Source organism: Nocardiopsis listeri NBRC 13360 (assembly GCF_001570765.1).
In the GTDB taxonomy this organism is placed as follows: domain Bacteria; phylum Actinomycetota; class Actinomycetes; order Streptosporangiales; family Streptosporangiaceae; genus Nocardiopsis; species Nocardiopsis listeri.
Genome location: NZ_BCSH01000025.1, coordinates 54,211 through 101,526, shown reverse-complemented (window position 1 = coordinate 101,526; position 47,316 = coordinate 54,211). Strand labels below are relative to the sequence as shown.

Here is a 47,316-nt window from a genome sequence, read left to right as displayed (position 1 = left end):
ACACACCCAAACGACGCCCAACAACCCCCAAGGAACCAGAGACCCCAAGCGCCCCACTGGCCACCACCACACCCACCCCCTGAAATTACCCACCTAGTGCCCTAAACGCCCCCATAACCTGCCCTTAGGGACAGCTGACACAGTCTTGGCCGACACAAACACCCGTCAAGACTGGCGCATGGGGCTACTCAGTAGTAACATTGACTTGTTACTAGTCGGTAGATCCGCGTGTACAGACACCGCGGCCAGGGACACAGCGGAGCTGTCCATGACGCATTACAAGAGCAACCTGCGCGACATCGAGTTCAACCTCTTCGAACTCTTCAAGCGCCAGGACATCCTGGGCCAGGGCCCCTTCGAGGAACTCGACGAAGAGACCGCACGCACCATCCTGGAAGAGGTCGACCGCCTCGCCACCGGTGTCATCGCGGAGTCGTTCGAGGACGCGGACCGCAACCCGCCCGTCTTCGACCCCAAGACCAACACCGTCGCCATCCCCGAGAGCCTGAAGAAGTCCTACCAGGCCTACATGGACGCCGGCTGGTACAACCTCGACCTTCCCCAGGAGCTCGGCGGCCTCGGCGCTCCCCGCTCCCTGGTGTGGTCCGCGGCCGAGCTCATCCTGGGCTCCAACCCCTCCGTGCACATGTACTCCGCGGGCCCCGGCTTCGCCGGCATCCTGCACTCCGAGGGCAACGAGGCGCAGAAGAAGTTCGCCCAGCAGGCCATCGAGAACGGCTGGGGCGCCACCATGGTGCTGACCGAGCCGGACGCCGGTTCCGACGTCGGCGCCGGCCGCACCAAGGCCACCGACCAGGGTGACGGCACCTGGCACATCGAGGGCGTCAAGCGCTTCATCACCTCGGCCGAGCACGACATGTCCGAGAACATCTTCCACCTGGTGCTGGCCCGCCCCGAGGGCGCCGGCCCCGGCACCAAGGGCCTCTCCCTCTACCTGGTGCCCAAGTTCCTGGTGAACGAGGACGGATCCCTGGGCGAGCGCAATGGCGCCTACGTGACCAACGTCGAGCACAAGATGGGTCTCAAGGCCTCCACCACCTGTGAGCTGACCTTCGGTGACAAGCACCCCGCCATCGGCTACCTCGTCGGTGACAAGCACGACGGCATCCGGCAGATGTTCCTCGTCATCGAGTACGCCCGCATGATGGTCGGGACGAAGGCGATCGCGACCCTGTCCACGGGTTACCTGAACGCCCTGGAGTACGCCAAGAACCGCGTGCAGGGCAACGACCTCGCCGGTGCGAAGAACTCCCCGAAGGTCACCATCACCCACCACCCGGACGTGCGTCGCAGCCTCATGACGCAGAAGGCGTACGTGGAGGCCATGCGTTCGCTGGTCATCTACACCGCCACCCAGCAGGACGCGATCCAGATCGCGCACGCCAAGGGCGAGGACGCCTCCGAGCTGGAGGCCATGAACGACCTCCTGCTTCCGATCGTCAAGGGTGTCGGCTCGGAGCGCTCCTACGCTCTGCTGGCCGAGTCCCTGCAGACCCTGGGCGGCTCCGGGTTCCTGCAGGAGTACCCGATCGAGCAGTACATCCGCGACGCCAAGATCGACACCCTCTACGAGGGCACCACCGCGATCCAGGCTCAGGACTTCTTCTTCCGCAAGATCGTGAAGAACGGTGGCCAGGCCATCGGCAAGCTGTCCGCCGAGATCAAGGCCTTCGCCGAGAGCGACGCCGGCAACGGTCAGCTCAAGGAGGAGCGCGCGCTCCTGCTCGGCGCCCTCGGCCAGGTCGAGAAGATCGTCGAGCTCATGGTCGGCCACGCGATGGGCTCCGCCGAGGACTCCCGCGAGCTGTACAAGGTCGGCCTGAACTCCGTCCGCCTGCTGTTCGCCTTCGGTGACGTCGTCCTGGGCTGGTTGCTGCTCCGCCAGGCCGAGATCGCGCTGAACAGCGTGGACGGCGCCGGCGACGAGGACAAGAACTTCTACACCGGGAAGATCGCCGCCGCGCGCTTCTTCTCCGAGCAGTTCCTGCCCCGCGTCGAGGCCGAGCTGAAGATCGCCCAGACCGTGAACCTGGGTCTCATGGACGTCCCCGAAGAGGCCTTCTAGGGACCGACGGGATATCGAACACCGCCGAGGGGCGGGGTGGTCACACGACCGCCCCGCCCCTCGGGCGTTCTCGCCCCCAAGAGCTCAGGGCTCCACGCATACGGAGGCGTGCACCCGGGTAGCCGGAGCCTCACCTGGACCGATGGACCGAGGAGCGACCATGGGACGACCGGATACCGAGGGTGTCGCGGCGGCGAGGGCATTCGACGACTACGACCGTGTGGCGCTGGTGACCGGCGCGGACAGCGGCATCGGAAGGGCGACCGCGATCCGGCTCGCCCAGGTGGGCTTCGACGTCGGCATCGCCTACCACTCGGACGAAGAGGGAATCCGTAAGACCGAATCGGAGATCAGGGAGTTCGGGCGCCGGGTGGCCGTACGCAGGCACGACCTCGCCGATCCCGAACGCGGCGCGGAGGCCGTCGCGGAGATGATCGACGAGCTCGGAGGCGTGGGAGTCCTGGTCAACAACGCGGCCACCAGATCCGACGAGCACCTGCTGGACATCGACTACTCACGGTGGCGTGAGGTGCTCGCCGTCGACTTGGACGCGCCGTTCGTATGCTCACAGGTCGCCGGTCGCCACATGCGCGACACCGGACGCGGGGGCCGCATCGTCAACATCACCAGCGTCCACGAGGAGTACCCGCGTGTGACGGCGGGCCCCTACTGCGCCGCCAAGGGTGGGCTGAGGCTCCTCACTCGCACCCTCGCCCTCGAACTGGGCCTTTACGGCGTCACCGTGAACGCGGTGGCCCCCGGCGAGATCGCCACCCCGATGACCGGGCAGCACGAGCAGCCACCGGAACTCGACTCTCGTGCCGGCTATCCCATCCCCCGCCCCGGTCACGCCTACGAGGTCGCCGGCGCGGTGGCGTTCCTCGCCCGACCGGAGTCCTCCTATGTCACCGGGGCCTCGATCTTCGTGGACGGCGGCCTGTCGCTGATGGGCCCCCAGGCGGGAGGGGACCTCCAGGACGCGACCTGGCGCGCGGGCTGACGCGCGGGCTGACGCGCGTCCCTATCTCCGGCGGCGGGCGCGGAGGATGAACACGGCGAGCACGCAGGTGGACAGGACCGTGGTGACGGCCATGGGCACGAAGGCCACCTGGTAGGAGGAGGGCTCTTCCGGGAGCGTCTGGAGGATCGCGCCCGCGGCGACGGTGCAGACGACGGCGGTGGTGAACCCGCTCATGTTGACCAGGCCCGAGGCGACTCCGGTACGACCGGCGGGGATACCGTCGCGGGCGAAGTCGAAGGAGATCGTGGGCGCCATGGTCTGGCCGAGCGCGCTCAAGGCCAGCACCGCCACGCCGAGGGGTGCGGGCGCACCGTCCGGCCACAGGACCAGCAGGAGCCACCCCAGGCTCAGGGTTCCGCCGAAGACCAGGGCGAAGTAGCCCCGGACACCCGGTCTGCGACCGACCAGGACCCCCGCGAGGGGCGCGAGCGGGAGTGCACCGGCGGCCAGACCGGTGAGGGTGAGTGCGGCTGCGCCCTCGGAGAGCCCCAGCCCGTTCACGAGGAACGGGTAGCCCCACAGCACCATCATCATCGTGAACGGCGCCATGACGGCCGCGTGGTGCGCCATGCCGATCCGGGGCCCGTCGGCGCGCAGCGCCTCCTTCAGGGCCGCCCAGGCGGAGATGGGGTCGGCGACGGTGGAACGCCCGGCCGCCCCGGCGGGGCGGTCGCGGACCATCAGCAGCATCAGGAGCGCCATGAACACGGTGAGCCCGGCGGTGGCGAGGAAGGCCGCCACCCAGCCGATCCCGCCCAGTGCCCAGGCCAGCGGGGCGGCGCTGGCCACCTGGCCGGTGCCGCCGACCACACCGGTCAGACCGCTCACCAGCGCGTAGCGCGCGCGGGGGAACCACAGCGCGGCGAGCCTGATGACGTTGAGGAAGACGAGTGCGTCACCCAGACCGATGAGGAAGCGACCGACGACCGCCATCTCGATCCCCGGGGCGAGCGCGAACATGCAGGATCCGACGGCCATCGCCGCCATGCCCATGACCAGCGTGTACCGGGGACCGAGCCGGTCGGCGAGTAATCCGGCGGGCACCTGCAGGATCACGTACACGAGCAGCTGCAGCATGGGCAGCAGGGAGAGCAGCGCGGGCCCGACGTCGAACCGGCTCTGTGCCTCCAGGGCGGCCACACCGAGTCCGTTGCGGTGCAGCATGGCGAGGAAGTAGCCGCCCACGGCCACGCCCCACACCAACCAGGCGCGGGCACCGCCCCGTGGTTCGGCCTGGGCGCCACCGTTCACTGTTGTCCTGTCACCGGATGTCTCGGACCGAGTCTGGGTCACTTCGCCGCTTCTCTCCTTGTTTCCTGCCGTTTTCCAGTGTCCTCCACACCGGCGAACACCCCCTGCACCGGGGTGACCGGCCGCGCAAAACGAACGGGAATGCCTTGTGGTGCGGCGGGTTCGGAAAGGGCAAAGCACCGCCGCCGACAGACAAAACCTGCCCCACCTGCACAAAGTCACTGTAGGCGACAGTTTCGCGGCTCAACGTGGCGAAAACGGGTGACTCTGACGACAGTCGAATCGGGACCAGAGTCCTTTCATCTCGGTTCAGTAACTCGAACCTGTGTTCTAATAACCCCTCCCGAACTGCATGTTTCGTGAATCACCAGGTCGATATAGACTTGTTAAGTGTTACATGCGTCACACTTGCAGGCCTCGACTCTCAGGGGGCCGTTGCTGCTAGCATCCGGAGCGCGAAGAATAACTGCGAGGTAACGGCAGAGTTCACACCGCACCAACTTCGCTCGAGGAAGCCATCCGGTGGCCCCTCGACACCGCGGCGACGTGGCCGCAACAAGCACACACGGTCAGCACCCGCGGTTCCTCGACACACACTGGAGACGACCTTGAGTCACTGGCGCCTGAACAACCCCCGGGCCTCCCGGGCGAAGTCGGTACTCGCCAGCCGGGTCAAGCACAAGCCTCGCCACGCCTTCTGCGCCCAGCGGGCGATCACGGCGCTCTTGAACGAACTCTCCGCCGTGGCCACCCGCCCCCTCTACTGGTCCGGTAGCTCCGAGATGGCCGTCGCCTCCGTCATGCGCGACGTGAACGTCTGGTGCCGCGACGGCCGCTTCTTCTGGAACGACCTCTTCCAGGGCGGCACCATGTCGCATCCCGCGAACGACCCCACCGGCGCCGCGGCCCTGCTCAACCCGTTCGCCCAGATCCCCGAGCCGGCGCGTTACCACACCCACCGCAGCCCGGTGGCAGCCGCCTGACGCGCTCCCGTTAGCCTTCTGCCCCATGAGCAGACCCCTGGACACCGACACCGTCGTGGTCGGCCTGGGCGCGATGGGATCCCAGACCCTGTGGCGACTGGCCCGCGAAGGCGTCGACGTGATCGGTGTCGAACAGTTCTCCCCCGGACACGACCGGGGTTCCAGCCACGGCGAGTCCCGCATCATCCGGACCGCCTATCTGGAGGGCGCGGAGTACGTCCCCTTCGTGCGCGCCGCGTGGCGTGCCTGGGACGAACTCCAGCAGGCCGCGCGGGCACGCCTGGTCGTCCGCTCCGGTGCCCTGATGCTCGGCCACCCCGGTTCGGCGGCCATCGCCGGATCCACCCTGGCCGCCGAGAAGCACGGCCTGGCCCACGAACACCTCTCCGCGCCGGCCCTGGCCGAACGCCACCCCCGCCACCTCACGCGCCCCGACGAGGTCGGCGTGTTCGAGGAGAGCGCCGGGGTGGTCCTGCCCGAACCCGCGATCCTCGCCGCCGTCCGGCTGGCCCGTCAGGCCGGAGCGCGGGTGCTCACGCGACGGGCCGTCACCCGCATCGAACCCGACCCCGACCGCCCGCGCGTGTGGGTCGGTGACACCGAGATCCGTGCCCGTCGCGTGGTCGTGACCGCGGGTGCCTGGCTGACGCGATTGCTTCCCGGCCTCGGTGACCTGGGCGGTGGCATCCGGATCGAGCGGCGCGTGCTCGGCTGGTTCCCCATCACCGATCCGTTGCCCAGCACGGCGGGCCCCGAGCCGGTCTTCGCGCGCGACGAACCCGACGGCACCCTCTGGTTCGGGTTCCCCAGCATGGACGACGGTCGCACCCTCAAGATCGGGATCCACGCCGAGTCCGAGACGGTGCGCGAGGCCGCCGGTCGACGCCCGGGCTCCCAGTGGGGCGAACCGGTGGACCCGGACGTCGGTCCCCGTCCACCGGACGAGGACGACGCACGCCGTCTGGGCGACCTCGCCGCGGGACTGCGCGGGGTGGGTCCACTGCCCGAACACATGGTGGCCTGCATGTACACGATGACGCCCGACGAGCACTTCCTCATCGGACGTCGGGACGAGCTGCCGGGGTTGGTCCTGGCCGGTGGTTTCTCCGGCCACGGGTTCAAGTTCGCCTCCGCCGTGGGCGTGGCCCTCGCCGACCTGGCCCGCACCGGCCACACGGACCTGCCGATCGGTATGTTCGATCCGCACCGCTGGGACATCGACGGGCGTCGTCCTCGCTGACCCCTCGACGGCCCCACCAGGCGGGACTCCGGGCCGGATGAGGACAACACCCTGGGTGCTTTGTCGCCAAGACGCTACATTGGCCCAGTACACGCCCTCTTCGTGAACCTTCCGGAAACGCCGCCGCCTCGCGTGCAGTAAGGATCCCCGCAGTCATGCGCCCCCTCACCGCCGACGATCCCCCCGCCATCGGTCCGCATCGACTCCTGGCCCGGCTGGGCGCCGGCGGGATGGGCGAGGTGTATCTCGCACGTACCCCCGACGGCCACCTGTGCGCCCTGAAGGTGGTCAAGGAGGACTTGGCCCACGACAGCGAGTTCCGGGCACGGTTCGCCCGTGAGGTGCGCACGGCGCAACGCGTGCGGGGCCCCTTCACCCCGGCGGTCGTGGACGCCGACCCCGAGGCCCCCAAGCCGTGGATGGCCACCGAGTACGTGCCCGGCCCCACCCTCAAGGAGGCCGTTCGGGAGGTCGGGCACTTCCCCGCCGAATCCCTGTTGGTGCTCACCCTGGGGTTGGCCCGGGCGTTGGCGACCATCCACACCGCCGGGCTGATGCACCGCGACCTCAAACCCGGCAACATCCTGCTGTCCCCTCGGGGTCCACAGGTCATCGACTTCGGAATCGCCCGCGCCGTCGAGGGGACCGTCCTCACCAGGACCGGACAGACCTTCGGCACCCCCTCGTACACGTCTCCGGAACAGATCACCGGTAAGAACGTCACTTCGCGCGCCGACGTGTTCTCGTTGGGCGGCGCGGTGATCTTCGCCGCCTGTGGGACGCCGCCCTTCGGTGTGGGCAGCCCGGTCAACGCCCTCGCCAAGGTGCTGAAGGCGGAACCGAACCTGGAGGTCCTCCCGGAGGGACCGCTGCGGGACCTGATCGCCCGGTGCATGGCCAAGGAGCCCGAGCAACGCCCCGACACCGCCTCCATCCTGCGTGAGCTGTCCGGGCTACCGTTGCCGTCGGCCGCGCACGGTTGGCTCCCCGCCCAGGTGAACCGGCAGATCGACGCCAAGGCGGGTGAGACGGAACAGGCCAGGGCCGCCGAGCGCACCACCGCACCCGTGGGGAACGACCCGGGTCAGGGCGGTGGAACCTCGTGGTGGCGTCGCCGGTCCGTGGTGATCGCGGCGACGGCGGTCACCGCCTTGGTCCTGCTCGGTGGCGGGGCGTTGGCGTGGACCGCGCTTCCTCCCGGTTCCGAGGACGGACCGGACCCGACGGCGGGCGCCTCCGAGGAACCCGGCGGTGAGAGCGGTGAGGGATCCGGCGGTGAGGGAGATGGGAGCGCGGAGGAGAGCGACCACTTCAGCGGGTTCATGTACACCCTCACCTTCTCCGAGGACGGCGAACACCTGCACGTCTTCGGTTCGGGCACCCTCAGCACGTGGGACTGGCGTGAGGGCGAGCTGATCGACGAGTACCCGACCGCCCTCGGAGCCGACTTCACCGACAGCGGCTACGTCGCGACCGCCGTCAACGAGTACGTCCGGGTCTGGGAGGGAGGCAGCGACAACCGGATCACGGTCCTGGGCCAGGACGAGGAGTTCGGCATGTTCGACATGGCCGCCCTCACCGAGGACGCCTCCACCCTGGCGTCGGAGGCCTCCGACGACGGCACCGAGGACGGAGACCCGATCCTGCACACGTGGGACGTGGAGAGCGAGGAGGTCGTCTCCACCGTCCCCCTCGACGGCTACCTGCACGCCTTGGACTACACCCCGGACGGATCGATGCTGGTGGGAGCGAGCTACAACCTGAATGGTGAGGACACGGCCTTCACGATCGTGTGGGACACCGAGAGCGGCGAGGAACTCCACCGGTTCGAAGGCGAGGAGATCTCCGACTTCGCGCTGTCCGCGGACGGGAGCACCCTGGTGGTCCTGATGGACTACGCCGAGGTCCTGTCGGTCGACCTGACGGACGGTTCCACCCGGGAAATGGACATGTCGGGCCTCGACGAGGACAACGTGTACGAGGTCGCGCTGTCCGCGGACGGTTCCATCGTCTACGGCGGGACGAGTTGGCCGACCGCGGACACCCCCGTCTGGGACGCGGCCACCGGTGAGGTCACGCCGGTCGATGGGCTACGTCTCTCGGAGGTCATCGGGGTCAGCGCCGACGGCGAGCACATCGCCACCACCGTGACCGAAGGCGGTCACTCCACCGTCCGCGTCCTGGACACGACCGACCACGAAGTCGTCGCCGAGTTCTCCTGAGCATCCCCGGAAGGCCACCATGCAGCAACCCGCCCCACACGACCCTCGCGAGGTAGGTCCCTACCGTGTCATCGCTCTCCTGGGCTCCGGTGGCATGGGGCGCGTGTACCTCGGGATGGACTCCGACGGCAGGCCCGCGGCGGTCAAGGTCGTACGCGCCGAATACGCCTACGACCCCGGGTTCCGTGAACGGTTCGCCCGGGAGTTGGAACTCGCCCGGCGGGTCCACGGCAACTACACGCCCCGAGTGCTGGCCGCCGACACCTCCGGGCAGACCCCCTGGCTGGCCACCGAGTACGTGATGGGTCCTTCCCTGCAGGACCTGGTGTCCGGCACCGGACCGCTCCCCGAACAGTCGGTACGTTTCATGGCCCGCGGCATCGCCCAGGCCCTGGAACGCGTCCACGCGACCGGGTTGGTCCACCGCGACCTCAAGCCCGGAAACGTGATGGTGGCGGCCGAGGGCCCCCAGGTGATCGACTTCGGCATCGCCCACGCGATGGGGGACTCTCCCGAGGCCGGCGAGGAGGGAAGGCGCTTCGCGGGCACCCCCGCGTTCATGGCGCCGGAGTCCGTCGACTCCGAACACGGCCCGGGACCGGCCGCCGACGTCTTCGCGCTCGGCGGGGTCATGGTCTACGCGCTCACCGGCCAGGGGCCGTTCGGCGATGGCCACCCGTCAACGGTCCTGTACCGCATCGCCAACCTCGACCCCGACCTCGCTCGGGTCCCACCTTCCCTGCGCGGCGTCATAGCGGCCTGTCTGGAGAAGGACCCGACCTCACGGCCCAACGCCGCACAGGTGCTGCACGCCCTCGGTGGTCCGGTGGCCCCCGCTTCGGCCTCCGCCGCATGGTCGCCTCCGAACACCGCCGCCCGAATCGACGAGGTCGCGCACGAGTACCACTCCACGGTGACCGCCCAAGGCGTCCCCGGGGCCAAGGGCGGCCTGGGCGGGCGCCTGCTCATCGCCGGCGCCGCCACCGTGGCCCTGGCGATGGTCGCCGGGCTCGGGGTGTGGACCGAGGGGCAGGCCGGCCTGATCGGCGGTTCCCCCGAGCCCGAGGAGCAGGGGGTGGCCCAGCGAGATACGTGCGACGCCACCGAGCACCTCGCACCCGAGTTCACCGGGGCTGCCAAGGAGGAACCCACCGCGCCCAACGACGACGAAGGCGTCTTCTACACGGAGTTCTCCGGCGACGGCGAGGTCCTGGCGGTCGCCGGCACCGGCGGCGTGGCCCTGTGGAGCTGGCGGGAAGGCACGGAGGTCGCGCGGATCGAGACGCCGATCCCCATGCTGTACGGGCATCCGAGCTTCAGCCCGAACGACTGCCTGCTGGCCTACGCCTCCGACGACGGCGCGCACGTGTACGACCTGGAGAGCGGCGAGCACACGGTCCACGCGGAGGGGTTCGACATCGGCTCCATCGCCTTCACCGACGACGGCGAGAGCCTGGTGGTCGGTGCCGGTGGCGGGACCGACTCGGCGGTGATGATCTACGACCTGGAGACCCGGGAGCTGACCGACACGCTCTCCGGTCCCTACAGCGTGCGCTCGATCGACGTCTCCCCCGACGGCGCCCACGTGGTCGGTCAGGACTACTCGGAGCAGCTGTACCTGTGGGAGGTGGAGAGCGGTGAGGTCATCGGACAGAGCACCGACAGTCCGCTCTTGGGCCCCCATGGCGTCTCCATGGTGGACGACTCCACCATCCTGCATCCCATCTCCAACGGCGCCCACCGGATGAACATCGACGTTCCCTCCGACACCACCGACTTCGTCGACGAGGACATGGACGCGGAGGAGTTCGAGGTCCACGACGTGCGGTACAGCGTGGCGGCGGACCGCGTCTACGTCACCTACGTGCCCAAGGACTACGAGTTCGAGGACGCGTACATGAAGGTGTGGGAGTACTCCACGGGGCAGGACCTGACCGCCGACGAGAACGAGGGGTACATGCACGAGATCGCCGTGCATCCGGAGGGCGAGGTCATCTCGGGCGTTCCCGGGCACGGCAGCGGCATGTGGTTCGTCGACGCGGTCGAACTGCGTCTGGTCGAACAGATGTGACCCCTGGTCCGCTCCCGTCTCGACCCCGACCCCGGTAAGGCCCATGCTCCCTCTCCACCCGCACGACCCGCCCGCCATCGGCCCCTACCGGCTGCGCGCCCGCCTCGGTGAGAACGCCTACGCACGCGTCTACCTGGGGGTGTGCGACGACGGTTCGTCGGTGGCGGTGAAGGTCGTCCGTCCGGAACACGCCACCGACCCGACCTTCCGCGGCGCCTTCGCCCGCCGGGTGGAGGGGGCCCGAGGGCTGCCCGGGGCGCACATGTGCGCGGTTCGGGAGGCCGACCTGCGCGGCGCGGTCCCCTGGGTCGCCGTCTCCCGTCCGCTCGGGCCCACCCTGGCCGAACTCGTGCACGCGCACGGCCCGCTCCCGGTGGACGCGGTGCGCCCCTTGGCGTTGGCCACGGCCCAGGCGTTGGCCGACCTGCACGGCGCCGGTCTGGCGCACGGTTCGCTGTGGCCGGACGGCGTCCTCATGAAGTCTCACGGGGCGGCGTTGGCCGACCCCGGGTTGGAGTGGGCGGTCTCCGACACCGAACGGCGGGCACCACATCCGGCGTTCGCCGCGCCGGAGGGCGGAGCGGGCCCGGCCACCGACGTGTTCTCGTGGGCGGCGACGCTCTGTTACGCGGCCTCCGGTGTGGAGGGCCCCGACGGCCTGGCCGACGTGCCGTTGCAACTGCGCGGCCTGGTGGACGCCTGCCTCAAGCGGGACCCGAGACTGCGTCCCAGCTCCTCCGACCTGGTGAGCATGCTCGGTGGGCCCACCTCCCCGCATCCGTGGTCCCCGTCGGTGCGCGCGGCGATCGACGCGGTCGCCGCACGCCAGGGTGAGGTCTTGGCCACCGACCCCGCGAGAGGACAGGCGACTCCGCCGGAGACGGGACGTAGGGAGCGGGGCCGTCTTCTCTCCCTGGGCGCCGGGGCACTGGTCCTGGTCGTACTCGCCGCCGGGGGCGCGATGTTCGCCTACGACCGGCTGTTCGGTGAACCGGCGGACGTGCCGGCCCAAGAGGACACGGCGGAACCACTGATCAGCGAGGGTCGGTGCCTGGACGCCACCGGCTTCCCACCTCCGGAGGAGCCTCCCGCTCCGGACACCAACGTCTTCGACCTCACGTTCTCCGGTGACGGCGACGTCCTGGGCGTGGCTTCCTCTGCGGGGCTCATGGTCTGGGACTGGCGGGAGGGCAGGGAGATCGCCCGCCCCATCACCTCGGGTTCGGGCTCGCTCTCGGAGGCGGAGTTCTCACCGGTGGGCTGCACACTGGTCGCCGTGACGCCCGTCGAGTACGAGAGCCGCGAATACCCCGTGGAACTCGCGCACACCTACGACCTGCTCTCCGGTGAGACCGTCCGGCACCTGGGCCCCCAGGAGGGCCCGGACGACCAGGAGCGCTGGTTGGCCAGCCCGGTCGACGTGCGAGGCTTCGCGTTCTCCCCCGACGGCACCCGACTGGCCGTCACCCTGGACAGAGGACGCGGAGACGGCCCGGGCACCCACACCGTCGACACCGCCACCGGCGAGCCCGGTGAGCCCATCGCCGAGGGGTTCCAGTACGAGACCCGGTTCATGGACGAGGACCACGTCGTCACCAACGACTCCGGCACGGTCCGTGTCTGGGACGCCGACACGGGCGAGGAGGTCGGCACGGTGGAGGGGACCTCGGACAGTTCACTGGCGGTACGGCCGGGAACCACCCAGGTCGCCTACGCCGACGACCCCGAGATCCACGTCGAGGACTACGTGGACGGGACCGAGGTCGCCTCGTTCACCCGCGAGGAGTACGAGAACGACGACGAACCCTTCCTCACCCAACTCCTGTTCGACCCCGCCGGTGAGCGGCTGTACGCGACGTGGATGGCAAGTACGGGTACGGATGCTCTGGAATACCACCCGTACGTCTGGGACCTGGAGACAGGCGAAAACCTGCTGGAAGCGGCCGATCAGGCGGCCTCCTATCGAAGCGTCGCGATCCACCCCGACGGCGAGGTCATCGCGGCCCGGACCACCAACGGCACGCCCCCTATCCTGCTGGACCCGGACACCTTCGAACAGGTCGACGCCCTCTACTGAGGTCATGGAGAAACCAGGTCAGCACACCGAAGCGAGGGTCTCCTCTGCCACGAGAACTCTACGGCGAGCGAGCTCTTCCGCTCCCGGCTCGCTGCCCCTGGCCAGGCTCACCGGAGCCCGATCACCTTGACGCCCTCGCCCTGGGAGTCGCTCAGGTCGACCAACACCACCGCTCCAGGCACCGCCTCGAACTGCCCCTTCGGCTGCCTCCCCTGGAAGTAACCCGCCACCTCGACCGGTTCCAGCAGGTCGATCCGGTACGGCTCACCTCCATCCCACGGTGTGACACTGACCGGTGTCTCCGGGTCCTTCGGTTCGAGCTTGACCACCGCGTCCTCCAGAGCCAGCACGTAACTACCGGCCGACCCCGTGGGCACCGCCTGTCCACCGGTGGTCAGGGACCGGCCGTCGAACCGGCGCAGTTCGTAACCGACGGTGCTCTCGCCGGGGGCTCGCCGTGACACCAGGAACCCGTCCTCGACCGTGCGGGCCAGATACCAATCCAATCCGTCGACCCCCGATTCATCACCCACGACCTCACCCGTGACCGGATCGAATACGCGCAGCTCGCTGAACTCCTCGTCCTGATACATGGGCCCTCGGTCGTGGTAAACGGGTAGCAACCCACCCATCCCACGCAAGGAACGCGACTCCGGAGTCAGAAACTCAGCGTCCTCACCTTCGAGGTGCCACAACACCTCTCCATTGACGACGTCCAGGGAGATCAGCTCGGCCTGACCCGAATCGCACCCCGCTTTCACGACCACCGCATCGGAGAACACCACCGGACGGTCCGCCGTGTTCACGTGCGAACCCTCACAAGAGAAAAGGTCATCCGTCCGCCACAGTTCAGAACCGTCCTCAGTCGAGAGCATCGCTCCGAAGAGCAGGTCGCTACCCTCCAGGTGGAAGACACCCCCGTCCCCGGCGACACCCACGTTGAAGGGCCCGGGCTTCTCGACGTCAGCGGCGATCGTCTCCTCGAAGTCACCGACGATCTCCCCACTGACCCCGTCCAGGACCACCCGGCGCCACGCGACCTTCGCGACATGCTCATCCTCGGTGTCCTCAAACCCCTCGTCCGGGACCTCCTTCGGGTACATCACGTGAACTCGCTCGCCGGTCGAGGACACGTCCGTCAACACACGGACGTCCTCGTCCTCCACGGTGAAACTCCACCGCTCCTCACCCGTCACACCATCCAGGGCCACCGCACCCTGGGATGTACGAACGAGCACACCACGCGGAAGCGCGGACACCTCCATATCCCCCGGATATCCCTCAGCGGTCCACTCCCACGCCACCTCCGAAACCGACCCCGGCACACCGGCATCCGACCACTCACCCCCTAACTTCTGGTGACTGGTCGAAACACCCCCGAACCCCAGAACCGAACACGCCCCCAAAGGAACCAGGAGCACCACGACGACGCCGGCCACCACCCACCGAGTTCCCCTGATCAACCGCTCTCCTCGCGCCTTCAGCACACACGTGCTCCAGCCTCGGCGCACCGTCCACCGGCTCACGTGGCTCCGGTCATCCTCGCCACGAACTCGAACAGGCCCATGCCCCAGGCGAACATGACGCACATCGTCATGATGATGAGGATCTCGGTCCAGTTCAGGGCCCTGCGGAGCGAAGCGCGGGGGACGTCGTTCAACTTCACCCAGCTCAGGACGCTCAGGAGGATCCCGGCGAGCAGTACCACGGCCGGAAGCCACGGGCCGAGAACCGGGTACTGCGCCGTGACCGCGACACCCGCGGCGCCCAGACCCACGACGCCCGCCAGGCGTAGGGGAAGCACGTGACGGATGCGGTCGAACAGACGGGAGCGCATCACCAACAGCACTCCGAGGAGACCGCACAGCAGCAGGTCGGGGAGGCCGGTGCCGAAGTAGGCGAGCAGGACCGCGAAGATCCCACCGGAGAGGGCCGTACCCATCACGATCCCCAGCAGTAGGCGATCGGTGTTGGTGAAGGTCTCCTCGAACCGGTCCGTGGCCACCTGGCCCGACCGTCCGACCTCGTAGTCCAGTCCGGACAGGCCGCCCATCACCATCGCCACACGCGGCAGCGCGCCCACGCACAGGGCCAGCGCGATCCCCATCGCGCGCACGCCCTGTACCGGCTGCGCGAAGATCCCGACCACGACCAGCACACCCCCGGTCAGGGCCAGCACCGTGAGGCCCGCGATGTAGGGCAGCCCGGTCTCGTGCATGGACCAGCCGATCACCGCCACCAGCAGGCCCCCACAGAGCGCGATGGCCCCCGTGACCAAGGGGGTGGGGTCGAAGAGGAACCCGGCCGCGAGGACCGCGGTGGCACCACCCCACACACAGGCCGTCGCGAAGAGGACGTAGGCGACCGCGGGCAGCGGCCGGCGGGCCGCGAGCATCATCGTGCCGATCGTCAACAACGTGCCCAACGCCGCCACCGCGAGGTGCCCCGGCGACGGACGCAGCCACATCATGAGGAACAGCATCAGCAACGGCCCGATGCCACCCACGAGCAGGCCGAACGACAACGTGGTCGTCGGGTTCCAGATCCACGCGGTCTCGTCGACGCTGTCCTCGACCGCGCCGCGTACGTCATCGACGTGTTCGGGACGGCTCGGGGCGACCACACGATCGAGGAGGAGCACGTCCCCGTCGTAGATCCCCGCGCCTTCAAGGGGCTCTTCGGGACGAACGGGCTGACCATCGACCGTGGTCAGTGCCCAGGAGGCCGGTTCTGTGCTCTCCCCCTCGTCCACGCACACCTCGATGATGCGCGGCATGAGTGTGGCCACGGGAACGCTTCCCGGCAGCGCCAGATCGGCCCAGCGCTGGGGTCCGGTGACCGTGACCCTGCAGTATCCGCTCACCCAAGACCCTCTTTGTCGACTCGTTCGGTGATTACCATGCTCAACGGGCGCAATCGATGAAAATTAGGCGATTCGCTGTGTCCACGAGATCATCTATAGCGTAGTCACCTAAACACGAAACTTTGCAGGTGGACGGAGAAGGGACCCCCGTGGCGACGAGACCTGTTCCCCGACCCGCGCGTGAGATACCACCAGCGCCCGGGACGTCTCCGCTGGTCATCGCGACACCGCCGCAGATGCCGGAGAACGCGCCGGCCGGTAGTTCGGGCGCGATGATCATCATGCCGATCATCACCGGTTCGGGTTCCCTCCTGATGTCCATCACCATGGGTCACCGACCATTGATGATGGTGGCGGGCGTGATGATCATGCTCGCGAGCGTCATCGTCGGAATCATCATGTTCGTCGCCCAGCACAACGGCCCGCGTAAGCGCATTCGTGAGCAACGAGAACGCTACGTCGACTACCTGGACCAGTTGCGCGAGATCGTTCGAGACGTCGCCGCCGGCCAGCGTTCGGACAACGCCTTCCGTCATCCGAAACCGAGCCTGCTCACGGAACCGGCTCGATCCCGAGCGAGGAGATGGGAGCGCAGGGCCTCCGACCCCGACTTCCTCGACGTGCGGGTCGGGTGCGGCACACGGCCGCTGGCCCGAAGGCTGAAGCTCAAGGTCGACACCTCCTCCCCGCTGATCGTCTACGACCCCGTCTGTCAAGGTGCCGCCGACCAGCTCATCGAGCTCTACGGTGACGTCCCCGAGATGCCCTTGGTCGTGCCGCTCCGACGGCACGGCGTCATCTCGATCAACGGAGACCGGGAGGCCGGACGCGGTCTCGTCCGAGCGATGATCTCCCAGCTCTCGGTCTTCCACTCCCCACACGACCTGCGCATCGGTGTGGTCCGCGACCCGAAACTCCGGGAGCGGTGGGAGTGGACCAAGTGGTTGCCGCACAACACCTTCGAGGACGCCACGGACGGCCCCATGCCCGCCCGCTTCGTCTCGGACAACACCGTGCAGGTCGCGGAACTCCTCTCCGACGAGATCGAACGGCGCACCGTCGACCTGCAACGTCGACGCGGCAAGCCCCCGGGCCCCGGGACCCAACGGCTCGTGGTCGTCCTGGACGGTGAGTACCAGTCCACCCTCTCCGGCCTTCAGGCCGAACCCCCCGTCACCAACCTGGCCGACCTCGGCATCCACGTCATCATCCTGTCCTCGGAGCGACGCGAAGAACCCGACTCCGTGGAGCTACGGCTCCTGATCGAGGCCGACGGCACCCTGCGCGAGGACACCGAGGGCATCAAGCCGGACCCGGAGTCCTCCTACGTGCCCCTCGACGGCAAGGCCGACAACGCCGGCGTCGCCCAGCTGACCACCCTGTCCCGTCTTCTCGCCCCCTACGGCATCGCGGTGACCGACGGCGACGACGCCATGCACGAGACCGTGGGGCTGCCGGAGATCCTGGGGGTCCCCGACGTCGCCGCGTTGGACACCCGCCGTACCTGGCGCAAACGCTCCACCGGCGACTACCTGCGCGTACCCATCGGCGTGGGTCCGAGCGGCAACACCGTCCTACTGGACCTGAAGGAATCGGCCTTCGGCGGCATGGGCCCGCACGGCCTGGTCGTCGGTGCCACCGGTTCCGGTAAGTCGGAGATGCTGCGCACCATGGTGGCCTCCCTGGTCATCAACCACTCACCGGAGAACCTCGCCCTACTGCTGGTCGACTTCAAGGGTGGTGCGACCTTCGCCGACACCGACCGACTTCCCCACAGCGCCGGGCTGATCACCAACCTCGCCGACGACGATGGCCTGGTCATCCGGTTCCGCGAGGCGACCTTCGGTGAACTGGTACGGCGGCAACAGATCCTGAAGAACGCCGGCAACCTGCCCAACCTGCATGCCTACGAAGCGGCCCGGGAGAACGACCCCGAGCTGGAGCCACTGCCGCACCTGCTCATCATCATCGACGAGTTCTCCGAGCTGCTGACCGCCCACCCCGACTTCGCGGAGTTGTTCGTCGCGATCGGCCGGATCGGCCGTTCCATCGGCGTGCACCTCCTGCTCGCCACCCAGCGACTGGAGTCGGGCAAGATCAAGGGGTTGGAGTCCCACCTGTCCTACCGGGTGGGGCTGCGGACGTTCTCCGAGGCGGAGAGCCGTGAGGCGATCGGGGTCGGCGATGCCTACCACCTGCCGCCGGAGCCCGGTTCGGGTTACCTGAAGGTCGACACCTCGGTCTTCGAACGGTTCAAGGCCGCCATGGTCTCCCAGCCCTACGAACCACCGGCCAAGGAGGAGAAGACCGAGCACGACCCGGTCCTTCCGCTGCTGTCCTACAACGGCCTGGGCAAGGTGACGGGCGCGGGGTCGCTGGTGGAGTCGCTGGTGGACTCGATCAAGGCGAAGTCGGAGGACAAACCCAAGCACGAGAAGCGCACCACACTGCAGGTGACCGTGGATCGGTTGGTGGCCGCCGGTGCCGACCCCGTACGCCCCGTCTGGTTGCCGCCCCTCCCGGAGCTGCTGACCTTCGACACCGTCCTGACCGACCTTGGCGAAGGCGAGGACCTGGAGGGCACGGGCACCGAGCCGAACGCGGCCGAGGCCAAGGCGGTCTTCGGACTGACGGACATCCCGCGCGAACAACGCGTGGTCCCCGCCGAGCTGGATTTCACCGGCGGCGAGGGCAACATCGTCGTCCTGGGCGGGCCCCAGTCCGGTAAGTCCACCCTGCTGCGGACCGTCATCACGAGTCTGGCCTGGCGGTACCCGCCGGGTCGTGTGGCGGTCTACGCGATCGACTTCGGTGGTGGCGCGCTCCAAGCGATGGACGAGCTTCCGCACGTGGCGGGTGTGGCCGGTCGGGCCGACCCGGAGAAGGTCCAGCGGGTCCTCACCGACGTGTCCGGACACCTCGACCGTCGGCAACGCCTGTTCCGCAAGCACAAGCTCGACTCGCCCGCGGCCTTTCGCCAGGCCCGCGCGGAGGGCACGGTGCCCTCCAGCGTCCCGGGCGACCTGTTCCTGATGATCGACGGCTGGTCGGCCGTCCGGGACGCCTTCGACGCCGCCGACGACTACCTCATGGACATCGCCACGCGGGGCCCTTCCCTGGGCGTGCACACCATCCTGACCGGCGCGGCCTCCTCCCAGGTCCGCTCCCGTTTGCAGGCGCTCTTCGGCGGCCGGTTCGAGCTGCGGCTGAGCGACCCCATGGACTCGGGCATCGGACGCAAGATCGCCGAGGACATCCCGAAGGACACCCCGGGTCGCGGCCTTTCGGCGGAGGAACACCACACCCACGTGGCGCTGCCCCGGGTGGACGGTGTCGCGAGCGACGAGGATCTTGCCGACGGTGTCCAAGACCTGATCAAACGGATCCGGGAACGCTGGCCGCAGAAGGCGGTCCAGGGCGTGCGCACCCTCCCCGAGCGCGTCGAACTGGACGAACTGCTCAAGGGCCGCAGGACCGGCCGGAGCAGGTCGCGGGAACTGGTGCTGGGCATGGCCGAGAGCTCCCTGGCCCCGGCCGTGATGAACCTGGACCGGGACCCGCACCTGCTGGTGTTCGGAGACCCGCAGAGCGGCAAGTCCACCCTGGTGCGCGGACTGGTCAAGCAGATCGTCCAACGCCCGGCCAAGGAGCTGGGCATCGTGATGGTCGACTTCCGGCGTTCGCACCTGGAACTGGTTCCGGAAGAGCACCTGTTGGCCTACTGCACCACCGCGGAGCAGACCAAGGCCGTCGCCGACAACCTCGCCGGTTCCCTCCAGCAGCGTCTACCGGGCCCGGACGTGACCCCCAAGCAACTGCGGGAACGCAGCTGGTGGAAGGGGCTCGACCTGTACATCGTCGTGGACGACATGGACATGATCGCCTCGCGCAGCAACCCCCTGGCGCCCCTGGCCAAGTTCATCCCGCAGGGCGCGGACCTGGGCCTGCACGTCATCGCCGCCCGCCGTACCGGTGGTACTGCGCGTGCCATGTTCGAGCCGGTGCTCCAGTCGCTGAGCGACATGGCCACCCCGGGCGTGCTGTTCTCCGGCGACCGGATGGAGGGGCGCCTGGCCAACGGTGTGGCCTCCAAGCAGCTTCCGCAGGGTCGAGCGCAGCTGGCCCTTCGTGGAAAGCGCCCCGACCTGCTGCAGGTCGGCTGGAGCGAGCCCCCCGCGTAACGACGCCCACGCAGAGGAGAAACCGTTCATCGAGCAATGGCCGAATTCGGCCATCTCGGAACTCGGTCTCGCCATCAATAGTCCCCTAAAGTTACTGCAAAGGCACCTTGCGCGAGGAAAAGACGACCCACGTCAAACTACCTCACTCCGATTACCCGGCCCCCTTAACCTTTTCAACACCACAGCAGGAGTAGGACTGATGAGTTCCGGAGAAGTCGGCGCGAATACCTGGGCAGCCGCTGAGAAGGGAGCTCAGGCCGAGGCCATGGCTGAATCTATGGTCGGCCTGGAAGAGACCTTCAGCGCACTCATGGATGACTTGGCCCGTAAGGCCGGTTGGATCAGCTCTGGATACCTGAACTTCAAATACGACCTCGAGCCGGAGATCCACACCGTGCAACAGAACGGGATCTCCCTGGCCAACGGTATCCAGGCTGGAGCATCGAAGATCGCCGAGAACGACTACGACTCTGGCGACGGGTTCACTGAGGCATGGTCGAATATGCCCCCTGTCAATTTCTGACCGCCCCCTTCGAGAATAAGAAAGTATTCCGTGTCCACTGGAGAAGTCACCTACAACGGCGATACCATCACCGCCGTGACTGTCGGTCCCTACACCCTTGAGTTGACCCCTGACCCGGACATGAAAGTGTCTGAGCTCCGCGCAGGAGCTGAGGACATCGAGATGCTCGAGCGAAGAGTACTGGGGCGCGCCGATGGCCTGAATGACGATATTGACAGTGGCGCCAAAGAGTTTACTGAGGTCATTAAATGGGATATCACTGGCCTTAGCGAAGAGGACCTCGCAGTTTGGATGGAGGTTTCTTCGAGCCTCCGATTCTGCGCTGGCATCACCCAGGAATGGGCCGACTGCGTAAGCGAATACAAACGTGAGCGCCAGCGCATCATCAACCACTGGAATGACATAGCACCAACTTACGAGGCAGATCTGAGCAAGGGCCCCTCTGGATTCGTTTGGCAGAAGAACCCGAGCGAAAAAGCCGCCGAAGCCCTGATAGAACTCAAAGAAGAAGCTGAGCTAGAAGAAGCCACAGCATATAACACCCTCTATACCCGTTCTGAAGAGTTGCGCGATGACCTTACCGACGGGCCCACCCCGGAGGCAGTGCAACGCCTCATCGACGGAGGCTACTCCACCTGGGCTTATTTTAATCTCGGCGGCGATATTGAGTCGATTCCTATCGATGCCGATCCTGAGGAAATGGCCGATACCGTGGCCGACTTCGCTGCTGACCCTGAAGGATACGAGGGCAATATCAATGAAGTCTACGCGATTCTTAACAATATGGCCCTCGTCGCTGTCGAAAGAAAAGAAAATGGCGGCACACTTACCCGCGAAGAACTGGACTTCCTAAATGAATTCTACAAATCTCTAGAGGAGGCAGGAGGAGAAGGGGGACAGCCTCCAGGTGTCTTGAATATTTCAGAGCAGATTATCTACAATGCTGAAATCGACCAGGACACGAAGGATCTTATCCTAGGTGGACTAGGAGGCGGAATTCTTGTCCTATCTGACGAGAGCCTCCTTGGAGGATATGACAATATTCCGCAAAGCATTAGAGATGTTGCTGAGGGGCCCTACCGCAACGACCCTCCCTCCAGTGAATGGCAATCCAACGCAGCGACACTGGGAGCTATGTTCGGAAAAACAAACGCATATATACAAGGCGGAGAGGAATTCTCTGTTAATCTCACTCAATCGCTCGGATACGCACTTGATGGATCGGCAGAGGATTATCCCTACTTGGCTTCTTGGTGGCTAGAAAATTTGATCGATGTATCCACAAGAAACGAAGATTCCAACCACGCACTCCTTACGGGAGAAGGACAGTATGAGCACCCTCGACACGGTTTAGATCCCGAGATGACTCTACGGAGTCTATATACCTATGATTGGGATGACGACGGCCAAGCCGTCAGCGGTATAACTGATTGGATTGTAGATGCAACGGAAGGAGACTATTGGGAGAAGGAGAGAGCCGATGAAGCCATGGCCTCCTACATTGAACTGTTTGGTGACCCCGCTTTCATGGACGCTCTCTCTGGAACGGGATACGAGGTGAGTGGACAGATAACGAATGATAAAGGAGAGTTGGTCGACACCACATGGAGCAATGCCTCCGCTGGCCACGTGAACCCCGAAATGGCAATGGCTTGGGCGGACCTTTTTGTCACTTATATTGATGAGTTTTCCAGTGGATACGGACTTCCTATCGGTAGCACTGGGGCTCCTAATGGGCAAGACACTCATATTGGTGAAGACGGCACACTATTCCTCAACCCTGATGATCGGACAAACTTCATCCAGCAGGTGATGGGGGACGGAAACGCCGCCTCACGGGTGCATGCAGAGACTGTTAATTTTAATTTTGAGAAAATAAATGATTTCACCCAAGATCAGTCTTTGCATCCCGGAGGCGCAATTGAATCAGGCATCCTAAGAGGAATGGTTGACGAGGCGCTTTCAAGAGAAGCTGAAGTCAGAACCGATAAAAATAAGGAGGACAAGGACTACCAACAGCGAGTAGCGAACAACGCTACAGACCTGCTGGGTTCCGCCCTATCAGAAATCCCAATTCATGGCAGCTCAGTTGCTTCTGAGACCATCAAGATCTCCATCAAGGAAAATTTGGATTTCGAGTCACATATTGCCGAGATCAATACAGAGAATAGCCTTGGGGCATGGGAACTGGAAGAGAATTATAAACTACTCCTACTGGCTGGCCTCGATTCAGACGACCCACGAATGGACAGACTTCCTCCGAATCTCATCCAAGAAGAAAATGGGGAGAGAACTGTTCCCTTGGATCCGGAAAAATGGAACGTTGAAAAAATGGGAGACGAGCACGCAGCACTTTCCTTGGCCTGGCAGGAAATTTACCACACCCAGTGGGGGGACAGCCAGTTCGACCATAACACCGCCATGGGCGAGTATGCCAATGCTTACGAGAATGCCCGAGAAAAGGTAAAGGAAGAACATTATTCTATAAATAATTAAACCTTGAGAGCCAACCCAAAACCAGAGGGGAAGTCTATTCAAATCGAGGAATAGCGATGCAAATGAGACATAATAGATATCCTGCTTTCATCCTTGTCATTGCATTTTTTTTGGGTGCCAGCGGCTGCTCTACAGAAGACAAACCGGAGAACATTTCCGACTCTGCGGAACCTCTGGCGGGCAACACTGTCGAGCATCGCAGCACCGATGTTCCACCGCAGTACCAACCCATACCTTCCACGGTCACCGAAGCTGCCTGGACCTGGGAAGGTCCCGCCGGTAGCCAGGTTCTGGCCTTGCATCCCTCCAGCACTGGTGCGGTCATCCAACTGAACATCGGTGCTGTGGCCCTGGACACCGCTACCGGGGAGGAGACCTGGAGCTTCCTGCTACCGGAGAATAACCAGACCGGTGACGAGTCTGACCTAGCTCTTTCTCCCACCGGTACGATCATGGCCTATAGCCCTGGTCAGTCCATGGTCGTACTCGATACCGGCACTGGTGAGGAACTCTGGCGCCGTGATCACAGTGCCTCGGGGCCCACTCAGTTCACCATCAACAAGGCTGGACTCATCGGTGACAGCGGGTTGTTCACCGCGCAGGCTTCCCATGAAATCCAAGTTTCCTTGACTCCGTGGGAGGAAGGGGGACCCGAGTGGGAGTCGACCCTTTCGGCCTGTGAGGAACCCGACCTGGCCAACATCTCGCAGGGGGTGCTCACCGACGACCAAGTAGTGCTCACCTACGCCTGTCCCTTCCAGGAGACCACCGTGGTCGGCCTCGATCAGGCCAACGGGGAGGAACTGTGGCGTATGCGGCAGGGTGAGGACTATCAACTGGATGAGGACATCTTCCCTGTGCCCAGCCCTTCCGCTGAGTTCGACTTCGGTGTGGTCGGGGATTTGCTCGTGTTGCAGAACATCGCCGCGCAGCGCGGCACAGTAGTCATTGACACCAGCAACGGCCAGGTAGTCGCCGACGATCTGCCCAGTACCGCCGAGGCTCCGCTTCTCCGTGTCCTGCCAGACGGCTATCTGACCGCGGAAGAGGGGGAGTCCCCCGGTTTGGAGGGCAGGAGCTTGACCTACAAGCTGCATGACTTCGACGGCACTGTGCGTCAGAAGTTGGAGACCACCACGGAGGTCGCGCGAGGTAGTTTCAACAACTTCCTTGTACTGGAGGACTCTCTACTCAAGCTTCGCATGGTCGGCGAGGATGAAGAACAAGATATGGCCGTACTGGACTGGGACACCGGCGATGACGAGCGTGTCACCTTGCCGATCGATGTGGACACCACCGATATTCCGAGTATCGCGCGCGTCGACGAAGAGGTCGGACCGTACACGTTCCGGGAGGTACCCGGAGCGGTGCTCCTACGCGAGTTCCCTGGTTCCCGGAACATCCCCCGAGTAGTCGGGTTCCGGTGATTTTTCGTCCGCTTCCATCAGTCAAACCATGCCCCGAATCGGCAGTTCCAATCCGCTCAGGGCATACACGGTCTCGCGTGTTTGTTTCTTACTGGTTGGCTGGCCGAAGCGCGTCGAGCAGAATCGGACAGGGATAGGTGATCGTCATGCTAATTCACAAAGGTCAAAGACCTGACATATGACGGATGTGGCCTCTTGTCTGCCTGGCGCACTGATCCATGCAGCCGTGAGAAACCGGGAACCATCACGGCCACATCCGGTCACGGCCCGGTGCTTCCCCGTGAGGCCCGACACCGAATCCGATCCGCTCCGTGCAGAGACGATCACCTTGCGTACTGTCGCCTCTGGTAATACGGGCCTCGTTACACTTCTGTTTCCTTTGGTATGAAACTCTCCTCCTCTTACCATCGTCGCACCAGGCGACCCTGTTCCCGTCACTCCCCGAAGCGGCGTCAGCGGACACCGGTACCCGCCACCGGTGCCACACCCTCATCCGAAAGGAGTGCCCCATGACCAACGAAGCGGGCGCCAACCCGATCGAGGCGATGGAGGGCGGCGAGTACGCCGAGACCCTCGCCGCCGCGATGGCCGGGCTGGCCGACGCGTTCGACCTCCTCCTCGGAGACGCGGTGGGCGCCTGTGGCCACGAAGACGTCAGATCCGGGTTCAACAAGTTCCGGGAGGAGGCCGACCAAGCCCTCATCGACCTCCAGGAACACGGTCTCGCCCTAGCCAACAACATCCAGGCCGGCGCCGGTGAGGTCGCCCAGAACGACCTGGACAGCTCGGACGGCTTCCACCCCTGGCAGTCCCACCGTGACCTGAACTTCGACTGACCCCCGTGGCCCCGCCCCAGCCAGAGTCCCCTTCCACCACCCCGCTCGCTCTTCGCCTCTGAGGATGACCGTGGCCACCATCGCCCTCGTTTTCTTTCCCCGAGACTTCTACGGACGCTCGGCCGACATGTACGACTGCGCTTCGGATCTGGAGATCCTCAACGCCCGCGTGCTCGGTCGCGCCGACGACCTCGGGGGGAGCTTCGACTCCGCGTCGCATCAGTTCACCGACCTCATCGCCTGGAACATCCAGGGGCATTCCGAGGAGGACATCCAGAAGTGGCGGGACGCCGCGGTCTCGGTCAGCTATGCCTCTTCGGTCGCCGAGATGTGGGCGGACACGGTCAAGGCCTTCGACGACGAACGCGAGGCCCAGCTCTCCACCTGGCAGACCAGCAAGGGCGAGAAGGAGGGCGCCGTCCCCTCCAAGTACCAGGGCGACCGGATCACCGAGTCCCACCCCCAGGCCGACGGGTTCCTCTGGACGGACTGGGGCGCCGGCGATGAGAAGAGGTGTCGCGACCTCTACGACGAGCTCTCCACCGTGCGCGAGGGCCTCATCGAGCGCGAGCGGACCAACTGGAACACCCTCCAGGAAACCGCCGAAGAGGTCCGGACCATGCTCGAACAGGGGCCGACGCCGGAGAACGTCTCCAAGCTCATCGAGGCCGGGAACGCCGGTTGGGGGTTCCTCAGCCTCGACCCGTCGCGTTACTCCGGGCTCCTCGAAGACGTCGAGCTCACCCCGGAGAACGCCGAGGTGTACGCCGACGAACTCTCGGCCTACTGGTCCGGCGACAAACCCTTGGACGACCGCTACCACGAGCTCATGCTCGTGATGGCGATGATGGGGTCGAACGCCCGCGGTCACCAGCAGAACGGGACGCAGTTCGAGTCGGAGGAGGTCGAGTTCCTGGAGGAGTTCTACCGGCAATTGGAGGAGCCCTACTACCGCGACGGCGCCGGCGCGGGCCTCATGGCCTACCCCGACCTCATGGCGGAGTCCGGGATGAGCGACGAGGAACGCGAACAGGCCCTCGGCACGCTCGGCGACGGGCTACTCGCGTTGTCGGATCCGCGTATCGGCGGTGGCTACGACAACCTGCCCCAGAGCTTCCGTCACGCGGTCGAGGGGCCGTGGATCAACCCCGACGCGGAGGGCAAGATCTCCGCGGGCCCCGCCGGGATGGGCATGGACATGAAGGCGCTCTCCGCCTTCATGGAGCACACCGACGAGAACCTGGAGGCCGGTTACGGCCTGTCCACCAACCTCCACCTGAGCACCGGCGCCTTCCTCGACGCCTGGGGCGGCGAGGTCCACGACTCCGACGGCGTGCTGCCCGACTCCGAGCAGGTCTCGCACATGGTCGACGTGGCCTCCCGGAACAAGGACTCCAACTACTACATCCTCACCGGGGAGCACCTCAACGAGGAGCCGGGCGTTCCCTACGGCGACGAGGACCTGCGCAAGCAGGCCCTGGAGGGCACCCTCACCTTCGAGTGGCACGACGACGGGCACACCGCGCGACAGCTCACCGACTGGTTGGCCGAGGACGTGCACAGTGAGGATCCCGAGGTGAGCGAGCGCGCGGGCGACGCCTTCACCGGGTTCATGGAGACCATCACCGACCCGGAGATGCACGACGCCCTCATCAACACCGGCGTCAGTGTCACCGAGGGGGACAACGAGTACACCGACGCCTCCTTCACGCATTTCAACGGCGCTCTCGCCGACAGTCTCGTAGAGATCTTCGACGCGCACATCTACAGCTTCGCCGACAGCGACATCTTCGATGGAAAGGAACCGGTCACAGGTATCGGGGACTTCGATCCGGAGACGAACTTCGTACGTATGGGACCCGAGGAACGGGCCATGTACATGCAGCTCCTCTCTGGCAACGACGAGAGCGCTGGACGTGTGGCCAACTCCATCGACATCTACCAGCAGATCGAATCCGCCGCCTACTTCGAGCATGGCCAGGACGAAGAGTCGGCGCGAGGTCCCGGACAACTCCAGGCTCTTTTCGAGGAGGGGCTGAAGAGGGATTCCGCCGACCGTTCGACCAACTTGGACGAGGAGATCGATCGGCAGACAGAGATCGCCGATTTCGTGGTGTCCGAGGCCGCGAACCTGTCCGAGAAGATCCCCGTTATCGGCCAGGGTATTTCGAAGGGGATGGGCCTGGCGACGGATGACATCGTGAATGCGATCATCGACGGTGAATACGACGTGTCACCACGGCACCCGACCTTCACCGGGGCCGAGTACATCGAACGTAATTACCGGGTCGAGGGCCTCGACTACCTGGCACAATATTCTCCCGAGAACCTCAACAGTGTTGTCAGGCCGGACGATATCCAGACCTTGGTCGAAGGTGGAGCGCTCACCATCGAACGGGACGGCGAACCGGTCACCGCCGAGGACCTGGACGACGACTTCGTCTTCGATGACTCCGTCACCCTCAACGTCGAGAAGAACCCCGCGGAGTGGACGGACAACCAGGACAGCGCTCTCAACGGTATGGACACCGCCATCAGCAACATCATGGACGACGTGGAGATCACCACCACCGACGGTCGTACCCACACCGGGGACAAACGTGTTCAGGACATCGTCGGCCAGTATGAGAACGCGTACAACGACACTCGTGGCTACTTCGACGACCAGGGGGAGTGACCGACGGCTTCCCCTGTGAACGACCGCCTCGACAGCACCTGGAGAACCCGTTGACCCGTCATGAGGGCCGTGCGCCCGTCTTCCTCAGCATCGCCGTGTCGGCGAGTCTGGCCCTGACCGGTTGCTCGGCCTCCCAGTCCGAGACCGGGCCGGACACCGATGACACCTCTGAGCACATCTCGGCGTTCTGGGTCGAACGCCAGGTGCGGGTGCTCACCCTGGATCGGATGTTCACCGAAGGCGACTCAGGCGAGGTCGTCGAGAACATCGGTGACGAACGGGATCGGTTGTTCGAGTCCCGGGTCGTCCAAGAGGAGGGTGACGGGTACACCGTCGAACTCGACGAGGACGAGTGGGACACCACGATCAACCTCAGCCGGATCGACAGTGCGTTGAACGACGCCATGTACCACAACGAGGTCACCTGGTGCGGGGACGTCGTGACCGGTGAGGAGTTCGTCGACGCCTACATCGACGAGTACGAGGGAACCCTCAACGCCCACGATGCCTACGAGGCGAGCGTCACCGACTACGTCGACTGCGGGACCGGCGAGCCGTGAACCCCCACCACGGACACACCGTCCCGGCACCAGCCCTCTCGGCGCTCGCCCTCGCCGCGGGGCTGGTCCTATCGGGTTGTTCCACGTCCGAACCCGAACCGGAGCCCACGTCGGGCCTGCCCGAGGACTATGTCTCCGTGCAGTGGATCGAACGGGAGATCCGGCTGTACACCCTGGATCGCATGATCGACGAAGCGGGCTCGGACGAGGTCCTCGTGAACATGGGCGGCACCCGTGAGCACCTGTTCGACCACGGCGTCATCGTCCCTGAGGGTGGCGGTGATGCGGACGTGGAATGGGACGCCGGATACGAGGACGGTGACCTGGAGGGGTTCGTGGTCGAGCTGGACAAGGACGCTTGGGAGAACGACATCCCCCTCTTCGAAGTCGACAGCGGTCTCGGCAACGCCATGTACCACAACGAGGTCACCTGGTGCGACGAGACCGTCAGCGGCGAGGACTTCGTCAAGGCCTACAAGGAACAGTACGAGGAAGCCTTCGACAGTCAGGAAGAATACACGGCGAGCGTCGTCGACTACGTCGACTGCGGCACCGGTGAGCCGTGAACGTCCTCGGGGCCCGGTGATCGGAACACGCCTCAGGTGGCCTGAGACGCCCACCGAGGCCCGCCGGTTCGACCGAGGAAAGGAGGGAATTCGCACCCGGTCACCAACGTCACGAAACGCGCATACGCATTGACCGACAGGTCAAACCCTGACTAATGTCCCTACTCGCCGTACCTCCCCTGATCCCGAGCCTCGGGCGAACACCCTGCTCTTGGAGGACGGGACGCACACTTTCCCATCAGAGATTCTTCGAAAGGGTTCGGATGTCCTCCCAGCACGCCGGTCTTGAAAACGTCAATAGCCTGTCGCAGGGCGGTGAGCAGCTCGGTCAGGAGTCCGACGGTCTCCGCACCCAGATGAACCAGCTCATCGACGACATGAGCAGTGACGCCGACTCCATCCAGGGACAGGCCCTGCACGACTTCCGCGAGGCGCGCACCACCCTCATGGAGCGCTTCGACGAGCTCATGAGCTGGTGCAGCCAGAACGGCATCAAGCTGAACGAGGGCCAGCAGCAGTTCAACCTGACCGACGACGAGGCCAGCGACGACTACGCGCAGTCCACCAACGACCTCGGCGCCATGGCCCGTCCGGTCAACGCCTGACCCCTTCACCGCTTCCGTCACGGCTTTCGAGAAAGGCACATTCGTGGGTAGTAACTTCGACGTTTACGGCAATGTCGGTGGGCTGCAGAACCTGGCCTCCGACCAGCAGGCGCACCTGGGTCGCTTCACGGCCATCATGAGCGCGATCAACGAGCAGTCCGAGAGCACCGTCAGCCAGTGGGAGGGGTCGGGCAGCTCGCAGTTCCAGGCCAAGGCCCAGGAATTCGACACCCACTTCTCCGAGGTCAACTCCGCGTTCGCGAAGATGATCGACGCGACCAGCGACACCGCCGGCAAGTACGACAAGCTCACCCGGTACCTGGACGGTCTGTTCTAGTAAACTGGGTCCCGATGTCCTCCCCACCCTCGCCTCCTGCCACCGATCCGGATCCGCAGCTTCCCGAGGCGTTCCACTACACGCCCGACGAGGAAAAGTACGTCCTCGAAGCGGACGCTCTCCGGCATCGGCAACTTCGGTCCGCCCTGCTGTACGGCTCCAGTCGGTACTGGCGCCGTCGTCAGCGGGTGTGGCCCGCCGTGATCGGCGGCGCCATCCTCATCGCGCTCATCTGCGGGGTCATCGCCCTCATCGGCGCCTTCGGCAAACAGCAGGAGATCAATGAGGAGCGAGGGTGGGGGGCCAACAACAACGTTCGCAACCAGATGATCGAGAGCCCCATGCTCGATCATCCGGTGTTCCAGGACCGTCCCTGACGTAGCCCGGTACACCTGCCCCGTTCGCCCGAGCGGGTATCCCGCCACCAACAGGGGGTCGATCTCTCATGTCCGGCTCCGCTCCCGGGCCCGTCCAGGCCCCGGGGTACGACACCTCGACAGAGCTTCGCCAGGGGCGACGCGCCCGGATCATCCGCGCGACCCGAGCGACCAGCGGCGCCGAGGTCGTGCTCAAGGTGCTTCCCATCGAAGCCGGCCAAGTCGAACTCGGTCACCTGCGCACGCTCAACGGCGTACCCGGTGTGGTCCCTCTGTTGGACGCGGGTTCCACCGCGGACGGGGCGTTCTTCATCGCCCTGCCCTTCTACCCGGACGGTTCGTTCGGGGAGATGCTCGCGAAGAGGGGCCCCGCGCCATTGCAGGAGGCGGCCGCGATCGCACGAAGCGTCGCCGCCGCTCTGGGAGCCCTGCACGCCCGTGGTCTGCTGCACAACGATGTCTGTCCGGGGAACGTCCTGCGGGCCGGGCGTACGCCCGTGCTCACCGGTTTCGGTGCGGTGTCCACCTCCGGTGAGCCGCTCACTCCGCCCTCGCCCCAGACGGAATCCTTCCTCCACTCGGCCCCCGAGGCCCTCCGTGGCGAGCCTCGTACACCGGCATCGGACGTCTACCAGCTCGCCTCGACGATCTGGACGTTGCTCACGGGTCGGGCTCCGTTCTCGTCCACGGACGGTTCACGCTTCGACCCCCAGACCTACGTTCGGCGAGTGCTCTCGGAGGAGCCTCCTCCGGTACCGCGCCCGGACGTGTCCCGTTCCCTGCGCAGAGTCCTCGCCCGGGGTCTGACCAAGAATCCCGAGGAGCGGTTCCCGAGCCCCTCCGAGTTCGCCGCGGCCTTCGAGAAGGCGCGCTCCGGACGCACGGCGACGGCCCCCAGCGGCGCCCAGCCCTCGATGAGCGGTACCGCACCGGCGAACGCTCCTTCCGGTGCACAGACACCACCCGCGCCCACCGGGCCGCAGTCCCCTCCCTCGTCCACGGGACCGCATCCCCCGCCGACCGCCCCCGCCCCTCAGACACCTCCGCTCGCCCCGCCGACGCCTCCTCGGCCCGGGCCGACCGGTCACCCGTCCGGACCTCAGGTTCCGCACCCGTCCGCTCCCTCCGGGCCGCACTCTCCGCCCACACCGTTCGGGGCCGGACCACAGCGTCCTCCGCACGTCCCGGCCGAGGAAAACGGCCACGGGTTCCCCCAGGACGGGTTCCCTCCGGTCGGTGGAGAGGACCGAGGTCGGTTGGAGAGCGCGGCGCGACTGCGTCCGCCTCAGCGCCCACTGCCCACCCCTGAGGAACGCGAACTCCACGGCGCCGTTCCCGAGGACTCCGCCCACAGCACCGCCGACCTGATGATGGCGAAGCTGCGTGGAGAAGAGGTCTCCACGCTGCGCGCCTGGTCACGGCTGGACGGTTGGAGCGGTGACGCGAAGTCCGCGTACCTTCCCCTTGACGAGGCCGAGGAGGAGTCCTCGGACCCGGAGTGGGACTCCCTTGCCTCGGTTCAGGAACCGCCACGGTGGCGCAAGCAGATGCACATCGCGGTGACGGTCTCCGGTGTTCTCGTGGCCAGCATGGTGGCGAGTGTCTTCGCGGCGACGAACACTCCCGAGCCGGTGGTCGCGGTCGCCGCCGAGGAGACCGAGGAGGAACCGGTCGAGGAGGACTCACCGGCCGAGCCGGTGGCCGAACCCTCCCCGCTGCCGGAGGTGTCCGCTCCCTCCGACGTGATGCTGGAGGACACCCTCAGCGCGGTCACCCTGAACTGGGTGGACAACACCGGAGGCACGGGCTCCTACTTCGTGGTCGGCGGGGCCCAGGGCCACGACCCTCGGACCTTGGCACGGACCGGCCCCGGGGCGGTGACCGCGCAGGTCCCCACGGAGAACACTCAGGTGGAGTACTGCTTCACCCTGGTCGCCGTCGACGGGGGGTCGGCCCCCGCCGAGGAGGTCTGCACGACGCGGGCCGCGGACAGGGCCGCCGAAGCCGAACGTCAGGCCGAGGAAGAGGCCGAGCGGGAAGCGGAGGAAGAGGAAGAAGAGGAAGAGGACCCTAGCCCTCCTCCGTCCCCCGCCCCCGACTCCGACGACTGAGTGCCGGGAGCCACCCTGGTACTCCGTGTCGATAACGTGAGGAACCAGGAGAACCATCGCGTGCCTGCGGTGATCCCACCTCCCGGACAGCTTCTTCAGTCCCCACTCTTCCCGAGTCCCACTCTTCCCGGAAAGGCGACCCGATGCGGCGTTCCCTAGCCCTGGCCTCGGCCGTGTGCCTGATCGCCGTGACGGCCTGTGACTCCTCCTCCGATTCCTCCGACGGCTCCCCCGAGACCGTGGAGGAACTCACCGAGGGGGGGATGGTCGGGCTGGCGCTGATCCACCGGGGGTTCGAGGGTGGCGATCCCGAGACCGACCAGGTCCTGGTCTTCCACGACCCCGAGACCGGTGCGCCGATCCAGCGGATCGAGCTGCCCGACGGGGCCGTGGACCCGATGGCCTCGGAGGTCCCGGTACACGGGCGCTTCTCCGAGGACTGGCAGCACTTCGCCTTCGTCACCGACGAGCCCAGCGCCGTGCACCTGGCGGCCCTCACCGACCCCGCGGACGCCGAAGACACCGAAGACGCCGAGGGGGACGAGGTCGAGGGGTTCTCCTACCAACCGATCGAATCGATCGCAGCGCCACAGAACGAGGTCCTGTCGGAACCCCTGATCCACGAAGACCGCCTGTGGTACGTCTCCGGAGGCCCTGACGGGCAACCACCCCAGGTCCTTTCGGTTCCGTTGGACGCCCCCAATGGAACCCCCAACCAGGAGGGCAGTCTGGCCCTGGGCGAAGGACAGCGGCCCAGCGACTGGGCGCTCACTCCCGACGGTTCCCTGCACATCCGCAACAGCGTGCCCACCCAACAGGTGGCCGGCGGGGAGGGCCAGTTGGTGACGCGGTCGACCAACGGCACCCCCGTCAACGCGACCCTGACCGCCGACGGGCAGCAGTGGCAGACCTTCGACGACGCGACGGTGTGGGGCGGCGAAGCCGCCCTGCTGCGCCCGGACGGGGGCGACGCACCCGGCGGCGTACTCCTGTTGACCCTGGAGGGGCAGGGGTTCTCCACGGAGAAGCTGTTGGCCGACGAGGACTCCCCCGTGGTGCAGTTCGCCCCCTCCACCGAACGTGACGCGGTCCTGCTCCAGACCGAACAGGCGTGGTTCCGTGTCGGTCTGGAGGACGGGGCGGTCGGCGAGACCGAGGAGCTCTTCCCGCGCTACCACGACGCCTCCATGGACGGTTGGCCCCTGCTCGTGCGCTGGGCACAGGAGCCACCCACCGAGCCGAGCGAAGAGCCATCGGAAAGCCCCACCACCTGAGCCCGTTCGGTCCGAGCGTCCGAGTGTTCGGTCCTCCGGGTGCCCGAACACCCGAACGACCGAACACGCGGACACTCCGGGCCCATCGACCTTCCCTCGGCCCGTGGTCGCCCCCTATAGCGTGATGTCCCACGGCCGAACCCGAGGAGAGGACCCCCCGACATGGCGAAGCAGGACGGGCGGCGCGGAGCGATCGCCGCCATCACCTCGCTGATCGACAGCACGCGCTCACTGGCCCGAACCTCCACGGTGTTCGGCGACCCGGTGACCTCCGGTGCGACCACCGTGGTGCCGGTGGCGCGGATCAGCGCGCTGAACACCATCGGCGGCGGCACGGGGAGGGTGCCCCTGTCGGGCGGTGACGGCGCCGGGGGCATGGGACTCGTGCGGGCGCGCCCCGCCGGGTTCCTGGTCGTCTCCCCCGAGGGCGCCGACTTCCAGGCCATTCGTCAGCCGGCCGCCCGGTTGGTGTTGCCACTCGCCGCGATCACCGCGGTGGCGGCGGTGCGCATCGTCTCGGTGTCGGTGAAGGAATCCCGGCGGCGCAAGCGACTGGAACTCGAGCAGGGGCAACACCAGGAATGCTCACAGCACTCGGTGTGACCTGTGCCGTAGTCGATATGGACCACCTCGGATAGCGTTTGCCGGTCTTTAGCCACACGGTTGTTCGGGGGGCGCCCCTTGTCCGGGGTCATCGTCGGGTTCGGAGTCATCGCCAGTATCGTCGCCATCGGCTACATGCTGGGCCGTATCCCACTCCTGGGGCCCGGGGCTCGGGAGGTCCTCAACCGACTGGCGTTCTACGTGGCCAGCCCGGCGCTGCTGTTCACGATCCTGGCCCGAACGGACCTGTCCGTCCTGCTGTCGCCCCCGGTCCTGGTGAGCGTCCTCAGCGTGGTGGTCGTCGCGGTGCTCTTCCTCGTCGTCGGAGTCATCCGACGATGGGGCGTGGGACGCACGACCGTGGGCACCTTGGGTTCCTCCTACGTCAACGCGGGCAACCTCGGCATTCCGATCTCCGCGTACGTCCTCGGCGACGCCTCCCTCGTCGCCCCCATCCTGCTGTTCCAGCTGTTGGTGTTGGCACCGGTGTCGTTGACCGTGCTGGACCTGGGCAACGGGCGCGTGCGGGGGTTCTGGCCGGTGCTGCGCCGCTCCCTGGGCACCCCGGTGCGCAACCCCGTGGTGATCGCGTCCCTGACCGGCGTGGCGGTGTCGGCGTCCGGTTGGGTGCCGCCGGCGCCGTTGATGGAACCCTTCGACCTGGTCGGTGGGATGGCGGTGCCGTCGATGCTGTTGGCGTTCGGGATCTCCCTGCACGGCAGTGCGATGCCCGGGCGGAGTGGCCCGGACCAGGTGCCGGTGCTGTTGGCGGTGGCGTTGAAGTCGGTGGGACAACCGCTGGCCGCGTGGGCCCTGGGCTCCTTGGTGTTCGGTCTGGAGGGCGCCGCCCTGTTCGCGGTGGTGGTGCTGGCCGCGTTGCCGACCGCGCAGAACGTGTTCAACTACGCGACCCTGTACCGAACGGGTGAGGCGCTCACCCGCGAGGTGGTCCTGATGACCACGGTCCTCACCGTCCCGGTCCTGTTCACCATCACCCTGCTCCTGGGTTGATCCCCAGCGCCGTGTCGGTCGGATCCACTACTCGCTCATCGCCCTGGCCGAACCGGCGTTCGACGAACCGATCGACAAAAACGTCGACCAAAGGTTGGTCAAGGCCCCTGACGGGAACACTGAACGATAGGGTCCGCCCCCACCCCCTTGGGGGACGGGCCCGTCCACGTCTTCGGCGGGCACGGGTACGCGTCGTCCTTCCAGGTGAACGTGAAGGGGCCGACGCACCCACGGTGCGTCGGCCCCTCGCTCTTCGGGGTAGAAGGGTCGGCTCCTTGGTCGTCCCGCCCCTGCGCCGGTGCTTCGGCCCCGGAGTCGAGCGAGCAGGTTGAACGCCGAGCTAGCCCCAGGCCAGGGCGGTCAGCTCCGGGTCCTCCAGTGCCGTGCCGATGTCCCGCAGCACCTTGGAACCCAGCTCTCCGTCGACCAACCTGTGGTCGAAGGAGAGCGACAGGGTGGTGACCTTGCGGATCTTCAGCTCACCCTTGTGCACCCAGGGCATGTCGCGGATCTGACCGAAGGCGAGGATGGCGGCCTCACCCGGGTTGAGGATCGGTGTCCCCGCGTCCACGCCGAACACACCGACGTTGGTGATGGTGATCGTGCCACCGGACATGTCGGCCGGGCTGGTCTTGCCCGCGCGCGCCGTGTCCGTGAGCTCCTTCAGGGACGCCGCCAGTTCCGGGAGGGTCTTGGCGTCGGCGTCCTTGACGTTGGGCACCACCAGTCCACGCTCGGTGGCGGCCGCGATCCCCAGGTTCACGTAGTTCTTCACCACGATCTCCTGGTTCTCCTCGTCCCAGGACGCGTTGACGTCCGGGTGTCGGCGGATGGCCATGAGCAGGGCCTTGGCCACCAACAACAGCGGCGACACCTTGACGTCGGCGAAGTCCGGGCGTTCCCGCAGGCGGGCGACGGCCTTCATCGTCTTGGTGACGTCCACCTGGAGGAACTCGGTGACGTGCGGGGCGGTGAACGCGCTGTTCACCATGGCCGCGGCGGTGTGCTTGCGCACGCCCTTGATCGGCACCCGACGCTCACGCGCGGTGCGGTCCGGCGCGGGCGTGGCCTCCGGCGCCGAGGGCACCCCGGTGGCCGGGGCCTCGGGCGTCTCGACGGCGGTGTGCACGTCCTCGCGGGTGACGACGCCGCCCTTGCCGGTGGGCGTCACCGCCGCCAGGTCCACCCCGAGGTCCTTGGCGAGCTTGCGCACCGGCGGTTTGGCCAATGGGCGGCCCACCGGTCCCGAAGCGGGCGCCGGACCGGCGGGGGCGGCCATCACCCCGGGGGTGCCCGCCGGAGCAGGCTCGCTCAACTGGGGCGGCGGTGCGGACACCGGGGCCGAGGGGGTGGGACGGCGACGGGCGCGACGCTGGGTGGAAGCCGCCCTCTCGCCGTAGCCCACCAGGGGCTTCTCCCGCTCCTCGGTCTCCTCGGCCGCACCATCGGCACCACTGTCGGCGGAACCGGAGGCACCCGTGCCGCCGATTCCGTCGTCCACGGTGATGATGACCGAACCGACCTCGACCGTCTCGCCCTCGGCGGCCATCAGTTCCTTGACCGTCCCGGAGAACGGGCAGGGCAGTTCGACGACGGCCTTGGCCGTCTCGATCTCACAGATCATTTGGCCGTCGGTGACCTTGTCGCCCGGTTGGACGTACCAGGTGAGGAGTTCGGCCTCGATCAGGCCCTCACCGACGTCGGGCAGTTTGAACGCGTTCACGCCGTCGACCGCGGGCGTGCTCTTCTGAATCGCCATGTCTTGCGGTTTCCCCGATCTAGTACGCGAACGCCCGGTCGACCCCGTCCAGGACGCGGTCCAGGTCCGGCAGGTAGTGCTCCTCCAGCCTGGACTGCGGGTAGGGGGTGTCGAACGCGGCCACGCGGATGACCGGCGATTCGAGGTGGTAGAAGCACTCCTCGGTGACGCGCGCGGCGATCTCCGCACCGGGGCCGCCGGTGAGGGTGGCCTCGTGCGCGACCACCAGGCGGCCGGTGCGCTTCACGGACTCGGTGATGGTGGCGTAGTCGACCGGTGCGAGCGAGCGCACGTCGATGACCTCGATCGAGTGCTCCTCGTCGGCCGCGGCGGCCTGCAACGCGGTCTTGACCATCGGCCCGTAGGCGAGCAGCGTGCAGTCGGTGCCGGGGCGGGCGACGCGCGCCGCGCCCATCGGGGTGACCGCGTCGATCGATACGCCGGTGTCGACCTCGGCCTTCTCGTAGTAGCGCCGCTTGGGCTCCAGGAAGATCACCGGGTCGTCGGATCGAACGGCCTGCTGGATCATCCAGTAGGCGTCCTCCGGGTTGGCGACGCTGACCACGCGCAGACCTGCGGTGTGCTGGAAGTAGGCCTCGGGCGACTCGCTGTGGTGCTCGACCGCGCCGATGCCGCCACCGTAGGGGATGCGCATGACGACGGGCATGGCGAGCTTGCCCGCCGAACGGCGACGCATCTTCGCCAACTGGGTGAAGGTCTGGTTGGCGGCGGGGAAGAAGAATCCGTCGAACTGGATCTCCACCACGGGGCGGTAGCCGCGCATCGCCATACCGATGGCGGTGCCGACGATGCCGGACTCGGCCAGCGGGGTGTCGATGACGCGGTCGGCGCCGAAGTCCTTGTGCAGACCGTCGGTGACGCGGAAGACACCGCCCAGGCGACCGACGTCCTCGCCCATGACGAGGACCTTGGGGTCGTGTTCCATCGAGGCGCGCAGCCCCGCGTTGATGGCCTTACCGATCGTGAGGTTGGTTCCCATGGCCTAACGGCCCCCTTCCGCGCCGGCGCCTTCGAACGAGGCCAGGTAGTCGGCGAACTCGGACCGCTGCCGGTCGATGTGGACGTTGGGCTCGGCGTAGACCTCGTCGAAGATCTCCAGCGGCTCGGGGTCGGCCATGGAGCGGCACTGGGTGCGCACCATCTCTCCGACCTTGTCGGCCTCTTCGTCGATCTTCGCGAAGAACGCCTCGTCCGCGAGCTCGTACAGTTCGAGGTGGTTGCGGACCCGCATGATCGGGTCCTTGGCCTTCCACTCGTCGAGCTCGGCCGCGTCCCGGTAACGGGTGGGGTCGTCGTTGGTGGTGTGGGCGCCCATCCGGTAGGTGAACGCCTCGATCAGGGTGGGGCCCTGACCGGTGCGCGCGTTGTCCAGGGCGGCGCGGGTCACGGCCAGGCAGGCGAGGACGTCGTTGCCGTCCACGCGCACACCCGGGAAGCCGAAGCCGGCGGCGCGCTTGTAGATCGGTACGCGGGCCTGACGTTCCAGGGGCTCGGAGATGGCCCACTGGTTGTTCTGGCAGAAGAACACGACCGGGGCGTTGTTCACCGAGGCGAAGTTGAACGCCTCGTTGGTGTCGCCCTGGCTGGTGGCCCCGTCGCCGAAGTAGGAGATGACGGCGGTGCCGTCCTCGCCCACGGCGCCGTCGCGCTGGACGCCCATGGCGTAGCCGGTGGCGTGCAGGGCCTGGCTGCCGATGACGATCGTGTACAGGTGCAGGCCGTACTCGTGCGGGTCCCAACCTCCGTTGGTGACCCCGCGGAACATGCCGAGGAGTTCCTTCGGCTCGATGCCACGGCACCAGGCGACGCCGTGCTCGCGGTAGGAGGGGAAGGCCATGTCCTCGGATCGCAGGGCGCGGCCGGAGCCGATCTGCGCGGCCTCCTGACCCAGGAGAGAGGCCCACAGGCCCAGCTCTCCCTGGCGCTGGAGGGAGACGGCCTCACTGTCGATCCGGCGGACCAGGACCAGGTCACGGTACAGGGCGCGGATCTCCTCCGCGCTGATGTCCAGGGGGTAGTCGGGGTGCTCGGTGAGCTCCCCTTCCGGGGTCAGGAGCTGGATGAGCTCCGGTTCCTCGTGCGCGGCGGTTTGCGGCACGTCGCTCCTCGGGTTCTCGGGGCCGACTTCGCGTGGGTGAACGCTTGCCGACCGTTCAACGGTCCATGCGCGCTCCCAGGGTGTCGGGAGGGTCATGGACAGTCCTGCCCACATCGTGACAGACCTCACCATGGGGTGCGCAAGCCCCCGGCGACACCTTTTACGCGGCGCGACCCATGTTCCCGGATCCGTGACCAGGCCGATTAGCAGGGGTTCCTAGCATCTACAAGGACTCCCAACAACTTTTCGGGCACGCGACCGCAACGGGCCGGACACCCGTGGAGAGGCCACCGGAACCCGCTCCTCAGGTCGCCAGGATCTGTGGAGAGACGGCCTTGAGCATCCCCCGCGCCCAGCGCATCTGACGCACCGAGCGAGGCCGGCACCGCTCGGCGACCGAGAGCAGTTCGGGGTCCGCGACGGCCTGGGCGCCCTGTCCGAGCAGGTCCCAGTCCAGCGCCGCCCCGCCGCTCATCCGGTACAGCCGTCTCAGGTCGGCCAGGAGCGCCATCTCCTTGTCCGAGCCCTCCCCTGGTAGCTCGGGCTGCGCCTCCTCCGAGGGTTCGGGGCTTTCCAGGGCGGCGGGGTCCACACCGTAACGGGGTGCTGCCTCGGCGATCGCGCGCACGTGGTCGCGGGACCACGCCGCCAGGTCCTCGGCCACGTGATGGACCTCCTTCTCCTTCGGATACCGCTCGGCCACCCGCGACAACTCGGTGGCCAAGGTGCTCTCCGAACGATGGAGCTCCCGCAGAGCCGCTCCGATCCTCATCGCGTCCCTCCATCGGTGGGTTCGTCCACGTGCTCCTCCACGGTGTCCGGCTCACCCCGAGTGGCCGGTACCCGTGCGTCGACCGGTGCGGACGCCGTCGTGGTGGGCGCCTGGGACGGGCGCCCGTCGCCCCGACCCAGCGGCCTCAGGCTCGCGGCGGCGGTCTTGAACAGGGGCTGCTTGGACACCGGGTCCCAGTCGTTGACGGTCATCTCGTTGGCGGCCCGGTCCCGTTCGCCGCCCTCGTCGGAGGCGTCGGTGTCCCAGTAGCCGTAGTGGAAGGGGACGAACAGCACCCCGGGACGAATGCCGCTGACGCGGACGCGGGCACGGATCCCGCCGCGCGGCGAACGCACCTGCACCGGGTCCCCCTCGTCGATCCCCGCCGCCCGCGCGTCGGAGGGAGCGATCTCCACCCACACCTCGGGAGCGGCCCGTTGGAGCTCGGGGGCCCGACCCGTCTTGGTGCGCGTGTGGAAGTGGTAGATCGTGCGGCCGGTGATCAGCGTGAAGGGGTACTCCTCGCCGGGTTCCTCGTGCGGGGGCACGTACTCCACGGCCTTGATCATCGCCCGGCCCTCGGGGTTGGTCGAGCGGTACTCGGCCTCCTCCGAGGGCGCCCCCGTGACGAGGTCCTTGCCGAAGCTCTCGCACTCCTCGGGGCTCGCCCAGAACCGGCCGTCCGCGTAGAGCCGCTCGGTGCCCTGCGGATGTTCCTCGTTACAGGGCCACTGGATGCCACCGACGCGGCGCAGGTGGTCGTAGGTGATCCCGGAGTAGTCGCAGGGGCGGCCCACACCGGCCCGCTTCCACGCCTCGAAGGCCGATTCGGGATCGTGCCACTGCGGGAAGGGCCGCCCATCGTCGTCGCGGAAGTCCATGCGTCGCGCGTAGTCGAGGAAGATGTCCAGGTCCGGCCGCGCCTCGCCCGGTGGCTCCACGGCCTTCTCCGACAGGTGCACGGTGCGGTCGCTGTTGGTGAACGTGCCCGTCTTCTCGCCCCAGGTCGCCGCGGGCAGCACCACGTCGGCGAGCTCGGCCGTCTCGGTCATGAACACGTCCTGCACCACCAGGAACAAGCCCTGGCTCGCGAGGAGTTCTCGGATCCGGCCCAGTTCGGGCAGGGAGACCGCCGGGTTGGTCGCGCTGACCCACAGGAAGCGGATCGAACCCTTCTCGGCGTAGCGCATGATCTGCATGGCGTGCGTGGGCGGGGCGTAGTGCGGGATCCGCATCGGATCCAGGTTCCAGACCTGGGCCAGGTCGGCGATGTGCCGGTCGTTGTTCCAGTTGCGAAAGCCCGTCAGGTCACCGTCGGCGCCGCACTCGCGGGTGTTCTCGGCGGTCGGTTGACCGTTCATCTGGAGCACGCCCGCGCCGGGCCGGCCCAGCATGCCCCGCAGCAAGTGCACGTTGTTGACCTGTACGGACGCCGCCGTGGCCTGGTTCGACTGGTAGAAGCCCTGGAGCACGGTGGACAGCAGTCGCTTGGCCCCGCCCAACAGCGCGGCGGCCTCTCGGATCTGTTCGGCGGGCACTTCACAGATCCTGGCGGCGCGTTCGGGCGGGTAGGCGTCCGTCGTCTCGACCAAGGCCTCATAGCCGACGGTGTGCGCCTCGACGTAGGCGTGGTCGACCCGGTCGGTGCGGATGAGTTCGTGCAGGATCGCGTTCATCAGGGCCACGTTGGTGCCCGGTCGCGGTGCCAGGTGCAGCGTCGCCTCCCTGGCCACGGGTGTGGGCCGGGGGTCCACGCACAGCAGCCGGGGCGGGTTCGGTCCGGCCAGGCGATCGAGGATCCGGGACCACGACACCGCCTGGGTCTCGGCCATGTTGTGGCCGTACAGGGCGATGACGTCGGCGTGGTCGATGTCGCCGTAGGAGCCCGGTTGTCCGTCGCAGCCGAACGACTCCTTCAGCGCGGCGGCGGCCGTGGCCGTGCACAGACGGGTGTTGCCGTCCATGTGGTTGGTGCCGATGGCGCCGTGACCGATGGCCGCGAGCGTGTAGTACTCCTCCAGGAACAGTTGGCCGCTGGTGTAGAACCCCAGGGCGCTGGCCCCCTGCTCGTCGAGCAGTTCCCGGCTGCGCCGGACCACGAGGTCCATCGCGGTGTCCCAGTCGGTCTCGACCAGTTCGCCGTCCCGGCGCACGAGGGGCCGCGTGAGCCGGTCGGCCGAGTGACCGGACTGCCAGCCGTAGAGGTCCTTGGGGTCCAGGCGCCCCCGGTTGACCCGGTCCTCGCCGTGCCCGCGCACCCCCACGATCCGGCCGTCCTTGACCGCGATGTCCATCGCGTCGCCGTTGGAGTGCAGGATCGACGCGGTTCGCACCCAACGGTCCACGTCCTCGGGGTCCACCCCCTCGGCGAGGTGGCGGTCGACCCGCACGGGCCACTGTTCTCCCGGGCCGTAGGGGGTCCGTGTGCCCCACGGCTCGGCGATCGGATCCCTGGACGGCACGGGTGACCACCCCTCTCGTCGAGACGCGGTTCGGACCGGGCCGGTACCGAACCGGTGCCACCACGGCTACCCGAATGCCCTCCCGCGCACACCCCGGTACCGGAAAGACCACGGGTCCTTCACCGGACCCGCGCGAACCGATCACGGACGGCCGGAGCGCCCCACCCACTGGAGCACCGTGAGCGCACCGAACGCCGAAGCGCCATCACCCGTTCACCTGATCGAACAGCCCATGGGAGCCGGCCACGAACCCTCTTGCCTTAAGAAGTTCCGCATCGGGCACACGACCGTGGGCACCACCGCCTTCGATCGCCGGAATCGGGTCCCAGCGAGCCGGCACAAGCGGCCAAGAAGCAAGAGCAAGAAGCAGGCAAAGATGCGCGAATCACTTGCGTTTGCTTCGGTTGTTGCGGATACTGCGAATGGATATCGGGTACCCATCCCTAGAACGATTGAGGAGGGACCATGGCCGTGTTGTCCTCACATCCTGACAACGAGCAGGTCGAAGCAGCCGAGAGCGCGTTGCCCCGTATCCGCCGCTACCTGAACGAGCACCACGAAGCACTGACCCCGGTCCCGGTGATCGTCGAAGAGAACCAGGAGGAGTTGCTGCTCCCACGAGCCGCCATCGAGCTCTTGGTCGGCGTGCTCACCCACATGGCGGCCGGACGCGGGGTCTCGATCGTTCCCGAGCACGCAGAACTGACGACTCAGCAGGCGGCGGACATGCTCAACGTCTCTCGTCCTCACCTGATCGGTCTGCTGCAAGCCGAGGAGATCGAGTACCGCAAGGTCGGCACACATCGCCGAGTGAGGGCCGCTTCTCTCATGGAGTACATGCGCAGAGACGACCAGCGCCGCCGTGAGGCCGCCGACGAACTGTCCGCGATGAATCAGGAACTGGGCCTGGACTGAAGATGCCCTTCGTCGTCATCTACGATGCGAACGTCCTTTACCCCAGCACCCTCCGGGACCTGCTCATCAGGGTGGCCCAGGCAGGACTCGTCCAAGCGAGATGGACCCATAAGATCCTGGACGAGACCTTCCACAACCTCGAAAGGAACCGCCCCGACCTGTCGCCCGAGGCGCTTCGACGCACGAGGGAACTCATGATCTGCGCGGTTCGAGACTGCCTCGTCACGGGATACGAACCACTGATCGATACTCTGGACCTTCCCGATCTCGATGACAGACACGTGCTCGCCGCAGCCATTCGGGCGCGGGCTCAGGTGATCGTCACGGAGAACCTGACCGACTTTCCCTCCTCCGTACTGTCGAGGTGGGACATCGAAGCCAAGAGCCCGGACGACTTCATCCTCGACCAGATCCATTTGGACAGAAAGGTCGTCTGGTCCTGCGCCCAGCAGATCGCCGACTCTTGGCGTAGGCCTCCTGGCACGGTCTCGGACGTGTTCACCCGTCTACAGCGCAGTGGTCTGCATCAGTCGGTCGCCGAGTTGCAGTCCGAGTGATGGACCTGAGCAGAGGCCGCACCGGGGCCTGCGCCCCGGTGCGGCCTGTTCTTGTGGGTCCTGTTCCCGGTGAGGACGCGGAATCGGGAGCGGGTGAGCGGGTTCTGTGTCCGCTTCGGGTTCACGGGGCCGGATTCGCGTGGGTGAACGCCGGTTGACCTTGGCCCCGGCCGGGCTCCGATCCACCTACCTCTCCGCTCGCCGGTCAGAACCGGAACCCGAAGAGCCCACCGGTCTCGGAGTCGTCCAGCCTCGGCGCGATGACGTACGGCGTGGCGTCGAACCCCATTCGCTCCGCCTTGGCCAGATCATCGGAGTTCATGGTGACGATGTACTGCATGCCCTCTTCACGGGTGACCGTGGCGGCCAGCTCCAACGCTCGGGCCACTTGCCGTTCGTCCACCCCGTCGTAGATCTTGCTGTCGTGCACGAGGAAGTCGGGCCCTCGTCCGGCCCGGTGCGCGATCACGGCCCAGGTCAGATCGAAGCAGAACATCTTCATGTTGGAGATACCGGTGCTGTCGTCGGCTTCGAGCTTGAGCTCGATCTCCAGGTGACTGCGCCTGGCTTGAAAGGTCAAAAACGGTGCACGGGCGTCGCCGTACAGGTACTCGGCGAATCGGTTGAACAACAGGCTCGCCTGTTGCTCCTGCTCTTCCCTGGCCTCGATGTCGCTCTGAACCTCGTCCTCCAGGGCGGCCTTCTCCTGGTCGAGTTGCCGGCGACTCTGTTCCAGCGTTCTCGCGGCGTTGAGCCTGCTCTGGAGGTACTCCCGTTGCGCCTCCTCCTTGGCGAGCGCCCCCTGCATCACCGTCAGGGTGTCCAGTGCTCCGCCCTCGTTCAAGGTGCGCAGAAGCGCGGCCTGCCTCTCGCCGAGAGCTTCACGTTCCCTCTCACTCGAAGCGAGCTTCTCCCGCAGGTCGGCGGCTTCCTCGTCCAGGTATCGTCGCCGGTTGCGTACGACCGCTCGATGGAACTCCTCCACCTGGTCGAACCTGGCCCGCACCTGGTCCCCAAGGAGCACCCCCATCTCCTGGTAGGCGCCTTCGAGGTAGTCATGACCGGGGTCTCCGGCCTCCTCGATGGAACGTTCGATGTCCGCGAGGTTCCTTCGCCCGATCACGTCCGTCTCGCGCAACCGACGGATACGAGCATTCACCCGCTCCGCTTCTCGGCGGATCTCCTCGTACTCCGGAACGACCTGGAAGCCGGAGATCTGTGCCTTGAGATCGGCGATACGACGCTCGATGACGATGAGTTGACCGCGCAGGTCGCCGGGCTTGCCGACGATGTCCTTCCACACCGGATCGTTGGTGGCCTGCGCGAGTTTCCCTCGGGTCTGTTCCCTCTCGGAGAGTTCGCCGTAGCGAGCGGCCAACGCCCAGTCCATGCCCAGCAGATAGCACAGGTTCGCGGTGGCCAAGTGCCGGGAGGTCTGCGGGTTGGGTTTGAGAGTGTCGGCGAAACCGTTCTTCTCGGTTCTGCGCAGGTAGAAGCCGAGGAGGATTCTGCCGCTCAAGGTCTTGCCGGAGTCCCTGATCCCGAACAGGCCTCGTTCAAGAGCGTTCCTCCACTCCTTCGTCCCGGCCTCTCCAGCTCTTTGGAAGAGCACCTCGGGATCGTGACCGAGGATGTCCGGGTCGAGGTGGACCTTCCTCGGGTCACCACCGGAGCGGCGAACACTGAGTCGGCCCACGGGTTCGGACCAGTCCAGGATGAGCTCGAACGTGGTTTCCTTGTTCTCCCCACGAGTGACCAGCGGCGTCTTGTCCGCCCCCAGCAGGAAGTGGAGCAGTTCCACCATGCTGGTCTTACCGACCGCGTTGCGGCTCTGGTCATCGGTGGAAGCGGTGGTTCGGTCCGCGACCAAGAGGTTGAGTCCGGGGCGGAAGGAGATCGCGCGGAACCGGGGATCACTCGCCTTCAGTTCACGTAGCATCCGAGACCTTTCCGAAGACGAGGACGTCCTCACGCAACTCCACCGTTCCCAGGGCGTAGAGAACGTCGAGAGCCAGGACGAACCACCAGAACGGCACGGGAGCGTTGTGGTCGTGGTCGGAGCGCCACTTCTGGAGCCGACGCCACGCCTGGTCGACGGTGATGCTCTGACGTTCACTCGCCATCAGGATCTGGGCGCCCACGGTCAACAACGCCTGTTGCGGCGCGATGTCCCTGGTCGGTGCGATCACGTCGGTCCCCCTTGAAGGGTCGGCCCGAGGTCGAGCGGAGAACGTTGACTCAGGAACCGTTGGCCACTCTGAGCCTGAGCCGTTCCGCGAATTCCGGCGCCCCTGCCTTGTTCAAGACACCGGCGAGATCTTCCGGGGTCTGGGGTGGGCGGCGCTTCTCGGCAGCCATGCGCACTACCGTCCTCGTGATCTCCTCCGGCAGTTCCTCGAACAACTCGCAGAGGTAGGTGTCGGGATCGGTGACTCTCAACCCGAGCTCGGCCAAAGAGGCCTGTGGGAAGTCGGCCAGGTTCCAGGTGAGGATGACGCGCGCCCGCCCCACCAAGGCCGCCGCCATGTGGTGACGGTCATCCGGATCTTCGCCCGGCATGGTCGAAGTCAGGTGTGCGTACTCCTGCTCGGGTACACGGCCTTCGGGAAAGTACTCCCTGATCGCGCAGGTGATCGCTTCCGCCGAAGCGGGTGAGCGTCGCTGCTCGCGCACGATGACTCGCTGCCATTCCGCCAGGAGTCTCTCCGTCCAGATGATCTCGTGGACCATGTCCTCGGTCAGGGCCAAGAGCAGGTCCATGATCGAGAAGGGGAAGAGCACATTGGTGTCGGCGAACACACGCGGCATGCGTGACCTGTCATTCAGTACGGGAGATCGGCGGACTCGACTGCGTCAACGATCTTCCGTCTCCCTTCCCTGCGCCTCTCCCGCTTGGCCTGAAACTCCAGAACGTCTTCCAACCGGACCACACGATGGCGGCTACCGGGCAGGTGCTTCGACGGGATGGTTCCCTCGTCCAGCAGGCGAACGATGAACGGTCGCGACAGGCCCAGCATCTTCGCGGTTTCCGCAGGGGTCAGTGTGGTCTCGGAGGGCAACAGGCGGACCGCGTGTCCGACCGAGATCTCACCGGCCAGGGCGAGCAGGGCCTTGACCAACGCGTCGGGAAGCGCGAACTCGCTCCCGTCGGGGAGCTTCAGGGTCAACCGCGATTCCTCGCCGACCCCTTGAAGGAGTTCCCGGGCGGCGGCGCGGTCATCGGCGTCGGGCTCGATTCTGGGTGCGTCACTGAGCAGGCCGGCTCGGGCCATCATGTCCTCCCCGTCACAGCATCTGAAATAAGTGTAACCGATACTCGCCGGGTGTGCAGGTG

General features: G+C 66.6%; 36 protein-coding genes. 24 read left to right on the top strand and 12 right to left on the bottom strand.

What is annotated here, in order from left to right:
- The first annotated feature begins 268 nt into the window (after positions 1-268).
- Positions 269-2,086, top strand: coding sequence for an acyl-CoA dehydrogenase (locus tag NLI01S_RS09350; protein WP_067602368.1), 1,818 nt, complete (start codon positions 269-271; stop codon positions 2,084-2,086).
- Between the two features lie 160 nt (positions 2,087-2,246).
- Positions 2,247-3,086: an SDR family oxidoreductase gene (locus NLI01S_RS09345; RefSeq protein ID WP_067602366.1), complete on the top strand. Its 840-nt coding sequence runs from the start codon at positions 2,247-2,249 to the stop codon at positions 3,084-3,086.
- Positions 3,087-3,107: 21 nt separating this feature from the next.
- Here NLI01S_RS09345 and NLI01S_RS09340 read toward each other — a convergent pair whose 3' ends face one another.
- Positions 3,108-4,358 (bottom strand): MFS transporter, encoded by a 1,251-nt coding sequence (locus NLI01S_RS09340; protein WP_263363279.1) that lies wholly within the window; start codon positions 4,356-4,358, stop codon positions 3,108-3,110.
- Between the two features lie 608 nt (positions 4,359-4,966).
- Here NLI01S_RS09340 and NLI01S_RS09335 point away from each other — a divergent pair.
- From NLI01S_RS09335 to NLI01S_RS09315, 5 genes are all read left to right on the top strand, one after another.
- Positions 4,967-5,341, top strand: a complete 375-nt coding sequence (locus NLI01S_RS09335) for a hypothetical protein (protein WP_067602360.1) — start codon at positions 4,967-4,969, stop codon at positions 5,339-5,341.
- A 25-nt stretch (positions 5,342-5,366) separates the two neighbouring features.
- The gene (gene solA / locus NLI01S_RS09330) at positions 5,367-6,581 is read left to right on the top strand and encodes an N-methyl-L-tryptophan oxidase (RefSeq protein WP_067602357.1); all 1,215 of its coding nucleotides are present in this window, start codon (positions 5,367-5,369) and stop codon (positions 6,579-6,581) included.
- A 155-nt stretch (positions 6,582-6,736) separates the two neighbouring features.
- Positions 6,737-8,803, top strand: coding sequence for a WD40 repeat domain-containing serine/threonine protein kinase (locus NLI01S_RS09325; RefSeq protein WP_067602354.1), 2,067 nt, complete (start codon positions 6,737-6,739; stop codon positions 8,801-8,803).
- Positions 8,804-8,822: 19 nt separating this feature from the next.
- Positions 8,823-10,874 carry a serine/threonine-protein kinase gene (locus NLI01S_RS09320; RefSeq protein WP_067602351.1) on the top strand — a complete coding sequence of 684 codons (2,052 nt, stop codon included), beginning with the start codon at positions 8,823-8,825 and terminating at the stop codon, positions 10,872-10,874.
- 43 nt (positions 10,875-10,917) lie between these two features.
- Complete coding sequence (locus tag NLI01S_RS09315; RefSeq protein WP_067602348.1) at positions 10,918-12,951, top strand: tyrosine protein kinase; 2,034 nt, start codon at positions 10,918-10,920, stop codon at positions 12,949-12,951.
- Between the two features lie 107 nt (positions 12,952-13,058).
- Here NLI01S_RS09315 and NLI01S_RS09310 read toward each other — a convergent pair whose 3' ends face one another.
- Both NLI01S_RS09310 and eccD read right to left on the bottom strand, forming a co-directional pair.
- Complete coding sequence (locus tag NLI01S_RS09310; RefSeq protein WP_223809176.1) at positions 13,059-14,216, bottom strand: outer membrane protein assembly factor BamB family protein; 1,158 nt, start codon at positions 14,214-14,216, stop codon at positions 13,059-13,061.
- Between the two features lie 257 nt (positions 14,217-14,473).
- Entirely contained in the window at positions 14,474-15,814 is a 1,341-nt protein-coding gene (gene eccD, locus NLI01S_RS09305; protein WP_067602346.1) for a type VII secretion integral membrane protein EccD, read from the bottom strand.
- 218 nt (positions 15,815-16,032) lie between these two features.
- Here eccD and eccCa point away from each other — a divergent pair, with 218 nt between their 5' ends.
- From eccCa to NLI01S_RS09235, 15 genes are all read left to right on the top strand, one after another.
- Positions 16,033-19,995 carry a type VII secretion protein EccCa gene (gene eccCa, locus NLI01S_RS09300; RefSeq protein WP_371850605.1) on the top strand — a complete coding sequence of 1,321 codons (3,963 nt, stop codon included), beginning with the start codon at positions 16,033-16,035 and terminating at the stop codon, positions 19,993-19,995.
- A gap of 199 nt (positions 19,996-20,194) precedes the next feature.
- Complete coding sequence (locus NLI01S_RS09295; RefSeq protein WP_067602340.1) at positions 20,195-20,518, top strand: hypothetical protein; 324 nt, start codon at positions 20,195-20,197, stop codon at positions 20,516-20,518.
- A 30-nt stretch (positions 20,519-20,548) separates the two neighbouring features.
- Positions 20,549-23,014: a TPR repeat region-containing protein gene (locus NLI01S_RS25660; protein WP_157090991.1), complete on the top strand. Its 2,466-nt coding sequence runs from the start codon at positions 20,549-20,551 to the stop codon at positions 23,012-23,014.
- Between the two features lie 56 nt (positions 23,015-23,070).
- Entirely contained in the window at positions 23,071-24,441 is a 1,371-nt protein-coding gene (locus NLI01S_RS09290) for an outer membrane protein assembly factor BamB family protein (protein ID WP_084392424.1), read from the top strand.
- Between the two features lie 509 nt (positions 24,442-24,950).
- Positions 24,951-25,277, top strand: a complete 327-nt coding sequence (locus NLI01S_RS09285) for a hypothetical protein (RefSeq protein ID WP_067602334.1) — start codon at positions 24,951-24,953, stop codon at positions 25,275-25,277.
- 70 nt (positions 25,278-25,347) lie between these two features.
- Positions 25,348-27,954 (top strand): TPR repeat region-containing protein, encoded by a 2,607-nt coding sequence (locus tag NLI01S_RS09280; RefSeq protein WP_067602331.1) that lies wholly within the window; start codon positions 25,348-25,350, stop codon positions 27,952-27,954.
- Between the two features lie 50 nt (positions 27,955-28,004).
- Positions 28,005-28,514, top strand: a complete 510-nt coding sequence (locus NLI01S_RS09275) for a hypothetical protein (RefSeq protein WP_067602391.1) — start codon at positions 28,005-28,007, stop codon at positions 28,512-28,514.
- Complete coding sequence (locus tag NLI01S_RS09270; RefSeq protein WP_067602328.1) at positions 28,511-29,080, top strand: hypothetical protein; 570 nt, start codon at positions 28,511-28,513, stop codon at positions 29,078-29,080. The genes NLI01S_RS09275 and NLI01S_RS09270 overlap by 4 nt, the downstream gene beginning before the upstream one ends.
- Before the next feature lie 263 nt (positions 29,081-29,343).
- Positions 29,344-29,685 (top strand): hypothetical protein, encoded by a 342-nt coding sequence (locus tag NLI01S_RS09265; protein WP_067602326.1) that lies wholly within the window; start codon positions 29,344-29,346, stop codon positions 29,683-29,685.
- A 43-nt stretch (positions 29,686-29,728) separates the two neighbouring features.
- Positions 29,729-30,022: a WXG100 family type VII secretion target gene (locus NLI01S_RS09260; RefSeq protein ID WP_067602323.1), complete on the top strand. Its 294-nt coding sequence runs from the start codon at positions 29,729-29,731 to the stop codon at positions 30,020-30,022.
- Between the two features lie 14 nt (positions 30,023-30,036).
- Positions 30,037-30,399: a hypothetical protein gene (locus NLI01S_RS09255; RefSeq protein ID WP_067602320.1), complete on the top strand. Its 363-nt coding sequence runs from the start codon at positions 30,037-30,039 to the stop codon at positions 30,397-30,399.
- Between the two features lie 68 nt (positions 30,400-30,467).
- Positions 30,468-32,510 carry a serine/threonine protein kinase gene (locus tag NLI01S_RS09250; RefSeq protein ID WP_067602317.1) on the top strand — a complete coding sequence of 681 codons (2,043 nt, stop codon included), beginning with the start codon at positions 30,468-30,470 and terminating at the stop codon, positions 32,508-32,510.
- A gap of 143 nt (positions 32,511-32,653) precedes the next feature.
- Positions 32,654-33,784 (top strand): hypothetical protein, encoded by a 1,131-nt coding sequence (locus tag NLI01S_RS09245; protein WP_067602314.1) that lies wholly within the window; start codon positions 32,654-32,656, stop codon positions 33,782-33,784.
- Between the two features lie 162 nt (positions 33,785-33,946).
- Positions 33,947-34,387 (top strand): GerW family sporulation protein, encoded by a 441-nt coding sequence (locus NLI01S_RS09240; RefSeq protein WP_067602311.1) that lies wholly within the window; start codon positions 33,947-33,949, stop codon positions 34,385-34,387.
- Between the two features lie 78 nt (positions 34,388-34,465).
- On the top strand, positions 34,466-35,398 hold the full coding sequence (locus NLI01S_RS09235; RefSeq protein ID WP_067602388.1) for an AEC family transporter: 933 nt from the start codon (positions 34,466-34,468) through the stop codon (positions 35,396-35,398).
- A 340-nt stretch (positions 35,399-35,738) separates the two neighbouring features.
- Here the strand turns inward: NLI01S_RS09235 and NLI01S_RS09230 are convergent, their stop codons facing one another.
- From NLI01S_RS09230 to NLI01S_RS09210, 5 genes are all read right to left on the bottom strand, one after another.
- Positions 35,739-37,157, bottom strand: coding sequence for a dihydrolipoamide acetyltransferase family protein (locus tag NLI01S_RS09230; RefSeq protein ID WP_067602309.1), 1,419 nt, complete (start codon positions 37,155-37,157; stop codon positions 35,739-35,741).
- 19 nt (positions 37,158-37,176) lie between these two features.
- Positions 37,177-38,157: an alpha-ketoacid dehydrogenase subunit beta gene (locus NLI01S_RS09225; RefSeq protein WP_067602306.1), complete on the bottom strand. Its 981-nt coding sequence runs from the start codon at positions 38,155-38,157 to the stop codon at positions 37,177-37,179.
- A gap of 3 nt (positions 38,158-38,160) precedes the next feature.
- Entirely contained in the window at positions 38,161-39,276 is a 1,116-nt protein-coding gene (pdhA, locus tag NLI01S_RS09220; RefSeq protein ID WP_067602303.1) for a pyruvate dehydrogenase (acetyl-transferring) E1 component subunit alpha, read from the bottom strand.
- Between the two features lie 304 nt (positions 39,277-39,580).
- Positions 39,581-40,048 (bottom strand): hypothetical protein, encoded by a 468-nt coding sequence (locus tag NLI01S_RS09215; protein ID WP_067602300.1) that lies wholly within the window; start codon positions 40,046-40,048, stop codon positions 39,581-39,583.
- Positions 40,045-42,510: a molybdopterin oxidoreductase family protein gene (locus NLI01S_RS09210; RefSeq protein ID WP_067602297.1), complete on the bottom strand. Its 2,466-nt coding sequence runs from the start codon at positions 42,508-42,510 to the stop codon at positions 40,045-40,047. Before NLI01S_RS09210 ends, NLI01S_RS09215 begins: the two co-directional genes overlap by 4 nt.
- A gap of 465 nt (positions 42,511-42,975) precedes the next feature.
- On the opposite strand from NLI01S_RS09210, the gene NLI01S_RS09205 reads away from it, so the two are divergent.
- The gene (locus NLI01S_RS09205; protein WP_067602294.1) at positions 42,976-43,425 is read left to right on the top strand and encodes a helix-turn-helix domain-containing protein; all 450 of its coding nucleotides are present in this window, start codon (positions 42,976-42,978) and stop codon (positions 43,423-43,425) included.
- A gap of 2 nt (positions 43,426-43,427) precedes the next feature.
- Positions 43,428-43,982 (top strand): PIN domain-containing protein, encoded by a 555-nt coding sequence (locus NLI01S_RS09200; protein ID WP_067602291.1) that lies wholly within the window; start codon positions 43,428-43,430, stop codon positions 43,980-43,982.
- Positions 43,983-44,187: 205 nt separating this feature from the next.
- Here the strand turns inward: NLI01S_RS09200 and NLI01S_RS09195 are convergent, their stop codons facing one another.
- Genes NLI01S_RS09195 through NLI01S_RS09180 form a run of 4 tightly spaced genes read right to left on the bottom strand, consistent with a single transcriptional unit; the run spans position 44,188 to position 47,254 of the window.
- Positions 44,188-45,921 (bottom strand): ABC-three component system protein, encoded by a 1,734-nt coding sequence (locus NLI01S_RS09195; RefSeq protein ID WP_067602287.1) that lies wholly within the window; start codon positions 45,919-45,921, stop codon positions 44,188-44,190.
- Complete coding sequence (locus tag NLI01S_RS09190) at positions 45,911-46,171, bottom strand: ABC-three component system middle component 6 (protein ID WP_067602284.1); 261 nt, start codon at positions 46,169-46,171, stop codon at positions 45,911-45,913. The genes NLI01S_RS09195 and NLI01S_RS09190 overlap by 11 nt, the downstream gene beginning before the upstream one ends.
- A 49-nt stretch (positions 46,172-46,220) precedes the next feature.
- Positions 46,221-46,790, bottom strand: coding sequence for a PIN domain-containing protein (locus NLI01S_RS09185; RefSeq protein WP_067602281.1), 570 nt, complete (start codon positions 46,788-46,790; stop codon positions 46,221-46,223).
- Positions 46,791-46,804: 14 nt separating this feature from the next.
- Entirely contained in the window at positions 46,805-47,254 is a 450-nt protein-coding gene (locus NLI01S_RS09180; RefSeq protein WP_067602386.1) for a helix-turn-helix domain-containing protein, read from the bottom strand.
- Positions 47,255-47,316 lie beyond the last annotated feature (62 nt).

Excerpts from the sequence above, each read along its gene's own strand:
- NLI01S_RS09350 (WP_067602368.1), top strand. The coding sequence starts at position 269 with ATGACGCATTACAAGAGCAACCTGCGCGACATCGAGTTCAACCTCTTC.
- NLI01S_RS09345 (WP_067602366.1), top strand. The coding sequence starts at position 2,247 with ATGGGACGACCGGATACCGAGGGTGTCGCGGCGGCGAGGGCATTCGAC.
- solA (WP_067602357.1), top strand. The coding sequence starts at position 5,367 with ATGAGCAGACCCCTGGACACCGACACCGTCGTGGTCGGCCTGGGCGCG.
- NLI01S_RS09325 (WP_067602354.1), top strand. The coding sequence starts at position 6,737 with ATGCGCCCCCTCACCGCCGACGATCCCCCCGCCATCGGTCCGCATCGA.
- NLI01S_RS09320 (WP_067602351.1), top strand. The coding sequence starts at position 8,823 with ATGCAGCAACCCGCCCCACACGACCCTCGCGAGGTAGGTCCCTACCGT.
- NLI01S_RS09315 (WP_067602348.1), top strand. The coding sequence starts at position 10,918 with ATGCTCCCTCTCCACCCGCACGACCCGCCCGCCATCGGCCCCTACCGG.
- NLI01S_RS09310 (WP_223809176.1), bottom strand. The coding sequence starts at position 14,216 with ATGGAGGTGTCCGCGCTTCCGCGTGGTGTGCTCGTTCGTACATCCCAG.
- NLI01S_RS09295 (WP_067602340.1), top strand. The coding sequence starts at position 20,195 with ATGAGTTCCGGAGAAGTCGGCGCGAATACCTGGGCAGCCGCTGAGAAG.
- NLI01S_RS09290 (WP_084392424.1), top strand. The coding sequence starts at position 23,071 with ATGCAAATGAGACATAATAGATATCCTGCTTTCATCCTTGTCATTGCA.
- NLI01S_RS09285 (WP_067602334.1), top strand. The coding sequence starts at position 24,951 with ATGACCAACGAAGCGGGCGCCAACCCGATCGAGGCGATGGAGGGCGGC.
- NLI01S_RS09265 (WP_067602326.1), top strand. The coding sequence starts at position 29,344 with ATGTCCTCCCAGCACGCCGGTCTTGAAAACGTCAATAGCCTGTCGCAG.
- NLI01S_RS09255 (WP_067602320.1), top strand. The coding sequence starts at position 30,037 with ATGTCCTCCCCACCCTCGCCTCCTGCCACCGATCCGGATCCGCAGCTT.
- NLI01S_RS09250 (WP_067602317.1), top strand. The coding sequence starts at position 30,468 with ATGTCCGGCTCCGCTCCCGGGCCCGTCCAGGCCCCGGGGTACGACACC.
- NLI01S_RS09245 (WP_067602314.1), top strand. The coding sequence starts at position 32,654 with ATGCGGCGTTCCCTAGCCCTGGCCTCGGCCGTGTGCCTGATCGCCGTG.
- NLI01S_RS09240 (WP_067602311.1), top strand. The coding sequence starts at position 33,947 with ATGGCGAAGCAGGACGGGCGGCGCGGAGCGATCGCCGCCATCACCTCG.
- NLI01S_RS09230 (WP_067602309.1), bottom strand. The coding sequence starts at position 37,157 with ATGGCGATTCAGAAGAGCACGCCCGCGGTCGACGGCGTGAACGCGTTC.
- NLI01S_RS09225 (WP_067602306.1), bottom strand. The coding sequence starts at position 38,157 with ATGGGAACCAACCTCACGATCGGTAAGGCCATCAACGCGGGGCTGCGC.
- NLI01S_RS09215 (WP_067602300.1), bottom strand. The coding sequence starts at position 40,048 with ATGAGGATCGGAGCGGCTCTGCGGGAGCTCCATCGTTCGGAGAGCACC.
- NLI01S_RS09205 (WP_067602294.1), top strand. The coding sequence starts at position 42,976 with ATGGCCGTGTTGTCCTCACATCCTGACAACGAGCAGGTCGAAGCAGCC.
- NLI01S_RS09200 (WP_067602291.1), top strand. The coding sequence starts at position 43,428 with ATGCCCTTCGTCGTCATCTACGATGCGAACGTCCTTTACCCCAGCACC.
- NLI01S_RS09195 (WP_067602287.1), bottom strand. The coding sequence starts at position 45,921 with ATGCTACGTGAACTGAAGGCGAGTGATCCCCGGTTCCGCGCGATCTCC.
- NLI01S_RS09185 (WP_067602281.1), bottom strand. The coding sequence starts at position 46,790 with ATGCCGCGTGTGTTCGCCGACACCAATGTGCTCTTCCCCTTCTCGATC.
- NLI01S_RS09180 (WP_067602386.1), bottom strand. The coding sequence starts at position 47,254 with ATGGCCCGAGCCGGCCTGCTCAGTGACGCACCCAGAATCGAGCCCGAC.